Here is a 55132-nt window from a genome sequence, read left to right as displayed (position 1 = left end):
AACCAGCTTATGTTTGGTTGCGAAAATTTGATGGGCGAGCCAGTCCATAATCTCCCTTTTGTCGTTGTCGCTCTGGTTTAACTGTATATATTTACTAAATGGGCAGTGCCACCTTTCTTTAGGTTTTGTCTTTTTGGCACAAATTCACAAAAATTAATTAACAGAAAATTCTAACTATATTTATGCAATGCTAATGACAATACTTTAATAATTTAGTAAATAATCCCAATACACATGAAAAAACCCCATTTGGATGGAGTGATCCAAACGAGGTTTTAAGCAATTAATCGATTTATATAAACAATCCGTCTTTAAAGCCGATTTCATAAATATAAAAGATGCCGTATAATATACTAATTGCTCCGGCAAGCGAGCAAATGAACGGAACATATTTTTTCACTTTGCTTCCGAGAATAAACGGCAGGCCGAGAATGGTTGTAAAACAAAACATGCCGACGATCGTCCCGACTCCGAAAATGCAGATGTATAAAAACGCTTGAAAATAGCTTTCAACAGTTGTCATCGTTAACAGCACCATTGTCGCGCTTCCTGCCAAACCGTGAATAAAACCGATGATCAATGATTTAATATTTGTATATTCCGTTTCATCGTTTCGCGCCAGTTTGTGCCTGCCATCGCGAAGACTTAAAATTCCTAAAATCACTAACATAATCCCGACGAATAATTCCAATGTCAATGAAACCTTCTCCGGAATAGCTGTTTTTAATCCGATCACGATCATCCCGATCAACAAAAGGGTAGCGGTGTGTCCAATTCCCCAATATACTCCTGTTAAACTGGATTTCTTTAAAGTTTTTGTCCTGCTGGCAATTGTGGACACAGCAATCACATGATCCGGTTCAGTTGCATGTTTCATCCCGAGAATCAATCCGAAAAAAAGCACGGATAAAAAATTGACTGACACATTTTTCACCTCTTCTATTTATCTCTTTAATATTTTCGTAATAGGATTGGAGGTTCTTTTAATAGATAAGCTCTCGCCAATCGGTGAACTTCCAAAAACAGCCCCTCAATGTGATCGGTATGGTTTCCTAAAATTCTAATCATAAAGGCAGATGGCAAAAATCTTGAAATGCCGATCCGTCCATCAAACGGTCCTCCCTGCAACTGGCATGAAATCTTTTCCATTAATTTATCATCCACTTCGTCAGAAATAACGAGGAACGAACCGTAATGTGTATAGCCTTCCATATTCAATAATTGATCAATTCCCCGATCCCCTTGTTGATAAAAATGATCGAACAAAATCAATCGATTTTCCTTATAAACTTTTAATTTTAGCCGAATTGCATCGAAACAGAACGGCTGCCCGGTTTCAGACCAGCCCGGCGTAATAATTTCTTTGTACAAAAAGGCTGCACCCTTTTCCATATGGACGATGGTTTCCTGCTCAAAGCGAGCCTGTTCATAAACGATCAACGGATCTGACAAACATTCCAGCACGCTGTCTTTTTGCAATGTAAACAAGAATTTCTGCTTGACAGGTTTTTTCGGTGTTTTATAAATTTTCGTTGAAGATTGGGACGTCACCGCAAGCCTTGCCTTTTCACCTAAGGAAATTTCTTGTGCGTATTCATCCCCGTCTACACATCCGCCGCCGACATGAATCACATAAACGATCGGTATCGACGATTCCGTATAGACCGGCTTTGTCATTTTCAAAGCTCCTTGAAAAAAGTGATCCGTAATTACGGTCCGCTCCCCTTTTTGCTCCGCGCGAATCTGCAAAATTCCTTCCATTTCTACAACCCTGCCAGCAGCGCATTTCGTTTAATCCAATTGATCACATTTTCTAAACCAATTTCTTCCTTTAAATTAGTAAAAAAGAACGGTCGCTCCCCCCGCATCATTTTCGTATCTTGTTCCATGATTTCAAGACTTGCACCGACATAAGGAGCGAGGTCGATTTTATTGATGATAAACAAATCAGACTTAATCATCCCTTGTCCCCCTTTTCTTGGGATTTTTTCCCCTTGGGCAACATCAATGATATAAATGGAGAAATCGACTAATTCCGGGCTGAAGGTTGCCGCTAAGTTATCTCCACCGCTTTCAACAAAAATCATATCTAAATCCTCGTGTCTTTCTTTTAACTCATCAATTGCCGCAAAATTCATCGATGCATCCTCACGAATGGCCGTATGGGGACAGCCGCCTGTTTCGACGCCGATAATCCGATCCTCCGGAAGAACGCTGTTTTTTATTAAAAATAAGGCATCCTCTTTTGTATAAATATCATTAGTGACAACGGCAACACTGAATTCCTTTGACAAATAGCGAGTCAATTTTTCCACTAGCAGCGTTTTGCCGGCTCCTACTGGCCCTCCAATTCCGATTCGTATAGGTTCCATTTTGACTGATTCGGGATTAGCCCCAAATCTTCCCCCCCTTATCTTTTGATCAAGCTTTGCAGTTTTTTTTGAAAAGAAGCAGATCGCTTCTTACGCTTTCCAGCCTTTTCGCTTCAGCCAAGCATGCAGAGAGTTTGTAAAAATAATGAAACTCTGAAAACAGTCTGTTAAGACATAAAAAGTCTTACATGCAATTGCTCATGCCTCATTTGTGCAATTTCAAGGCCAGGTGATTGCGCACCTAAATCGTCGATCGATAGTTTGCCAATTTTTAAAACAGCTCTCCTCACATCCTCCTGCAAATCTTTTAATAGCAGCTGCCCTTCTTTTTGACCGATCGGAATGCCGCGGACTCCGTTTTGTACAAGCGTTTGAATAGTGGAATACAAATACGTTACAAGCGTTGTTTTTTCATCCGCTCCTATTTTTATCCCGACAATGGCAAAAACGAGAGCCGCATGTCCGTAAAGCTCCTTCGCTTTTATTTTTTGAGCATATTGTTGCAGTGTTGGATGAGGGTAAATATTTAAACAAAGCTTCAGCATTTGCTCGCCAATTCTTCGGTTCCCTTCTTTCGTTTCTTTAGCCATTGAGCTGGCGTAAAGAATCTCATCCAGCTTCCAAAGCTCCTCTTGTTTCCCTTCTTTTTCAAATTGATATGCAAGCCGGCAAGCCAGTCCGTCCGTATAGACGAGCTGCTTGTCAATGTACGTTTTTAAAAAACTTTTAAATGTACTTGCATCTTTTATTTTCTGCTCAACAATATATGTTTCGAATCCGAACGAGTGGGAGAAGGCTCCGGAAGGAAAGTTTGAATCGCATATCTGCAATAAAGGCAGCCAATCAATCATGGTGATGATGTCCGACATATCGAAAAGGTTGTTTTATTTTTCGTTTCTCCCGTTTACATGGAATGTTCAGCTCGTTTGCAAGTTGTTCTACAAGATGATCGTATTGCACGATCATTTCATTTCCTTCAAACTGAGCCGGCAAATGTCTGTTGCCGATTTGATGTGCAATTTCTCCCATCTCTTTCAGCGTAGCCGGACAAATGACAAGGACATCTTCAGGCAGGACAGAAATAATGATCATATTGTTTTCATCTTCATATAAAATGTCACCATCTGCCAGCTTCTTTTCCTCCTTTAAACGAATCCCTATTTCGTTCCCGTGGTCTGTTTTCACTCGTTGAATTCTTTTGAGCAGATCATCGCTTCTTAAATAGACGCGCTCCACATGTTTTTCCTTTACTGCTTTTGCATAAATATTTCCAAGTGTTTCTTTAATAATCATCCGTCTTCACCTCAAAACAGAAAATATCTTTGCGCCATCGGAACAACTTCAACCGGCTCACAATTGATCAATTCACCGTCTACCTTTACCTCATACGTTTGTGGATCGACTTCGATAGAAGGAGTTTCACCATTAAAAACCATGTCCTTTTTCGTCAATGTACGAACTCCTTTGACGGGTTTCACGATTTTTTGCAACTTTAACTTTTCGGGAATGCCGGCTTTTATTGCTGCTTTTGACAAAAATGTGATCGATGTTTGTGAGACAGCTTTGCCAAATGATCCGAACATCGGACGGTAATAAACAGGCTGCGGAGTTGGAATGGATGCATTTGGGTCTCCCATCAAACTATAGGCAATCATTCCGCCCTTGATGATCATTTCCGGCTTCACCCCAAAAAAGGCCGGATTCCAAACAACTAAATCCGCCAATTTGCCGACTTCTACAGAGCCGACATATTCAGATATTCCGTGGGCAATCGCAGGATTGATCGTATATTTTGCCACATATCTTTTCACTCTGAAATTGTCATGATCTTGGCCGTCTCCCTTTAAGGAGCCCCGCTGCTTTTTCATTTTATCTGCGGTTTGCCATGTCCGCGTAATCACTTCGCCGACCCTTCCCATCGCTTGCGAGTCGGAACTGATCATGCTGAATACGCCAAGGTCATGAAGAATATCTTCCGCCGCAATCGTTTCTTTGCGAATGCGGGAATCGGCGAAGGCGATATCTTCAGGAATAGCCGGATCCAAATGATGGCAAACCATCAGCATATCTAAATGTTCCTCGAGCGTGTTGACTGTAAACGGTCTTGTCGGATTTGTCGAAGAAGGCAAAACGTTTGGCAGGCTGGCCATTTTCATAATGTCCGGGGCGTGTCCCCCGCCTGCGCCTTCTGTATGGTATGTATGAATGACCCGGTCTTTAATCGCTGCAATGGTGTCTTCTACAAAACCGGCTTCATTTAACGTATCTGTATGGATGGCAACTTGCACATCATACTCGTCAGCTACGGATAAACACTGATCGATCGCCGCCGGTGTTGAACCCCAGTCCTCATGCAGTTTTAAACCAACTGCACCTGCTTTGATTTGCTCCTCTAACGCTTTTTTTCCGGATGAATTTCCTTTCCCTAAAAAGCCGAAATTCATAGGAAAATGTTCAACTGACTCCAGCATTCTATAAATATTCCATTCACCCGGTGTACAAGTCGTTGCATTTGTCCCTGTTGCAGGCCCCGTTCCTCCTCCTATCATTGTTGTAATTCCAGATGTCAAAGCTGTTTCAATTTGCTGAGGGCATATAAAATGAATATGGGTATCGATTCCGCCTGCCGTAACAATCATTCCTTCTGCCGCAACGATTTCGGTTGAAGCTCCGATTACCATTGTGACGCCATCCATTAATAATGGATTTCCCGCCTTTCCGATCGCGGCAATTTTCCCATCCTTTATGCCGATATCCGCTTTATAAATACCTGTATAATCAATAATAATGGCGTTTGTGAGAACAAGATCCATCACGTCTTTCCTTTCGGCAAATGGATGCTGTCCCATTCCGTCGCGAATCACTTTCCCACCGCCGAATTTTACTTCATCTCCGTATACGGTAAAATCTTTTTCGATTTGAATGAAGAGTTCCGTATCAGCCAATCTAATGCTGTCTCCAGTTGTCGGGCCGAACATATCGGCATATTGTTTGCGCGGCATTTGAAAACTCATTTGTCCGCCTCCTTTGTCAACGGTCCGTTCGTCAAATTATTTAGACCGTACACTTCTTTTTTTCCCGAAAATTCAACGAGCTCTACGATTTTCGCATCGCCCGGCTCAAACCTTACCGCCGTTCCGGACGGAATGTTTAAATGCCTGCCGAACGCCAGCTGCCGGTCAAATTCGAGCGCCCTGTTTACTTCAAAAAAATGAAAATGCGAACCGACTTGTACTGGACGGTCCCCTCTATTGACAACATTGAGCTTGATCGCCTCTTTCCCTTTATTGCAAACAATCGGAGCTGATTTTAATCGATATTCCCCTGGAATCATTTTTTCACCTCTTTTACCGGATCGGATCATGGACGGTTACAAGCTTCGTTCCGTCTGGAAATGTTGCCTCCACCTGGATATTTTCGATCATTTCCGGAACGCCTTCCATCACATCATCTCTAGTTAAAATTTTTGTGCCATATTGCATCAACTCCGAAACCGTCCGTCCTTCCCTTGCGCCCTCCATAATCTCATATGTGATGATGGCCACTGCTTCCGCATAGTTCAGCTTCAAGCCTTTTCTCTGCCTTCTGCGCGCTAAATCTGCAGCAACAACGACCATCAATTTTTCCTGCTCTCGGGCTGTCAGCTTCATAACACCCTTCCTTTCTAACAGACAATCAAAAATAACACGATTTTCTTACATTCCATTTCCCTCAATGGGTTGAAGATAAAAGGTGTTTTTATGTTATTTTTTATTACAAATATAATTCACACCATGTGAAACACCAAGTGTTATGTCATATTTTTTAACATAGAAAATTTAAAAAAATTTTTCTAGGGGGAGGAGGAAGTTTTAAATTAAACTACTAAATATTGTTGAATGTCTTCAATATTTGTGTTTTTTACTACACCCTTTGATACAACAGTTCTTTTGTCCAAAATATAGTATTCATCAGAACAGGCAAATGCTGAATCTATGCTGTGCTCAACTAAAACGACGCCAATTCCTTTTTTGGACGCAATTTTTACAATGACCTCCTGTATTTGCTCTACTATAGATGGTTGAATACCTTCCATCGGTTCGTCCAGCAATAATAGCTCGGGCTGCCCGGCAAGAGCCCTCGCAATGGCCAATTGCTGCTGCTGCCCGCCGCTTAAATCTCCTCCTTTTCTCTTCAACATTTCCTTTAAAACAGGAAAAAGCTCGAAAATTTCCTCTAAAACAAGCGTTTTTTCTATCTTTTTCGAAACAGCTTCAAAGCCTAAAATGAGATTTTCTTCCACAGTCAGCGAAGAGAAAATCTCCCTGCCTTGGGGAACATATCCGATTCCTTTTTTTGCCCTCCTTTCCGGAAGCTCATGTGTAATTTCCTGATCATTCCAATAAATAGTCCCGTCCATCGGCTTTAACAATCCAATAATCGTTTTGATCAATGTTGTTTTTCCCGCCCCGTTTCTTCCAAGAATGGAAACGACCTTTCCTTTTTCAACTTCAAGATGGACATTATTCAACACCATCGTTTCATCATATCCTGCTTTCAAACTAGATATTTTTAGCACACCTTTGCCTCCCTTCCTAAATAAACCTCTGCAACAAGCTCATTTTGCTGCACTTCCTCCATGGAACCTTCACACAAAATTTTCCCTTCATGCATAACTGTTACCTGTTCAGCAAAATTCCGAACAAAATCCATATCATGTTCAACAATCAGCACTGCGCATTTCTCAGCTATTTCTTGAATAAACAAGCCGGTTTTTTCCCTTTCCGCCCCAGTCATGCCGGCAATCGGTTCATCAAGAAGTAAAACTTCCGGTTTTTGCAGCAGCTGCATGCCGATTTCAAGCCATTGTTTCTGGCCGTGGGACAGCAAGCCTGCTGGGTCATAAGCTCGATCTAAAAGATCGGTTCTCTCAAGCATTGCCGTAATTTCGTCTTTTTCATCCGCGGTTAATTTCGCCTTCATAACGGAAAAAAGATTTCTATTTTGTTTGATCGATAACTCCATGTTTTCAAATACGGTTAATTCAGTAAAAACGGACGGATTTTGAAATTTTCTAGCGATTCCATGCCGAACGATTTCGTGCTCTCTCCGCTTTGTCAAATCTACTCCTTGAAACATCACTTTTCCATCTGCTGCTTTTGTCTTGCCGCAGATGACATCAAGAAGAGTCGTTTTGCCCGCACCATTCGGACCAATTAAAAAACGAATTTCTCCGTGATGAACATCTAAATTGACACCTTGAAGCGCTTTAAAGCCGTCAAAATCAACAATAATATCATGACACGACAGAATCGGATCCACCTTTTTTCACACCTTTTTCAAAAAATTTCGCAATACGCTTTGGAAAAGCTTCGAACAACCCGGCAATTCCTTTCGGGAAAAAAACAACGATCAAAATGAATAGAATGCCTAAGCAGAAAAGCCAAACATCCGGATATGTTTCACTGAAAAAGCTTTTGGCTCCGTTTGTTAAAATCGCTCCGATTATGGCGCCGAATAACGAATGACGGCCGCCGATGGCTACCCATAAAACCATTTCAATTGAAGGGATTATATCCATCATCGAAGGAGAAATGAGACCGACCTGCAAAACAAACAACGCGCCAGCTATTCCGGCAAACGAAGCCGATAAACTGTAAATAAACACTTTAAAAACAGCCGGATCAAATCCTAAAAACCGAAGGCGGTTTTCGCCGTCCCGAATGGCAATTAATACATGGCCAAGTCTGCTTTTGGTAATCCAAACAGATAACATAAAAATGGCAAACAAAGCGAAAACGGTAATAGCATATAAAACAATTTGTACCATTGGTGAGGATAAAGAAAACCCAAAAACGGTGCTAAAATTGGTTAATCCGTTTGTACCGCCTGTCAAATCCTGTTTGGCAATTAAAAGTGTGACGACGACAACAACGACTGCCTGTGACAAAAGAGAAAAATAGACGCCTTTGATCCGGTTTTTAAACGTAAGCATGCCCAAAACCGCTGCCAGCATAGCTGGTATGAAAATTGCTGCCATTATGGAAAAGAAAGGATTAAAGAAGGGCTTCCAAAACCACGGGAGCTCCTGCACTCCGTTCCATTCCATAAAATCCGGCAACGCTCCTTTTGAAGCCTCCAATTTTAAATACATCGCCATGCAATAAGCTCCAATCCCAAAATACACGCCGTGACCTAAGCTTAATATCCCGGTGTACCCCCAAATAAGACAGATTCCTACTGCAATGATCGCATAGCAAAGAAATTTTCCGAGCAACGCTAAGCGGAATTCGGTTAAATAAAACGGGGCCAGAAGTAAAATCAGGAAAAATAACAGATAAATCATTTGTTTTCTGCGCATAATCCGTCCTCCTAATCCAATGCCCTTGTGCGATAAGAGAAAATACCTAACGGTTTCCACTGCAAAAATAAAATGATCACTGCAAATACAATGACTTTTGCCATCGTGGCGCCGAAGGAATATTCAACAACAGTGCTAAGCATTCCAATGCCAAATGCGCCGATAATCGTCCCTTTCAATCCGCCAATTCCTCCTAAAATGACAACCATAAACGCATCGACAATATAGTACGTTCCAATTGTAGGGCCGATCGGTCCTAATAAAGTTAAGCTACAGCCAGCGATTCCGGCTAATCCAGCTCCGAGAGCAAAGCCTAGAGAATCTATTTTTCTTGTAAAAATCCCTAAACAAGAGGCCATATTTCTATTCATCGTGACCGCTCTTATTCTCAAACCGGTAGACGTTTTGTTTAAATAATAATAAAGCAAAGCGATACAAACGATTGACAGAGATAAAATCAACAACCTTTTATAAGGCAATGTAATGCCAAATATTTGCCAGCCTCCATCCATCCAAGCAGGTGCAACAACCGCAACATTCGGAGCGCCAAATATGGATCTGGCAATCTGCTGCAAAATCAAACTAATTCCCCAAGTGGCCAAAAGACTGTCTGTTGGTCGATTATATAGAAAACGAATGATTCCTTTTTCAAGCAGATAACCGATAAACGAAGCAACGAGAAATGAAATCGGTATAGCAATAAAGTAGTAATAATTAAACAAGCTTTCCGGCAAATATTTAGAAAAAATGAGCTGCATTACATAGGTTGCATACGCACCGACCATAATTAATTCACCGTGGGCCATGTTGATGACATTCATTAAGCCAAACGTTATAGCTAAGCCAAGGGCGATCAATAACATGATCGATCCAAGGCTCAACCCGTTAAACAGTTGACTGATGAAAATTGACAAGCTGTTCACTCCTATCAATTTAGATTATTCATTATTTTTAGATAATTTCTCCGCCCAAGAATAGCTTTTTAAATACGGATCCGGCTTCACCGGCTCACCAGAATTCCAAATTTCTTTAAATTGGCCGTCCGGTTGAATTTCGCCGATTCTTACTGTTTTCCACAGATGCTGATTCTCACCTTCTATTTTTACCGTGCCGCCCGGAGCTTTGTACTCGATTCCCTTCGCAGCTTCCTTGACCTTTTCAACCTCAAAAGATCCCGCTTTTTTTACTGCTTCTGCCCATAAATGAACAGCTATGTAAGCCGCCTCAATCGGATCATCCGTTACACGCTCTTCACCATAAGCTTCTTTATATTTTTCAACAAACGCTTTGTTTTCTGGTGTATCCGTTGTCTGGAAATAATTCCATACCGCTAAGTGGCCGGCTAATACTTCACCGCCGATTCCTCGAATTTCTTCTTCAGCAATGCTGACCGACATCACAGTAACATCCTTCGATGTGATTCCGGCATCCTTCAATTGTTTGAAAAAGGCGACATTGCTGTCTCCATTTAATGTATTAAAGACTACGTCAGGTTTCACTTTTTTCATTTTATTGATGACCGTGCTGTAATCAGTATGTCCTAAAGGTGTATATTCTTCGACAACTACCTCTCCGCCTTCAGCTTTTAATTGTGCTTTAATAATACTGTTTGCCGTGCGCGGAAACACATAATCCGAGCCAATTAAAAAAAACTTCTTCCCTTTATTGTTTAACAGCCAGCTGACAGCAGGCACAATTTGTTGATTGGTGGTCGCCCCCGTATAAAAAATGTTCGGAGAAGATTCCATTCCTTCATATTGAACGGGGTACCAAAGCAAGCCTTTATTTTGTTCGACTACCGGCAGCATGGCCTTTCTGCTTGCGGAAGTCCAGCCGCCAAAAATCGTCGCTACCTTATCCTGTTGCAGTAATTTCTTTGCTTTCTCAGCAAAAGTCGGCCAGTCAGATGCGCCGTCTTCAATAACCGGTTCAATTTTCTTCCCTAAAAGCCCGCCTGAGTTGTTAATTTCTTCAATCGCCATTAATTCTGCGTCCTTTAAAGAAACTTCACTGATCGCCATCGTGCCGCTTAATGAATGGAGAATACCGACTTTCACAACATCCGTTTCATTTTGTTCGCTATTCTGTCCATCGCTTGATTCCTTTTCCTCTAAAGCAGAAGACATGGCACATCCACTTGCGAAAATTACAGAGAAAATCATTAGAAATAAAAAAATTTTTTTCATTATTGTCCCCCTTTTTAACACTTTATGTAATTTTATATAACAAAAATACCGATTCCCTTTCCTTCATACAACAAATACGGAAAAAATGTTAACATGATTTTTCAAAAAAATACCTCTAGGTGTTTCCCCTAGAGGCTCTTTTTCATCAAACAAACTCATTCACTTTTTACTTCAAAATGGTTTACTTCTTGTTCCTTTTCAGAAAAAATTGTTTGACACTGTCCATCGTTTCGTAAGTTGGGACAATCACTTTACTTGGATGCTTTCGGGACTATTCAATCATTTAAATCTACCATGCACCGATTATGAAAAAGCATTTTGCAGCCGGCTGCCATTTATTCAATATACCTTACATCTGTAACCGGGAAAAACGGAAGCATCTTAGCTGCATAGTAGCTTAACAAAATAGCGATTATAAAATAAAGGACAAAGCAAAGATCGTATTTGGAAAACCCGATTTCGTAGTAAAACGTTCTTTTTGTGTCATTCGAAAATCTTTTCGCCTCCATCGCTACAGCAATTCTGTGCGCTCTGCGAATGCTTTGCGATAGCAGCGGAATCGAGTATGCTTTCAATTTATGAAAAAAATTCGCTAAGCCTTTTCTTTGTTCGACACCTCTTACAATCATCGCTTGCCGTATTGTTTGAAACTCTTCGATCATAATAGGGATTAAACGAATGCCTGCCATAAAGCTGTAAGCATATTTAGGCTTCAACTTTAATTGCTGCATTAACGAATAAAATAAAAAAACCGGTCTTGTCGTTAACGAAAACATTAACCCAAGCAGAGCGAAGATAAGGGCACGAAATCCTAAATGAAGACCGCGATAAAAGCTTTCTTCTGTAATGTGAATAATCCCCCATTCCCACCATGTTGTCTCACCTTTTCCAAAAAAAATCATGGAGGTAGCAGTCGACACAAAAATAAGCACGAATGGAATCAGCAATAAAAGTATACGCTTCATCGGATGACCGGTAAAAAAAGCAAATAAAAGAAAGGCGGCAACTGTGTAGTTGATTAAAAAATTAATGTTGTGAATAAACAGAACACTAATAAATAAAACGATCAGAAACAATAGCTTTAAGCTCGGGTTGATTTTATGCAGCCATGTTTCTTTTATGTCAAAATCCATTGCAGATCCCCCTATATTTGAACATACATCTGCTCATCCTCACAAGAATGAATTTCGTCCTCTACAAGCTTCCCGCCTTCGATCCGCCAAACTCTTGTCGCCATATGTTTTGCTATTTGTTCATCATGTGTCACCATCAAAATGGTAGACCCTTGTTTGCGATAATGTTCTAAAAGCTCCAAGAGCTGAAACGTATTGGATGAGTCTTGCCCAAAAGTCGGTTCATCTAAAAGCATGATCGGCTGTTTTTTAATGATTGAAGCGGCAACACTCAATCTTCTTTTTTGTCCCATTGAAAGCTGATAAGGGTGTTGATGGCGGTGCTTCTGTAAATGAAATAATTCGAGCATTTCTTCTACTTTTGTTCGAATTTCTTCTTCTTTCATCCGTTCAATCCTCAACGAATAAGCAATTTCATCGTAAACTGAATTGGTGACAAATTGAAATTCCGGATTTTGAAAAACGAACGACAGCATGTTGGAAAGCTTTTTTATTTTCTTTGCTTCTTTTTCTAACAGCAAATAAGTGCCGGTCGTTTGTATAAACTGCATCAATGAATGTAACAAAGTGCTCTTTCCGGCGCCGTTTTTCCCCACTATCGCAATCCATTCACCTGCATGAACCTTTCCATATGGTACATCGATTTTGACTTCCTTCTTTCGATATCCTTTAAATTGCTCAAGCTCAATCACGACCTGTTCTTTTAAAGGGGTCTTTTTGTAATACCCCTGCTTATCACGAAGATAATCCTCCCATACACCGGGATACCAAATGCCGTCTTCGCGAATTTCTTTCCGATACCGAGAAAAAATTTGTTCTTTCGGACCGTCTGCGACGATTTGTCCTTTTTGATTAAATAAAAGTATGCGGTCGACAAAGTCAAGAACATGATCAATTTTATGTTCAACGATGATAACTGTTTTATCTTGAGCTGCTTGTTTCATCGTGTCCCATACCGCTTTTGTCCCTTCCGGATCCAGCATTGCAGTCGGCTCGTCCAAAAATAACACGTCTGGATGCAATGCTAAAACAGTGGCGATCGCCAGCCGTTGCTTCATGCCGCCTGATAATGATTGAATACTGATATGAAGATCATCAAAATGAAGGCCGACCATTTCCAGGTAAACTCGCATTTTTTCATGCATTTGTTCTCTTTGCACTTGCAAATTTTCCAAAACAAAAGCCATTTCTTCATCTACATACGGCATGCAAAATTGCGTGTCAGGATCTTGAAACACATATCCCCAAGATGACGGAGTCAAGATTTTTTCTGCTTTCATCGGCACTTCAATAGATTTTGGAATTAAACCGCTTAGCACCTGCAAAAACGTCGATTTCCCACAGCCGGAAGGACCAAGAAGCAAGACTTTTTCTCCCTTATAGAAAGAAGAGGATACATCCTTAAAAAGCAAGGATTCCTCTCCAGGATATTTTAATCGTAAATTTTTCACTTCGCATACTAGATCCATGTTTGCCACCTCTAGTTCAGTGCGTCATAATCTTCATGCGACGCAGGTCTTACTAAATTAGTCACTCCTGTTGCTTCCAAAGATTTCACTAGATAATAGGCAAACGCGCCGGCAATAATGATTGAGCCAATCAATCGAGCTCCAATGAATAATAGCAAGTTCCAAAATACTAAGTCATCTATATAGCCTTTATAAAGATCCATAATTAGCGAACCAGCTGCTGAAGCGGCTGCAGCCAGCATGACAACACCGATATTAAACTTTTTATATCGAAAAATCGCAAAAATGATCTCTGCAAATAGTCCTTGGACGATTCCGTAAAGAAGAACCTCTATGCCGAATTCAGATCCGGTTATAAATTCTGCAGATGCCGCTGCTGTTTCCGCTATCAGCGCTACTCCAGGCTTGCGAATAATTAGAAAGGCGACCGTCGCAGCAATAAACCACATACCGTATATGAGCTGGTCGACATGCAGCCCGATCGGCTTGACCGCATAGTAAAGCGGTCCCCATAGTTTATAAACAATTCCAAAAACGATCGAAATAACAATTGTTACTAGAATGTCTGTCAGTTTTAATCCTTTCATTATGATCAAACTCCTTTATTGACTGATTTTTGGTTCCACTTCCCATTTTTCTAAACGGTAAGCCATTTCCCAAAACGCTAATTCATATTGACTGCTGATGATAAAATGCTCTTCCATTCTTTTTAGATCGGCTTCTATCGTTTGTTGTGCGATTTCATCCAGCCTGTCAATTTGTTCTTCGACAAGCTGCTTAAACCAATCGCCCCCATAAGCCGCAATCCATTGTTGATAAATCGGTTCTTTTGGCTTCGCATCTTTTAATTTTTCGCCAATTTCGTAATATAGCCAATAGCACGGAAGTATTGCAGCAATAATATCGCCTAAGTGACCGTTGATCGCCGCGCGATATAAATGGGAAGTATAGGCGTACGCCGTTGGGGCCGGCTTAAAATTCGCCTTCTCCTCCTCTGTGATTCCCAGCTGTTTGGCAAATGTTTCATGAAGAGATAATTCCGCTTCAAATGTTCCTTGTGCATGCTGAGCCATTCGCGATGTCGTATATAAATCGTTTGCTTTTGCCGCTCCATACGATTGCACTTTTGCAAAATGGCTTAAATAATACGAATCTTGTAAAACGTAATAACGAAAACATTCAAGCGGCAAACTCCCATCAGCAATACCTTTTACAAATGGATGATCGAAGCTGGCCTGCCATATCGGATCTGCTTTTGTTCGAATTTTTTCAGTAAATTTCATGTTCATTCTCTCCTATATTAAGAATTGATTTCGATTGGCCACATTTCTTTTCGTTCAGACATTTCCCAAAACATATATTCGTATTTGCTCGTTGTGACAAAAATATCTTCCAGCCATTTCAATTCTTCTTCCCGTTTTCCTTCTGCAAGCTCATTCATTAAATCTTTCAGCCATTTTGCCAATTCACCGAATTCTGTTGATGCGTACATTTTTACCCACTCGCCGTAAAACTCATGTTCACTGGCACCAGGAATCTCATGTAAGCGTGTGCCGATTTCATAATAGCTCCATGTACATGGAAGGACTGCGGCAACCAGTTCTGCCAATGATCCTCGCTGCGACACATTTAACATATAGCTCGTATATGCAACGGTTGTAGCAGCAGGCTGAACTTGTTCTAATTTTTCCTTCTCTATTCCTATTCTTTCAGCGTATTGACGATGCAAATCCATTTCCACTTTTAACGTCGAATGTAGAAGATCAGCAAAAACTGTCATTGTTTGAAGATTGTGAGCCTTTAAGCTTCCAAGGGCAAACAGGCGGCAGTATTCGATTAAATAAAGATAATCCTGCTCCATAAAAAAGCGAAATTTGTCGATATCCAGCGTCCCATTGCCGATTCCTTGAACAAACGGATGATGGTAACTCGCTTCCCAAATCGGTTTTGCAGTTTTATACAATCGGTCTGTAAACATTTGAATTACCCCTTTCGCAGCTTTTGTAATTGTCATCGTTTTTTCTGATACCAATCAAATAAAAACGCGATCAGCGATTTTGTAAATGTTTTTAATTGGGGGATGGACAGCTTTTCATTCACCGAGTGTGCATCTTCAAGCGTGCCCGGTCCATATAAAACGACGGGAATTCCCGCTTCACTCAGCCAGCCGCCGTCTGTCACAGTAGGGGACATCGTCAGCTTTGCTTCCTCATTAAATGCCAGTTTATGTGCTTTTTGTAATGTTTTCACTCCGAGTGAATGTTCGTCATATGAAAAAGCTGGGAAAATTTCTCCTCGATCTTCAATCATCGATGTGCCGCCCCATTTAAATTTCGGAGGATATTTCCGAAGCCATGGATCAGCCATTGCAACATGATGGATATGTTCTTCAATTTCCCGGATCACCTCTACATAATGCTCTTCCGGGTAATAATGAACGGTAATCCAAAGGGAACATTTATCGGCCACAAAAGCGGCGTGCCTTCCACCTTCAATCACTGCAGGATTAATTGTGGCAGAACCAGGCGGAAAGCCTTTGCTCGTTTTCATCACTGCCCAATGCTGTTCAAGCTCTCGCAGTCCTTCAATAATTTTCATCATTTTTTCAATCGCGCTTGCCCCAAAAAGCTTCCCGCCGGCATGAATCATTTGTCTTCTCGTGCCATCGTGAAATGTCTCGGGGCTTTCAATCGTAATCCAGCCCGTGATCACCCCGCCTTGCCCTTGTATTTCACAGTTGCTTGAATCGACAACGATGGCAAAATCAGCTCGATATCCCCGGTCGCAGCACGATTTTGTTCCTGCTTCGCCTACTTCTTCTCCGACAACGGACTGAAAAATGATATCCCCTCCCGGCTCAATACCGTTTTCTTGCAGCAGCTTTAATGCAAACAGACTGGCAGCCATTCCCCCTTTCATATCCGCTACACCGCGTCCGTATATGTAATCCCCTTTAACCGTTGCCTCAAAAGGAGGCGTTAACCATTCTTCTCCCTCTTCGATTGAAGCGACATCAATATGCCCGTTAATAATTAAACTGTGGTAATTTTCTGGATCTTTTCCTTTTTTCGTTCCTACTACGACTGGATCTTGTTCATATAAATCCCATTGATCAATGGAAAAGCCGATGTCTTCCAAATATGAGGCGACATACTTTTGAGCCTCTTTTGCATTTCTTGCCGGAGGGCTCGGCGTTTCAAACGATACGAGTGTTTTTAGAAGATTCAGAAGTTCTTCTTCCCTTTCATCAATTTGCTGAAATAACGTTTGTAACACGTTGTCTCCCCTTTCTTAACATTTTGTTTTGAAAAATGGTTTGCCAACCAGCCTTGTAATGCAAAAAGCCCGTTCCCAATATAAGGGAACGGGCAAGTATATACAAAACCCATAGACAGGTTTCGATATTACTGCACCACTTCCCTACGCTAGTATGATCTAGATCAGGTTCAAAGGGTCAAGGCACACGCCTTTCTCAGCCTTTCGGCTCCCCTAGTGGTTGATAATTCTATGAAATTTTGATTTTATTACATTAAATCATATCGTTTGCAAAATGACAAGCTGGTTGCGTCATCTTTTAGCCGTCTTGAGCAGTTCTCGATAGCCGATCCTCGTAAACTGGAGATGTTCATCAATATAATTCTCTCTTTGCAAATGGCGGATCGCCTCATCAGACAGTTGTATGTGCACCTGTTGAAACTTCTGGTTGAGTTCGTCAAACGAACTGTTTAAAATAAATTCTGCCCCGAGGATCTGAACAATTCGTTCCATCTCCGGATCTCTTTTCAACAACAAGTGAGCAACTCTGTCTTTCATAAGCACAAGCTCTTGTTTCAACTTGGAAGCTTCATTCTCCTTTTCGCGAATTCGAAGTCGGTACATTTGTTTTTCTTCTTCACCGATATTCGCTCTCGTCAAAAGCTCCTCCAATAATTGTGTTTTATCTAGCTCCAATTTATTTAACTGCTGTTCTTTTTTCATCATTTCCGTCTCGTTGATCCAATCGCTTTGAACAAACTCCTTTTTCCCCTCTTTATTGACCGGTCCAATCCGATCCATTTTTCGATACAAAAGAAATACGAGAACGACTAAACATCCGTTCATTAGCAAGGTTAAAAAACGGACTAGGACATCATTAAAGGCGATGAAATAAAAAAGAACCAATACAACAACCACTGCAATGAGCACTTTCAATAAGGTTATCACAAGATTTGTCGGCTGCTTTGTCAACCTTCCCAATCTCCTTCTCTTTCAAAATAAAGCAAATTTAATTATAGCGAATATGGATCAAAAATTCGAGAAGAAAAACATGTTTTTATATTAGCAAAAATTGAAAATCTGTAAGCCATTTTTGCGAAAATCAAAAATGAAAAGTCTTCGCTGAAAGAAACAGCGCTTCATTTTTCCGGGAAACATTTCTTAGGGCATCGAAAACAGTGATTTTTTGGCCTCTTCCCCGGAACGATCAAAAAAAAGTCCATTTTAGATGTTTATTGTTCGCAAATAAAAAAAGAGAATGTTGATATAACAGCATTCTTGGGTTTTAAATGTAATCTCTGTTAGCTGCTTCACGATTAAAGACGACACTATAAAAAATTCAGTATTAGTCATTGGATTTATAATTGTTCTTTTAACTGCAATATCTGCTGCAATTTACAGAAAAAATCAAAAAGGATAAAGGAAACTACTCTAATCCTTTTTTAATTGTGGCTGTCCAAAAAGATACTGACTTTTTGGAGCTCCTATATTTTCAGAAAAAATCGAAAAAATACAAAAGCCAGTGGAGAAAAACGAGTTGTTTTTCTCTCTGGCTTCGTTTTAGGAACTTATCGGACAGCCCCGGAAGCTGTGGAATCGTTATGTTGTGCAAATTGTTTATGGAACAAAGCTATAAAAAGAACAACTAAAAGGAGCAAAAACAAAGTGAAAAAGATTGCTAAGATTAGCGCTTCGTTTCGTAAATAAGGCATATCACCCGTTGAAATCACGGCCTTAAATCCGGAAACCGAATGCGTCATCGGCAGCCATTTTCCGATCTGTTGAAAGAAATCGGGAACAAGTTCAATCGGATACGTCCCACCGCTGGAAACTAGTTGCAAAATCAGCAAAATGACCGCAATAAATCTTCCCGGATCGGCCATGGAGGTTGTTAAAAATTGAATGATGGCCATGAATGTAATGCTTGTCAAAACAGAAAATAGATAAAATGCAGGCAAGCTTTCAACTTTAAGTCCTAAACCAAATAGCAAAATAGAATCGGCAATCACGGCTTGCAATGCAGCTATGAAAAATAAAGTTGCGAATTTGCTGACAAACCAAGAGAATGCGGATTTTGGCTGATCAGCCGGCTTTCGCAGAGGATAAATGATCGTCAGCATCAGCGCTCCAACCCACAACCCTAAAGATAAAAAGTAAGGGGCAAAACCCGTGCCATAATTCGGCACATAATCTATCTTATGCTCATCCGTCTTTACCGGACTTGCCATCATTTCATAAGTTTGGTCATTCCCATTTACACCTTTTGTTTTGTCGGCCGCTTCTGCCAATTTTTCCGACATCTCTCCTGTACCTGAAGCTAAATCTTTCGTCCCTTCATCAAGACTTTCTGCACCTTCAGCTATTTTTGCTGCGCCTTTCTGGAGACTTGAGGAACCTCCGTCCAATTGCATTAAACCGCTGGCAAGCTCTTTGCTGCCGCTGGCAAGTTTAGCTGCTCCGCTATTTGCTTCACCTAGTTTTTCAGAAAAAGTTTTCAAACCCTGTGACAGCTGAACTTGGCCATCATATATTTCAGCTGCACCATTTAAAAGCTGTTGTTGGCCGCTAGCGAAAGTCGCTAAACCATTGGTTAATTCCAACTGGCCGCTTTGCAATGTTTTTAATGCGTTTGGAAGTTCTTTTCCTCTTTCTGAAAGTGCAGCAGCGCCATTCGATAATGTTTCCATATTTTGCGACAGCTGTTTGCTTCCTTCCGCTAACTGGTGAACGGAGTTTTGTAATTTTTTCCATTCCCCTCCATCAACGCCGAGCTGCCGCTGAACGTCCGGCGGAAGATTTTGCAGTTGAACAAGGAAGGATTGAAGCTGTCCGACCTCTTGATCCAGTTTTTCCAATCCGGCCGACAATTGTTTGCTTCCTTCCGACGCCTTGTTCATCCCTTGTGCCATTTGTGATAAACGATTTACCATGTTGGTTGTTTCCGAATAAAGTTGGTCTGTTCCTTCTGTAAGTTTAGCCGAGTTTTCTTTTAATGCCTTGCTTCCTTCAAGCGACTGTTTCAGCCCATTTTGCAATTGAGCCGTCCCAGCTTTTGCTTTGTCGGCGCCTTCAAGCAATTGATCTCCTCCCGCCTGCAATCGGGAAAGTCCATTGCTAAGATTTGTTGCACCAAGAGCAAGCTGCTGGCCGCCATCTGCAGCTTTGCTGGCACTTGTTGAAAATGTTAAAGCTCCTTGAGATAATAATTTTAATTTTTCTTTTAATTGGGCCGAACCATCGTGAATTTTGTTTGCCCCATCATGTATTTTTGCAGCTCCATTACTTGCTTCCTGCAAGCCATCAGATAGATTTTTCATATTGGCAAACATCGATTCCGCATATGTTTCACTTATTTCATTGCCGATCTCTTCTTTTATTTTTTGAATGGCGGTCTCATTGATTTTACTTGATAAATAGTTATAACCTTCATTCGTCCAATACGATAGCTTTAAAGGACGTTTTTCATCTTCAAGCAAAGTTGTCGCGTTTTCAGAAAAATTTTCCGGTATTTCAATCGCCATGTAATATTGGCGATTCTTTAACCCTTTTTGCGCCTCCTTTCCGCTTACGAAATGCCAGTCAAATTCATCGTTCGTTTTTAAATTTTCAACAAAATCATCGCCTATGTGCAATGTTTTCCCTTCGTATTCAGCACCTTGATCATGATTAACGACTGCAACTGGGAGATTGTCCAGCTTCCCATACGGATCCCAAAAAGCATATAAATAAACACCGGAATAAAGAATGGGAATAAATAAAAGAGCTGCTAAAGCGATAGCCAGTTTTTTATTTTTTATAATGCTCAACCATTCTTTCAAAAGAAGCGGCATGTTTCTCCATCCTCCTCAAAACCATTGACTATTTTCCTCAATCGGTCAATCTTTTGGATGAAAAAAGGATTATCCTGCTGACAATCCAACAAGCATTTTTTAAACCGATTTAGAAATTCCTCTTTGTCAAGTTTCATTCAAAATAGGTAAGTTACGCTTTTTGGCAAATATAAAAAAGGGTGCAGTACAATTTACTCTTTTTCCTTGTCCGCTACCTAACAAGCAACAAATTTAACTATATGACCAAAACAGTTTTTTGGTCAGTTGATCTGAATTCAGTTTATCAGTTTCTTTTCCTGTTGTCAAACAATAAAAAAACCGGGTGCACAATTAAGCGTCCGGTTAGAACTCCAAAGCTTTCTAGAGGTCGAATGAAAGCCCCCCAATCGCTCTATTGCTCTTCTGTTCCCAAAAAAACCACCTGCACATTGCAGATGGTTTTTACTCAGCATTTTCAGATTCAGCTAAAACGCGGTTTACCCGCTTTTCAAGCATTTTCATCCCGCTTCCACCCGCTTGGAAGTGGCGCAGCACACCATTTTTATCAAAAACATAGTAAGCAGGTACATATTGATTTTGGAAAGCGTCTGTTAGTTTATGCTCATTGTCAACGAAGATCGGTTGAGTAATGCCGTGTTCTTCCGCTACTTTTTTGACATCATCGATGTTTAAATCTTTTTCAGATCGCGGCATATGCACTGCTACAACGTTTAATTTATCTTTATATTGGTCACGAAATTCGTTTACTTTCGGCATGGCTTCTTTGCATAAGTGGCAGCTGATAGACCAAAAATGAATTAATGTAGGTTTTTCTCCAATCAGCTGCTCTTTCGTTACTTCTCCGTTCAGCCATGCTGTTGCCCCAGTCAACTCAGGCATTGGTTCACGCAGCTTCATCATTTTACCTCCCTGTTGATCGATTGAAAAAAGGCCTAACAATCCGCTAGGCCTTTTCAACATTATACGTTCAGTGTTGCTTGGCCAGGTTTCCAGTTTGCAGGGCAAAGTCCACCTGTTTGCAGCGCTTGTAATACGCGCAATGTTTCATCAACATCGCGGCCAATGTTGTTATGGAATACCGTTTGATATTGAAGTTCGCCTTCTGGGTTGATGATGAACAATCCGCGGAGAGCTACACCTTCTTCTTCAATTAGTACACCATAGTCTTTGGAAACTTGGTGATTTGTGTCAGCCGCAAGCGGATATTTAATATCGCCTAATCCATTTTCTTCACGTGGAGTTTTAATCCATGCTAAGTGTGTATGAATGGTATCAGTTGATACACCAATTACTTCTGCATCAAGATCTTCGAATTCTTCATAACGGTCAGACATTGCCGTAATTTCAGTCGGACAAACGAATGTGAAGTCCATTGGATAAAAGAATAGAACTGTCCATTTTCCTTGCTTCATAATTTCTTCCAAACTTACTTTTCCGAACTCTTTGTTTGGCAATACAGCATCCATTTCAAAGCGTGGAGCTTGTTTTCCAACCATACGTTCTGCCATTATGTATCCCTCCATTAATTTTTTTCAAAGGAAACAACTAGTCTCCTTTATAACCTTGAAATATAATCTTCATCAGTTCATCATTATATAAGAATTTTAAATTTTAGTCAATTTTATATAATAATCAATTTAAAAGAAGAGTCAATATTTTCACCTTTTCCCTTATGTTCCCCAATGTTCGCCATATTTATTAAATTTTTGTAACAAACATTGAAAATTGCTCTCTGTATGTTAAACTTTCTTCTATGATTCAGTTTCCCATAGCCGCACGCATGATTCATCTCATAAGCTGATCGGAAAGGAGAGATTGCCCATGGATTTTTTGCAATCGTTTGATTGGTCAGGCTTAGCAGCGAAAACAGGGATCATTTTGATGAAGCTTGTCATCATTTACATCATTTATCGGATCGTGAAATCGATCGGAAATAAAATTATTGAAAAGACGTTCGATCGTTTGCAAAACCGGGAAGACGTCTCCGTCGCCCGCGCCAAGACTTTGCAGACATTAATGTTAAATGTTTTTCATTACGCATTGTTTTTTATTCTGATCGTCACCATTTTGCAGGAAGTCTTTGCCTACAAAGTAACCGCCTTATTAGCTGGAGCCGGGATCATTGGACTTGCCGTCAGTTTCGGTGCCCAAGGACTTGTCAGTGATGTTGTCACAGGTTTTTTCTTGCTTTTGGAAAAACAAATTGATGTTGGAGATTACGTAACAACAGCCGGATATACCGGGATTGTTGAAGGCGTCGGATTAAGAACGACTCAAATCCGCAGCTTTGACGGCACATTGCACTATGTGCCGAACCGCCAAATTGTCGGCCTGTCCAATCATTCGAGAGGAAACATGCAGGCACTTGTTGATATCAGCATTTCTTATCATGATGATATCGACCGGGCGATTGCCGTTCTGCAAGAAGCATGCGACAATTTTGCGAAACAGAATGAAGCTGTTGTCGAAGGTCCGAACGTTTTGGGTGTTCAAAGCTTCGGTCCCTCCGAAGTGGTCATCCGCATCATCGCTAAGACGAAAAATATGGAACAATGGACTGTTGAGCGCGAATTGCGGAAGGTATTAAAAGAGACCCTTGATGCCCATGGCATTGAAATTCCTTACCCGCATCAAGTCATGATTCATAAAAATGAAAAAGAAAGAGGATGACCTTAGCATCCTTTATTCAGCTTGCAGAGAAAAGGGGGATTTTTTCTCTGCAAGCTTTTTTTCGTTATGGCGCGGATGATACTATTTTTATCTGCTTTATTTGATTTTTTCCTCTACCTCTCTGCAAATTTCATCTGCCGTAAGTCCTTTTGCTTCGATGACGGATCCTTTTGTCATTTTATTGGAAATACCCATCACATTTGTGTCAAGACCTGTTACGACACAGCAGTCGCATTGGCTTGCATCCTGTTCATTTTGAAGTGTTACGACATCATATCCCTTTTCCTCCAGCGCTTGTCTGACATCTGTTAAGCTTTCTTCCACACCGATTTTCGCCATTTGAAATCCACCTCCTAACACTAATTGTGTCACCTAGAGGCGGTCTTTATTCTTCCCTGTTTCCTTTCCATTCAAAATAACGGCAAATAAGGCCGACAGCTTTTTCAATTGCTTCTTCGTTTGGAGACAGCTTGGCATGATGAAGGCCGAAAGGAGAATCAACCCCAAGCCAAAACATGAACCCCGGTATTTTAGCGAGCATATAGCCGAAATCTTCTCCTGTCATCGCCTCTTTGCAAACATGAAGTTTGATATTTGGCTGATTTTGAACAAACTCCATAAATTCGTTCGACAGTTGCTCATCGTTCCATACTTGGTAATACATGGCCCCCCAGTCTATCGCCGCTTCACATTGATAAGCTATTTCAACACCTTTAACAATATCTTCTATCCGTTTTTTGACTTTATCCATTGATTCTACAGAAAGGGTGCGAATTGTTCCTTCCAATCGTGCATGATCCGCAATAATGTTTTGGACTGTGCCGCTCGTGATTTTGCCAATTGTAATAACGGCGCTGTCCAATGGATCAACGTTGCGGCTGATGATCGTTTGCAGCTGTGTAACGAGGGAGCAGGCAGCGACAACCATATCATGGGCTGTGTGCGGATAGGCTGCATGCCCTCCTTTGCCGGTTAAATCAATAAACAATTCGGATGTATTGGCAAAAAGAAGACCGGGTTTCATTCCGATTGTGCCGACGGGGAGCTCAGGAGCAATATGGAGAGCAATGATCAGATCCGGCATCCATTCCTGCATGATGTCACTGTTTGTCATCGGTTCAGCTCCCCCGGGTCCTTCTTCCGCCGGCTGGAAGATAAAAAGAAGATCGTCTTGTATCGGATGTTTTGAAAAATGAGTCAACACGCCGAGAGCAATTGTCATATGAAAATCATGGCCGCAAGCATGCATGAATCCGGGATGCTCCGATTGAAAAGGGAGCCCTGTTCTTTCTTCAATCGGCAACCCGTCAATATCTGTTCGATAGCCGAGCATTTTTGTCGGATTCGTGCCATGAACTTTTACAAATATTCCTGTTTTCCATGTTTTCACTTCAAGCCTGTCTTTTGGCAGCGAATCAATATAGTTCAGCAAGTATCTTTGCGTTTTGAATTCCTGAAAGCCAATTTCCGGTATTTTGTGCAAATCACGCCGAACATTGATGAGCGAATTTCTTTCCATGCCATTCCCTCCTAAAGATAAAGGCCTGCGAAATCGTTTTTAATTAAAAAAATCTTGGATAAAAAATTCCTTCTCTAAAGTCAAAGCGTGGACCTTTGCCCACGCTTTTTGCCTTATAACTGACGCAACTCTTGTTTAATTTCAATTTTTGCTTTCGTTTTTTCGTCAATATCTTTAATTTTTTTCGCCGGCACACCAGCAACGACTGTATAAGGCTCAACATCTTCAACAACGACAGCGCCTGCAGCGACAACTGCTCCTTTTCCGACTTTTACTCCTTCTAAAATCACCGCATTCGCTCCAATCAGCACATCGTCTTCAATGATGACAGGTTTAGCAGAAGGCGGCTCAATTACACCTGCCAGCACAGCGCCGGCGCCAATATGACAGTTTTTCCCGACTGTTGCTCTTCCTCCTAATGTGGCATTCATATCAATCATCGTGCCTTCGCCAATGACAGCGCCGATATTGATCACAGCTCCCATCATGATCACCGCGTTGTCGCCGATTTCCACTTGATCGCGAATGATGGCGCCAGGCTCAATTCTCGCTTTTACACCTTTTAGGTCAAGGAGTGGAATAGCTGAATTTCTTCGGTCGTTTTCAATTACATAGTCTTCGATTTTATCTTTGTTTGCATTCAACACTTTTTCTATTTCCACCCATTCTCCGAAAACAACACCTGTTTTTCCGTTAATAAACGTTTTGATCTGTCCGCCAAAATCGATTTTCTCCAAATCGCCTTTGACATATACTTTGACAGGCGTTGCCTTTTGGCTGTTTTGTATAAAAGAAATTATTTCGTTTGCATCCATCATTTTCACTGTGCTGTACTCCTCTCTATTTTCTATCCTTTTTTACTGTAGCAAAGAACTGAAACATTAGGCAAGCCAAATTTATGAACCATCTGTAAATTCATTGACTATTTCCATAAACGCCTTCACTTGTCTAAGTTCCATCGACGAATCATGGCCAATCAGCCAAGTATCCCTTTTCAGCGGGCGGCCCTCTTCATCGTAAAGTGGAATTTTAAAAATTGACCGGTCGCTTTCATCAATGCTGACAGACGGCAATATAGCAAATCCAATTCCATGATAGGCCATTTGCTTGCACGTTTCGATTTGATCGACGATGATCGTTCTCTTCGGCGGATTTTTAAATTGTCTGTGCCACCATTCCTGTATCTCTTGAAAATATGTAGAATCGCTTTTAAATTGTATAAACGGGCGTTCAGTATATAGTAAATCCTCGATGCGCTGTATTTCTGTGTCAACCAAATAAAGCCTGTCTTCCAGCAAATGCTTCCTAAAGCCCTTCCATTCCGGATTCCCGCGGATGATCCCGAGATGTATATCCTCTTCATATAAGCATTTTAAAATTTCGCTGGACCAGCCTGTGATTAAGGAAATTTTCGCTTGCGGATATTTTTGAACATATTTCTTTAAAACCTTTGGCAGCCAATGTTGGCCAATGATGGAAGCAACGGCAATTTTTAATGTCCCGTATACTTCCCCTTCCAACAGAGATATCTCTTCTCTTACTTTCTCTTCTTTTTCCACCATTTCTTTGGCAAATTGAACTATTTTTTCGCCGGCAGGTGTGAGAGTCAACCCTTTTTGAGAGCGCAAAAAAATCTTCAACCCCCAAGCTTTTTCCATCGACTGAAGCCTTTGAGACAATGCAGGCTGTGAAACAAAAAGCCTTTCAGCCGCTTTTCTCATATTCTTTTCTTCGGACAGCGTAACAAGGATTTGTAATTCTGAAATTTGCATCGCCGAACCCTTTCTCAAAAAATGCTCTATTTTGACAACACCATTATAAAATATTTTCTTTTATCCGTCATGGCTATTTTCAAGCTTCCTTGCCTTTTGGCAAGAAAAAAATCAAAAGAAAACTGGCAACAGCCAATAGACATACAACCAAATACACATCATGAAGAGCAAAACCTAAACCTTTCTCCAGAGCATCCCTTGCATGCGCGGAAAGCCCTGCGCTTTCTGAATGAAGAAGGGAATCGGTTGCATCAAGATTGACATCGTTTTGTAAATGCTCTTTTTGCAAATAACTTTGCAGCCTGTTGTTTAAAATTCCTCCCAAAAGGGCAACCCCGACGGTGTTTCCGAGATTTCTCATAAACATATTGGATGCCGTGGCAATTCCGCGTTTTTTCCAATCAACCGCCGATTGAATGGCAACGATAAAAGATGTAGAAGTTAGCCCCATGCCTACTCCGACCAAGAACGAGCCGACCATCGCTGTGACAGGTCCATCATCGGCTGATAGCGTAACGAAGAAAATGCTTCCGATAAATAAAAAAATGCCTCCTATAATCGCTGTCATCCGAAAACCGATTTTCAAAAAGAGCTTTCCGGCAAGACTGGATGCGATTGGCCAGCCGATCGACATCATTGTTAACGTAAATCCAGCCAGCATTGGCGATTTTCCCATGACTCCTTGAACGAATGTCGGCAAAAATGTGGAAATCCCGATCATCATCATCCCTGTCGTCAAGCTCGTGGCATTGGCGATGGAAATGGAACGGTTTTTCCAAATGGACAAAGGCATCATCGGGTCAAACGCACGTTTTTCTTGGTAAAGGAACAAAATCATGAACAAAACAGATACAGCAACGAGCCCAATTACCTCCCATGACAACCATGACCAGCGGACGCCTCCCTCCACAAGCACGAACATCAATGAGCTGATCCCCAAAAACATAAAGCAAGCACCCGCATAATCAATGCTCGGTTTCCGTTTTTCAACCTGTTCATGCAAAAAGAACCATACTCCGATCATTGACAAAACCCCAAGCGGAATATTAATCCAAAATACATAACGCCAAGTCAAATATTCGACAAACAATCCTCCAAGCACAGGACCCAAAATAGCGGAGATTCCCCAAACACTTGATAAATATCCTTGGATTTTTGCCCTTTCTTCCATCGTGTAAATATCGCCAACGATTGTCGTCGCAACAGGCATAACAGCTCCTGCTCCGACACCTTGAATCAATCGGAAAATAATCATGGTATCCATTGAATTTGCGAGTCCGCATAAAACAGATCCGATTAAAAAAACAATAATACCGAAGCTTAAAACAGGTTTTCTGCCGAACAAATCCGCCAATTTTCCATAAATTAAAATGGTGACGGAACTGGTTAACAAATAAGAAGAAAAAATCCAACTATACTTCGAAAAACCGCCGATTTCGGCAACGATTGCCGGCATTGCCGTTGAAACAATAGTAGCTTCTACGGCCGCCAAAAACATCGCTAGCATGATTGCTGCCAATACGAACGGCCGTTTCGTTTCTGTCGGATTGATTTTGCCTTGTTCTTTTTTCGATAGAGCTTGTCTCATGCTGCTCCCCCCATATCCGCACAAAAATGATAAACTATCACTCCATTAAAAAAAATAAATGGATAAACATTCAAGTGAAATAAAAACGCCATGAAAGGCGTTTTCGAAAGATGTTTTTATTTTATAACATCTGACTGAAGAAAATGAAGTTGTTGATGCAATTTTTTCAGGATCACCCTGCGGGTAAAAATTCCTTCCAAAACCCCTCCTTCATCCGTCACACATATGAAAGTGTGGTCGATCACAAGTTTGAATGCTTTTTTCCAATCATCCGTTACAAGCAACCGCGGCATATTCTTCATCATGACCTCTTCTACTTTCATATGCTGCAAACGTTCAAATTCAATTCTTTCCAACCCTAAAATAGAATCCATAATATTATTGGTGCTGATCAACCCGTGCAAGCGGAACTGGGGATCCAATACGGGCACCGCCGCATATCCTGATTTTGTTAACAACAGCAAGGCGTGCTCCAAATTGTTTCCTATTTGTACATGAGCGACTTTATCCGCAGGGATCATCAGATCTTTTACACTTAACTTTGCCAACCCTTCAGAAAAAACTTTCTCCATTTGTTTCTTCCTCTCATTTAAAAATACAAATTAAAACCTTCAACCCCATCATACCATTTTGTAAGCGATTTATCCCGTGAAAAGACTGACTTTTTTGCAAGGTACTTTCGCAAAATGGAGTATTATCCATGATACACGAACATGGTTTGAAATTTTGTCGGAATTTGCAGGAGGCAAAAAAATCAGCACAGAGCTAAATAGACAATAAACCCGGATTTACAATCCGGGTTTATTGTCTTCCTAACAAAGGGGGAGCGGGGGGTCATTTACCAATGTTCAAGCAAATGAAACACTTTGTCTTACATTTTTAATGATAATGATTATCAATTTCGTTGTCAATCGTTTTTTAGTTTTTTTTAAAAAAAGCGCACGATCATCTCTACCAGTTGGCAGTATAACTTACATAAAATATGTAAAGAAGGACGAGGGAAAGGGCAACAATATAAACAATGAAAACAGGATTGCGAACATACGGATGTCTCTCTACTTTTTCGCTCACTTCCTCGTCATATTGACTATTTTCTTTTTCCATTCTTTTTCCGACTTGCATGGTATAAAAAAATCCGACAACTAAAATAAGAAAAAAGATTACACCGAGGATTAGGTTCGTATTTTGCATGGTTCACCCTTCTTTTTTCATTATCATGTGAAAAAAAAAGGGGGATTATTCATAAAAGACCATCGTGCTCAAACAAATAGGCGTATGGTATATCGACAAACAAATAATGGCCGTCATTCAGCGGATAGGAAAACGTCCTAATCGTCTCCCCTGTTTCAATATCGGAATATAAGTCGCTTAAAAAGCCTTTTTTGCTTACGCGCAAACGCATGATATTCTCCAAAAAATACGGGCGCCAGCTCCAATTTTTCATATAATATTCTTTTTGAAAAATCCATCTGTCTTCCATGCGAAAAATATTTCCAGATTTCTGAAAGCCGTTTTCATCACAAACATAAATTCGAAAGCTCATCTCACCCAGCTGATCAGCCAAATATGTGATCAGTTCATCATAATGGCTGATGGGCTTTTTATACTTGCCAATCAATTGCGAAATGGCGTTATGAAATTGTTCTGAATAAGAATAGAGCGCTTCAAGTTTTTTCTTTTCATATTGGATAAAATGGTTGAATTCCTGTTGCAGACGCTCTTTTAAACAATCTTTTTCGACAAAATTTCTTTCTGGATAGTGAAGATAAAAGCCTTGGTAATAACGTCCTCCGTTTTTCCATGCATATTGCAATTGAAAGTTGGCTTCAATGCTTTCGTATAAAAGGACGGCTCCAATTTTTCTTGCCAATAAGGAGATTGAAAATAAAACATCGAAATATGATTGGCTCGGCGATGTTAATTTCAACGGCTGAAGATCAATTTTTAAAATATCCGGAGATAATAATCCGATTCTGTCTAAGTTGCTTGAATCTTTTCCAATTTTGTCAACCGCTATTTTCAACCCATATGTACGGTAATACGTCAAAAGATGATCAAGCTGATCGATATCACCTGTATAATTATGTTCTGTTATTTCAAGCACAATCCGGTTTAAGTCAAGCCCCTTCTCCTTTTCCTCAAGCAATAAATTCAAAAAAGTTTCACCGTGATCCATCATTAATAGATTCGGGTCTCGATTTATAAAAAGCAAAAGGTCTTGATCCAATGTTTTTATTTCCTCAAGCGCTTTTTTGACAATTGCATCATCCACTTCGTTGCGATATTCTTCAGGGATGCTGTCGTCATGGAAAAAGGGGCCCAAGCTGTGCAATTCCCCATCCAACTCAATTCTCCCCAGCAATTCATACCCAATGACTCTTTGTTCTTCCGCGTTAAAAATCGCTTGATAAAACGGTACGATTTTATCTGTATTTGTTAATACATCTAACGGATCCATAAACATCCCCCACAATCTGTTTCTCTTAAAAAATATAACATGAGAGGCTTTTGGCATGAATATAAATGCATGCGGTTTAGCTAACATTTTGTGAAAAAAATGAAAATCTTTTTTCTATTTTCTCATGATATAATGAGAAAAGCCACTATGAAAGAATGGTTGATAGAAATGAAGATGACAAGAAGAACATTTTTAAAATCTTTTTTTTGGGCTGTTGCCGGCGGTTTTTTAATGTCTTCCGGCTTGTACAACTACGCAAGATACATTGAACCGAGAAGATTAGAAGTGAAGAAAAAGGCGTTTTTCCATCCAAAGCTTTCACAAGCTTTAGATGGTTTAAAACTTGTTCAATTTAGCGACACGCATCTTAATGACCATTTTCAAATTGAACATTTGAAGAAAGTCGTTAACAAAGTGAACGAGTTTGAACCAGATCTGATTGTGTTTACAGGTGATCTAATAGATGAACCGAACCGCTATCCTTATTTTGAACAGATCCCTCCTGTTTTAAAAAGGCTCCGCGCTTCATTAGGGAAATTCGCTGTTTACGGAAACCATGACCATGGCGGATATGGTACAGACCTTTATGAAGAGATTTTGCTTCAAGCGGATTTTCATTTGCTTAAAAATGAACGGAAAGAAATTGAATTATTGGACGGAAGCCGAATTGTCCTTGCCGGCCTAGACGACTACATTCTCGGAAAACCGGATTTTCGTAAAATTTTTAGAGAATCAGATAAAAATGATTTTACGATTCTTCTCGTCCACGAACCTGATGCCGTCTTACAGGCAAAGGAGTATCACTTTGATCTCCAGTTATCCGGTCATAGCCACGGCGGTCAAGTAAAAATTCCGTTTTACGGCGCTGTTTACACACCACCTTACGCCAAAAGATTTACAGAAGGATTTTATAAAATTGGCCAAACATCTTTATATGTAAACAGAGGGTTAGGGACGACAAGGCTGCCATTCCGATTTTTGTCTGTTCCGGAAATCACATTATTTACATTGCATGCCAATAAATAGACTTTTTTATAATTTTTCGTTTTTTCCTCATACACTGCAAAAAAAGATGTTAAAATGATTCTATGTGGTTTTCTTGATGAAGAAGTTTAAGGAGAATTATTTTATGGAGATCTTTCAAAATCCAAACTTTGTCAAACTTTTTTTGGCAGCCCTTGCATCGCAAATGGGCTCAACGATCGGGAATATGGCATTTGCCTTTTATTTGCTCGATCGTTTCGGACATAAACCTTATTATACAACGGTTGCTGAGTTAATGTACTCTTTGCCCACCATATTTGTATTTTTCATCGTTGGTGTGATTGCCGATCGCTTTGATCGGAAGAAAATTGCCGAAAATTGCGATTGGATCCGCGCTTTCATCACCGTTTTATTATTCGCCGCCTTATTTACTGACAACTTACCGTTAATCTTTTTCATTTTATTTTTGCGAAGCGCTGTCACAAAATTTTTTTATCCGGCGGAATCCAGCTTAGTTCAGGCGATATTGCGAAAAGACCAATACGCACAAGCTTCCGGTTTGAATCAAATGCTATTCAGCATCTTTTTAGTGTTTGGAGTCGGATTAGGGGCCATTGCTTACCGAACGATCGGTATTCAAGGAGCTGTTCTTGTCGATTTAGTCAGTTTCGTTCTATCGGCTTTATTCATTCGTTCATGCAATATTTCAAAAGAGGCGAGGCTTCCAAATGGCTCTGGCAAATGGCGGGATTTGGATATCACATCCGCTTTTTGCGATTTTATGGAAGGGATTCGGTACATTTTGAGTAACCGGCTTTTAACTTTGATTGTTTTCGGATTTTTTCTGTTTGGTTTCTTTCAAGGATGTTTTGCCGTGCTGCCCATGTTTACGATGAAATATGAACTGGCTCCCGAATCTTATGAAACGTATTCTTCCATTTTATCAATGTTTCTCGGATCAGGTCTGCTTGCCGGCAGCGGAATATCATCCGTCATCGCCAGAAAAATTAAACCGTTTACGATGTTTATCGTCCCGATATTTTTAGCTAGTGTGCTTGTTCTTTTTCTAGGTTTAGCAGATCAAGTGAAAACTTACTTGCCGATCATTTTTTTCCTCGGCATGTGCATCGGACCGATCAATGTGGCAATCGGGGGCTGGATTCCGAAAATTGTTGATCCAAAGCTGATGGGGCGTGTAAGCGGATGGGTCGATCCGTTAATGATGTTTGCCCAATCGATAACACTTCTTTTTGTAGCGGTTTTGTATCCAAGAATAATCCGAGATATCGATGTATTATATTATGGCATAGCCCTTATTATTCTTTTTGTTTTTCTTTTCTACGCCATCTTCATGCCGAAACATTTGAATGAGCGGGAAGAACAAACTGAAACGAAAAAAGTTCAAATTTTATGAAACAAGGGAATGGACAATCTCTCCACTCCCTTATTAATTATGACGGGCATGATCGATCGTTTGCTCTAATATTTTTTTCACATGTTCATCATCATGCGAATAGTAGACAGTTGTTCCTTCCCTTCTGAACTTGACTAACCGCAAATTTTTTAAAAACCGCAATTGGTGGGAGACAGTTGATTGCAACAGTTTCAGCTCAGAAGCGATTTCATTGACGGAACATTCTTTTTTCTCTGCCAGCAAATGCAAGATCCTTATTCTCGTTGGGTCTGATAAAGCTTTAAATGTTTGCGAGACAATAAAAAGCGTTTCTTCATCAATGTCATCATATTTTGCTTGTTCGTGCTCCAAATGACACACCCTGCTTTCCTATTGAAGTACACTTTATATTATATAAAAAAACAGGTTCTATAAAAACGGTTGCGTTTTCGCTTGATAAACGTATAATTTAATTAATAATCATCACTGAAAAAAGAAAAGGAGATTCCATATGGACGATCTAAATCGATGTCAGCTTCTTAAAGAAACTCCTGAAAATATTGCCAAAGCTATTTATGTTGTCAACTGTCATGCCAAAACAGCACCGGATCCAAAATATTTGTATTATTTAAAAAAGAAAGCTTTGCTAAAATTGATTGCTGAAGGCAAAGCAACCAAAAAAGGACTGCATTTTTCCAACAATCCGAAACGGAGCAAGCAGCAATCAGATGTTCTCGTATCGGCAGGGAGTTATTTTTTTCATATGCCCCCAACTAAAGCTGACCTCCAAAATCTCCCGCACCTAGGCTCCTTAGACAATACATATCGAAATCCAAAAACACATTTGCCGTTGTCAAAAGCAAAAGCATTGCTTGAACATTATATTGGAGAAGACAATCCTCAAGGTTCCGCCAAAAGGAAGCAAAGAACACGACCTTATCAGCGAGCAATGTTTAAACGATTAGGGGAACGTTATTTTTAGGCAAAAACGAAAGAGGCTTATTCAGCCTCTTTTTCGATTTGTTTTTCATTTTCCTTAAACAGCAGTTCATCGATTTTTTCGATTAAAACATGCACTTCCGGTTTGCTTACTTGCGCATTCGCTCCGACTTGTTTTCCTTTATGCCTTAAATCGTCGGTAATCAGTGATGAAAAGATTATGACCGGAATATGTTCAAGATCCGGGTTTTCTTTGACTCTTTTGGTAAGATGGAGCCCGTCGAGCTGCGGCATTTCAATATCGGTGATGATCAAATCAACCTGTTCTTTTTCATTGGCGACCGCCTCCTCTAAATAATCAAGGGCATCTTTACCGTTTTCAAAAAACTCGAATTGTTTAAACCCCGCTTCTGACAGCGTCTCTTCCAAAAGTCTTCGGAGAAGCGGAGAATCTTCGGCAACGACAATTTTTTTATCAGATCTGTCACGTTTATCGATTTTTCTCGCTTTTTCTTTTTGAATGCCCGACTCGGGATTAATTTCCACAACGATTTTTTCAAAATCCAACATAAGAATCATTTCATCATCTAATTTCACGACTCCGGTAATTTGGGTTTCAAGACCTTGATACATTTCAGATGGCTTCTCGATTTGCTCCCACGACACACGATGTATTTGCGTCACTTGATGAACCCGAAACACCACTTTCTGTTTATTAAATTCTGTTACGATCATCTTATCTTTTTCGCTCGGTTCCGGATTCGGGTGGCCGATCGCTTTCGGAACATTCACAACGGGAAGAACTTCTCCTCTCAGTTCAATAATGCCTTCCACATACGGATGGACATGAGGAACGCTTGTTACAGGGAGAGGCTGAATAATTTCCTTCACTTTCATGACATTTATGCCAAATTTGTTTGATCCGACAATAAATTCCACAAATTCGAGTTCATTTGTCCCGCTCTCAAGTAAAATGCCTTTTTCGTTCATATCGTTCTTCCTTCCATTTCAAAAATTTGCGAAGGTATCTATCCCCTTTTTATATCGGTACATTTGGCTTGTCATTTAATACTTCATCCTCTACATAACGATGAAACACGAGCCCAATGGCGACAAGAATCATTAAAGATCCCATCGCTGTTCGGCTTGCTAGATTTCCATAGTCTGCCAAAAACCATGTGATCGTCCCGTATAAGAAAGGGCCGGCAATGGCTGATACTTTGCCTGAAAAAGCAAACAAACCAAAAAACTGCCCTCGTTTGTTCTCGGGAGAAAGTTCGACAATGAGCGTCCGGGTTGTCACCCACATCGAGCCCAACGCAACTCCAAACAATCCCCCTGCCACCCAAAACATCCATTCCGAAAAAGCAAATGTGCCCGTGAACAATGCGATCAATAAAAGGAAACCGACGGCGTTGACAGCCCTCTTTGATCCGATCCATTTGGAAATATATCCGAATAAAAATGAACCGATAATGCTCGTTACTGTGGAAACTAAATAAAGCAATATAAATTGTCCGCTTGTAAAGCCGACGATCGCCTTTGCATATACGGCCATCATTGCAATCGCGGTTGCAATCGCATCATTCAAGAAAAAATAAGCGAGCATAAACATAAAAAGCGAGCGATATCGCCTCGCCTCTTGGAAAGTTTTCCAAATGTCGCTATAACCACTGAAAAAAGAAGATGTTGATCTTTTCTTCGATTGATTTGTTTGTTCTTTCATAAAAAAGAAAAGCGGAAACGAAAACATAAGGAAAAGACATGCCGTTGGGATAAACGCTTCATCATACTGACCTTCTTCAATAAAAGGATAGACGGACAAACCAACCAATGTTCCTACATACCCAACCGCCACACCAAATCCGGAAATAACAGGAATTTCATCTTTCGCCCCTAAATCCGCAATCATTGTGTCATAAAAGACAAGACTCGAATTATAAAAAAATTTTGCAAGGACAAAAAAGATGATAACCAAAAATAAAGAGAAAGGAATGCCGAAAATAGTAAAAGAAAGGGAAACATCGCCAAAAATCCCCATCAAGAAAGTAAATAATACGGATAACACTGTCATTGGCACAAGAAAAAGCTTCTTTCTTTTCGTCCGGTCAATCCAAACCCCATAAAGGGGGGAGAAAACAACAATTAAGAAACTGGCCATTGCATTCGCAAAGGAAATGAAAGAACTGGCAATTTGATTTAATTGTTCGTTCGTGCCAACCGCTTCCTGCAGATAAAAAGGAAAGAATATCGTTTGAATGTTCGACGAAAAAATCGTGTTGGCAAAATCATATAATGCCCATGACAACACAGGAAGCGATATGAGCCGTTTTGCCATTGATTTCCTTTCCGCATTCAAATCCGTTTTTCGCATGTCTTCACCTGCATATCGTTTTTATATTGCTAACATGACAATTCGACAAAAACCGGCTGTTCCCTTCTAATTTGCATAAAATTTACATTACCAAAAAGGTGAATATGGTCAAACACCTTGCAACAAAATTTGCATATGTTGAGAATGAATGAAATGTCAGAAAGGAGAATAATCTTGCATCCATTTGATCGGCAATTGATGTTTCCAGGTTTTCAGCCGCCTTTTGCAGATCCGGGAAGCTTCGACCCACCTCCATTTGCTCCCCCTTCCGGCATGAGTCCTTCAGGTCCGCCGTCAGGACCGCCGCCTAGCTACACGCCAACGGAATCGCCCGGTGTTGGAGTATATGCTGTGGATCCTGGCGGGCTAAGGGGATGTTTATACCGTTTCACTTATATTCGTTTAACAAACAGAACAAGATTTTGGTTTTATCCAGTGTTTGTCGGACGAACATCTGTCGCCGGTTGGCGGTGGAGACCGCGCCAGCGGAGATGGGTTTATTTCGGTATTGATTTAACAAATATTTCCTCTTATACTTGTGTGTGAAATTTTAATCCGGCGCGCTGCCATTTCTCAGGCGGCGTGTTCGATTAATCTGCATTCCTGACTTTTCAATTGCACTGTTTCAAACGCAAGCTCGACTGTTGTTTTCAACGCTACGGCAAATTTAATTTCAATCGATCTGCTTTCATCCAAGTAACGGCCTTCAAACGCTGCTTGGATGATATTTGACCTCCCTGAATTTTCAATCTCGACAACTAGCTTTTATTCATGCAAGCTGCCGATACTTTACTTAGTGCCCCATTGCCGCCCCGATCATGATAATGGCTTTTCAGGTGAACGAACAAGCAGTATGATTCGAAAATCAATACCTAAAACGGGTTTAATGGGAATATTTAATAAATTCGTTGGCGGTTTGTTTGTCATTTCCTGCCAAAATACCGATAACACCCCCTTGCTCAAGCTCCTTTCGTTGCAGCTTCCATGATGCTACCGCCCCTTGTGAACAGCACAGCTCATTTTAGCTTTTTCTTATCCAAATTCCCCTGCATTGGCTTGAATCATTCGGGTATCTTTCCAGATTGACCAGTGACAGCGATTTTTAGATCCCCATGGTTGATTGTTTCTGTTTACATTATACGCCGTTGATGAAGGGAACTTTGTAAATATTTAAACAAAAGGAACTGCCCAATTTTAATTTTTACAATTTAGGTCCCTTTTGAAAATGAAACCATCCCATTCTGTAAAAAAGATAGAGCATTCCCGTTCCTATCACGGTCATCGCGCCTAAAACAATGAAATATCCATATTTCCATTTCAGTTCAGGCATGTATTGAAAATTCATCCCGTAAACCCCGGCGATAAACGTCAATGGCATAAAAACAGATGAAATAACAGTTAATGTCATCATGATCGTATTCATTTTGTTGGAATTAAATGATAAATAACTGTCTCGAATATCTGCCGCCACTTCGCGATTTGCATCAATCATTTCAACAAGCTTTAGCAAATGATCATATATATCATGAAAATATAAATCTTGTTCCTTTCGCTCGTTCAGACCGTTCGAAGAAATGATCCGATACATTAAATCCCTCATTGGAATGATCGTTCTCCTTAATTTCGACAATTGCGACCGAATCGAAAAAAGTTCTTTCATTAACTCATCAATTGTTTTTTTTCTGTTATTTTCTTCAATTTGATTTAACAAATCCTCGAGCCGATATACTGGAGGAAAATAATCATCGACAAGTTGATCTGCCAGTTTATGCAGAATTTTTCGCGGGCCGCCTTTAAGCGCATCATCCTTTTTCACCTGATGCCAAGTGTTGTTTAAATTGCGAATGGCGTCATGATGAAAAGTCACGATTCCTCTATCGCTCACGAACAAATCCAATTCTTCAGGCTCTAATGTTTGTTGGTGAATGGCATGTAAAACGACAAACAAATAAGATTCGTAAACATCAATTTTCGGTCTTTCTACATTTTCCACACAATCCTCAATCGACAGCGGATGAAAATGGAAAAATCGGCCTAACAGTGTGATTTCTTCTGTTGTAGGATGGTCAAAATCCACCCAATACCAACTGACATCTTTTCGGCGAATCTCTTTAAGAGGACAATCATATTTCACATCCATATTTTCTGTAACAATTAAAGTTCGGATCATATCATTCACACTTTCAACAAAAAATTTAAAGATATTGTTAGTTTTCCACCAAAAGCAATGTTAAAACATGATAAAATAAAAAACGAATTTTTCATAAAGCAGGTGAAACTATGGAGCATTTAATCAATCAGCAAGTGAAAAATATTGAAATCTCCGGCATTCGCAAATTTTTCAACATTGTTTCCAACTATGACGACATCATCTCGCTCACCATCGGCCAGCCGGATTTTCAAACCCCTTTGCATATTAAAGAAGCAGCCAAGAAGGCGATTGATGAAAACTTTACAACATATACGCATAATGCCGGTTTTTTGGAATTGCGACAAGCTGTCAGCCAGTTTATGAAAAAAAAATATCAACTTGAATACAATCCGCAAACTGAAGTGATTGTCACAACAGGGGCGAGCCAGGCAATCGATATTGCGCTCCGGACCATTTTAGAACAAGGCCTTGAAGTGCTATTGCCTGCGCCGATCTATCCGGGGTATGAACCAATTATCCGCATGTGCGGCGCCACACCTGTTTTGGCCGATACGGCGCCTTATGGTTTTAAATTAACGAAAGATTTAATAGAAAAGCATATAACAGAAAAAACACGTTGTATCATATTGCCTTATCCGTCAAACCCGACTGGCGTGACATTGACTTCTGAGGAGCTGAAAGAGATCGCAGATGCTGTTCGCGGAAAAGATATTTTCATTTTAGCGGATGAAATCTACAGTGAATTAACCTATGTGGGGAGCCATACCTCGATTGCTTCTTTTTTGCGGGAGCAAACGATCGTCATCAATGGACTTTCCAAATCCCACAGCATGACGGGGTGGAGAATCGGATTTTTAATGGCTCCAGAAAACATTGCTAAGCACATTTTAAAAGTTCACCAATACAACGTCTCCTGCGCTTCATCCATCTCGCAAAAAGCTGCTTTCAATGCTTTGACGGAAGGATTTGATGACGGGAATCAAATGAAAAAGGAATATGAAAAAAGACTTGATTATGTATATAATCGGCTGATTGACATAGGGCTTGAAGTCGTGAAACCGGGAGGGGCTTTTTATTTGTTTCCATCAATCAAACCGTTTGGAAAAAGCTCTTTTGATTTCGCATTGGAATTGTTGAAAAAAGCGGGTGTTGCCGTCGTCCCCGGGAGCGCATTTTCTCGTTACGGAGAGGGATTCATCCGAATCTCCTACGCCTATTCGATGGAGGAGCTTGAAAAAGCGCTGGATAGACTGGAACATTTTCTCCGAACGGAAAAAGGGTAAACAGTGCTTTTTCAAGCACTGATATCCTTTTTCGGAAGTTTGATCGTAAAGACTGTGCCTTTCTCGCTGCTGTTCACATCAATCGTGCCATGGTGATGCTCAATGATTTTATATGTAATCATTAATCCTAAGCCGGTTCCATTCTTCTTCGTCGTTAAAAAAGGTTCTCCGATTCGTTCCAACACTTCTTTCGGAATCCCCTTTCCTTCATCTTTCACTTTCATCACAATGAAATCGCCTTCTGTTTTTGATGAAATCGTGATCGTTCCACCATTTGGCATCGCATCGATCGCATTTTTGATTAAATTAATAAATACCTGCTTCAGCTGATTTTGGTCGCACAACAATTCTTGCGCTTCTTCCGCAATGTCCTTGCAAATGACAATATTTTTTAAAATGGCTTCCGTTTCAAGCAATGTAACAACTTCATGCAAAATAATGCCGACATTTGCTTTTTTCAAGGCCGCTTCCTGAGGCTTTGCCAGCATAAGAAGTTCACTTAAAATCATTTCAATCCGGTTTAATTCAGAAAAAATGATTTCAAAATATTTTTTCCCTTTTTCACTTTCACCTTGCAGCAGCTGCAAAAACCCTTTAATGGCGGTTAGCGGATTGCGAATTTCATGTGCAATTCCGGCCGCGAGCTGTCCGGCCAAAGAAAGCTTTTCCGATCTGATCATCAGTTCTTCCGCTTGTTTCCGATCAGATAAATCCTTCAAGATGATTTGCACGGCAGGTTCGCCAAAATAAGTTGTTGCTATGCATATCATATCGGTATGAATGATTTTTTTTGTAAACGTTAACCATTTTTGTTTCATAAAGACGGTTTCCGAATGCCCCCTTACGATTTCGTCCAATTGCCACTTGAGCTCTTCATGATATTGCAAGGGCAAAAATTGAAAAATGCTTTTTCCTAATATATCCTGATAATCAGGAGCTTCAAACAGTTTCATCCCTGATTTATTCATGAACACCCATTTATTATTATGTATAACAGCAATTGTATCTATTGAATTATGAATTAGCTTTTGGTATCTTTCCCGGCTCTTTTTTAAAATGTATTGCACGTTTCTTTTGGAAGAAACATCGGAAATCACAAATAATTCCGCTTTTAATCCATTGTAATCAATCAAAGTGGTTCGTAATTCAACCTCCATTTTTCTTTTATCCATTCGATTCCAACTCAATTCCAATAATTCGCCGTCATTTCCTTTATGAAGCTGATGGATTCTTGAATGGATGACAGGATGAAAATCGCAGTCAATGAAATCGTAAATCATCTTCCCTTCTATATCATCTCGTTTTTCCGCTCCGAGCAAATGGAGCATCATGGAATTTGCATATTGAATTTTCCCATCAATGCAAATCATGATCGGGCACGGCAATCGATCTATGAAATGGGTGGTGCAATCATTCGGAGTTTGATGGCTCCCATCACGGAATCCAATTCGTGCGCCGCTTGAATGTTCAGACTGTTCATGTTGGGCAAGCGTAAATTTCATAATAATTTCATTGGCATCGATGTTGATCACATCGGTGGAAACGTTAAATCGCAAATAACCGCCGCTTTTTTTAAATAATCTTAATGATTTCGGAAGAAATTCGTGCTTATAAAATAACATGTCTTCCAGCAAATACAGATCATCTTTATGAATGTAATCAAAAATACTAGAATTCAGCAATTCCTCTTGAGTGTATCCAAGAATTCCCATGCAATTTCCCGTGAAATATAAAATCTTCCCCCTATTTGAAATAATGAAAAAAAATTCTCCCGTTCGTTTCTGCATCTGTTTTTCCTTCTGCAGATCCATCAGTTGCCCCCCTTAATGCTTATTCTCTCTAAATGAGAATTTTTTCTGGTATGTTTATGAAAATGAAAAATATCCCTTATTGACTAAAATTTTAATATATTCGTAGGTAAAAACAAAGACCGTATGTATTGAATTGAAGGAACTTTATCATTTTCGATCATTTAACTATATGCTCGTTTCATAAAATTAAAAACCACCGTTTATAAAAACGATGGTTTTTGTCGTCTACTTTTCTTCAGTTGATGGCTTTTGGGGATTGCCAGCATATTCTTTTTGCAAATCTTTGTATGCCTTGACGATATCTCTGGCAATTCTTTTGTTAACATCTTCGCTTCCGCTAGGCTTTGTCCATGGAACAACAACGCTGAACGCCACTTCCGGATTGTCTGCAGGATAATAGCCGACAAACGTTAAATTATATACATCGGTTCCCCAATATTGCTGTTTCGTCCCATAATATTGTGATTCGGCCGTTCCAGTTTTCCCTGCCACATTCATTCCTTTCAATTGAGCATAGGCCGTACCCCCCGGCGAATTCGTAACGAGTTTAAAGCCTTGCCGCACCCGCTCAATATCCTGTTCAGTGTTGTTGATTTTGTTCAGCACTTTTGCAGGCCGTTCTTGGGCAATTGGCCCCAGCCCTTCATCAGTCGGTTCGTGAATCTCGGTAACGAGTCTTGGCGTAACTCTGTATCCTCCGTTCGCAATAATTGAAACATATTGCGCCATTTGCAACGGTGTATACGTGTCAAATTGTCCGATAGCAAGGTCCAGCAATTTCCCTTTATCTGCACCCGGGTCTGACTGCTGGCCGGGAGATTCCTGCGGTAGATCAATCCCTGTTGGCACCCCTAGACCAAATTGGGCATAATAGTTGCGCATCTTTTGAAAGTCCTCATCAGTTGCAGGAAATTTTCCATATGGGACATACTGGATTCCTGCAATTTTCATGGCGATATGGAACATGTATACGTTCGAACTTTGCTTCAACGCTGTTAAATCAGATACCGCCCCCATATTTTTATAGGACGATTTCTCCGGTGTTCCTTTTAAATGGATCGGTGCATCATAAAAAACCGTTCCATATTTTAATCCATATTGATAACCTGCCAAAACAGTTGCCCCTTTAACTGCTGACCCCATTTCATATTGGGTTCCGAAAGCTCCGTAATCAAAATTTAGCATCTCTCCTGATTCATACATTCTTCCAACCATCGCCAAAACATCGCCTTTATAAGGATCCATCATGACGACAAACGCGCGATCCACTAAATAGTTGCCTCTGCCGCGAGCCGCTTTCAGCTGTTGGTCGATTATGTTTTCGATTCTTTTTTGCAATTCAATATCGATTGAAAGTTTCAAATCATATCCTCTTCTGCCCTCATCAATCTGCTTTTGTTCAATTGTATTTCCGTCTTTATCGGAAATATATTGAACTTTCGCCTTTCTTGGATTGAGATAGTCCTCATATTGCTGCTCTAAATAGCTTTTGCCGACTCTTTCATTACGGGCATACCCTCTGGCAACAAAGAACGATTGGTTTTCTTCCGGAATTCCTTCTTTTGGCGTTGAAATTTTTCCTAAAATCGTGCGGAAAACGTCATCATAAGGATACACCCTTTCCCAATCCGTGATAACATCCACTCCCGGAAGATCTTCCAGCTGTTCAGCCACACGCGAGACTTCTTCCTCGCTTAGATCGGTGGCCACAATTTGCGGCTCGTACGCATAACCTGACGAAAATTTTATATATAAAGCCGCTAACTCCATTTCCTTAGGGTCGTTCTTAATTTTTTCTATTTCTTCCTCCGGAACTCTTTCTACCTGAAGTCGGTACGACTCGCTTGCTTTTAGCTCCCTTTCCTTCTTCGACAAAAGTTTTTCAGCTTTTTTCGGATGTTTGGCCACCCAATAGTCCCTTAAATCCCGCTCCCGCAGAAAAGACGTATCCATGTTAATCAGCTTTGCCAATTTTTCAGCTGTTTGAAGTTTGTCTTTCGTTTTTGTTGTCTTTTCCACAGTATATGTGACCGCAGGCACATTCCGATTATCAACGACAACCCTTTCGTATCGATCAAACATTTTTCCCCTTGGAGCAGGATATTTTGCCACATCGATTTCGGTTCGGTTTACTTCCTTTGAGTATTCCTCCCCTTGAACGATTTGGACAACACCAAGGCGAACAACCAATGCGACAAACAGCAGGAACACGATAAAAAAGAAAAAATTGATCCGAAAAATGCGTGTTTTCTTTTGCCGCTTAGTTTCAGAAGGATTGGTTTCCGTCTCCTTGTTCACAAACAACCTTCCTTTCACCAAAAATTTTTCCATTTAATTTACAACAACTCACGAACTTGTAAAAACATTGTAACATATATTACAAAAATCTTCGTTTCCAAAATGTTGTCAACCCTGTATTTCTATTTAATTTTTAGACATATTGTTTATATTTGTCATTCTTGAAGGAAGTATATCACAAAATTGAGCTCATGAACCCCCATATTTACAACAATTTGACGAATCTTATTAAAAACCTGAGGGTCTGGATTTGTCAATGGAATGATATGACACAAATGTAACAAAAATCGCATGTTAAGATAGATTTGTAAATTGCAAGGACAAACACCAAGGAGGGTAAAAGGATGAAGAAATCGATCTTTGTTTCGGCTTTCGCAGCCGCTGCTATTTTGACTGCCGGCGCCGGCGCAAATGCGAGTGCACAGGAGGTGCAAAAAGCGAACATTCCATGTAAAAGCCAAGTGCATGTTTACAGCTCTTACGGTAAAAATCAGCAAGAGTTGAATAAAATCCTACAATCTTTTGGCACAAAAGAGTTGGAAAATCTTGCGAACAAGTATTTTCCTAACAGCCAAATGAAAATTTCAATCTATCAAAAAAATGGACAACCTGTGAAAAAAGAAACTGTCATTCCTAAACAGGACAATAACCAAAAAGTGAATAATCAACCAAACAGCAATGCGAAAACAACAACACCCGCACCATCCAAAAACAGCCAAACAACAAACAATACCCCAGCTTCCAACCAAGAAAATGTTTCAACGTTAAATGCTTATGAAAAAAAAGTAGTCGAGTTGACAAACGCTGAACGGCAAAAACGCGGCTTAAAACCGCTTATTGTTGATGACGCATTAAGCAAAGTCGCACGCGAGAAATCTCTTGACATGCAGCGCAACAACTACTTTTCTCATACAAGCCCGACTTACGGCTCCCCATTTGACATGATGAAAAAATTCGGCATTTCCTACAAAACGGCAGGGGAAAATATTGCAATGGGCCAACGTACTCCTGAAGAAGTTGTGAACGCATGGATGAACAGCGAGGGGCATAGAGCAAATATTTTAAATCCTAACTTCACCCATATTGGCGTTGGCTATGTGGAAAATGGCCATTACTGGACACAACAATTTATCGGAAAATAAAAATTAGCAGAAAGTGTGGCAAATTGAATGTTGCCACACTTTTTCTTTTATTCTATTTCACTCCAAAGCTTATATAACGCATGAATGCCGCTGTTTTCTTCTCCCCTCTCTGCAAGCTCCCCGTATAATTCTCTAGCAAGTCTAAGACCAGGAACAGGAACTTCCATTTTCTCTGCTTCCTCTAAGGCAATGTCCATATCTTTGATAAAATGTTTAATATAAAAACCTGGATCAAATTGCTTTGCCAAGATTCGGGGTGCATAATTGGATAAAGACCAGCTTCCTGCTGCGCCGACTGAAATGCTCTTTAATACTTTTTCAGGATCCAGCCCGGCATGCTTCGCATAGGCGAGCGCTTCACATACACTGATCATCCCGGCTGCAATGGCGATTTGATTGCACATTTTCGTATGCTGTCCCGCTCCGGCTTCTCCTTGATGAACAATGTTAGTTCCCATTTTTTCAAAAATTGGCAGACAATGTTGAAACGCTTCTTCGTCTCCGCCAACCATAATGGTCAATGTTCCGTTCTTAGCTCCGACATCCCCTCCGGATACTGGAGCATCTAAAAAGGAAATGCCTCGTTCTTTTGCCTGTTTGTAAATTTCTTCGGCAAGTTCCGGTTTTGATGTCGTCATATCAATGCAAAACGCACCCCTTTTGGCGTTTGCCAATATGCCGTTTTCGCCAAAGTAAACCTCTTCAACATCTTTTGGATAGCCGACCATTGTAATGATGACATCCGCCTCTTTCGCGATGTCTTTCACCGTATCTTTCCAAATAGCTCCTTCTTTTATGAAGTCCTCTGCTTTTTCTTTCGTTCTAGTAAAAACTATAAGAGGATAACCAGCATTAAGCAGATGTCGAGCCATGCTTTTCCCCATAACACCAAGACCGATGAAGCCGATGATCTCTTTTTTCACGCTTTTCACCCTTTCAGATTGATTTGACCATTCCGCCGTCAATCATAAACGTTTGTCCCGTCATATAGGTGTTCAAGTCAGAAAGCAGGAACAGCACATAATTTGCGAATTCTTCCGGTTTTCCGTACCGTTTAAGCGGAATTGCCGCTTGATTTTTCTTTTCCATTTCTTCTTTTGAAAGGCCAAGTTTTTTCCCATTCCATTCATCCAGCTGTGCGACTCGGTCTGTTGCAATTCTTCCGGGGGCAGCGGTATTGATCAAGATTTGATATGGCGCAAATTCAGCCGCCAATGTTTTCGTCAAACCGACGATTCCCAACCGAAACGTATTCGACAATATCAATCCGGGAATCGGCTCCTTCACCGAAGAGGAAGCGATGTTGACAATTTTTCCGCCGTTTTCTTTCATGTGCGGCAGAACTTCACGGATGGTTCTTATGTAACTGAGAAGGTTCAATTCAAATGCTTTTTGCCAATCTTCATCCTTCATCTCTTCGAAAGTTCCGGCAGGGGGGCCTCCGGCGTTGTTAACGAGAAGGTTGATCTTGCCAAACTCTTTTATCGTCTTGTCAACAAGTTTTTCAATGTCTTCCTTTGAGGTAATATCCGTTTTCATATAAGACACTCTTCCTTTTCCAAACGCTTTTAGGCTTTCCGCAGCGTCTTTAAGTTTTTCTTCGTTGCGGCTGGCAATCATGACGTCTGCTCCCTCTTCTACAAGCCTTGTGGCGATCGCTTTTCCCAAACCTTGGCTGGAAGCCAATACGAGGGCCGTTTTCCCGTTGAAACTCAAATTCATCACGACATCATCCTTTCAACCCTTTTTTATTAAGTTTACCATGTCCATAAAAGAATGAAAAAAAGAAAAATAGCAGAAATTGAAAGTTTTATGTTATTTTCTAAACTATTTTCCACTGAAAGCATTTAATTTATCAGCCAATTCTTCCTTCGGTTTTCGGCGGGCATCTAAAAAATGTAGCTCTATAAAATGTTTCTGTTTAGATATTTTCAAATCCGGACGCAGCGCAAGTTTTCGCACCTTTATTTAAAAAAACTTGCAAAAAATAGACCTTTTTCTTAATAATTCATCCAAAAAAGGCCCGGACATTGTTTGGCCCTAGCCCCATGTTTCAAAGGAGCGAATGAAACATCAATGGCAATTCTTTTTACAGTCCAAACTTCTTTCTATGTTTTAAATTTAAAATATTTGTTCTGTTGCAAAAAAAGAAAAGCAGATCCTAAATTCATTTGGATCTGCTTTTCATATTAAACATGAAACGTTTCTTTCACAAAAGAAATGACTTCTTCTGTCGTTTGCATCGAAAGCACGGTTTCTTTGAAGCTTTCGGCTTCTTGTTTCGAAAGCTTTTTAATCTGAGCTCTTGCCGGCAAAATCGAAGCGGCACTCATGGAAAATTCATCTAAACCAAGGCCTAAAAGCAATGGAATCGCAATCGGATCTCCTGCCATTTCGCCGCACATGCCCACCCATTTTCCTTCATGATGAGCCGCATCAATGACACGGGAAACAAGGCGAAGAATTGCCGGATTATATGGCTGATAAAGGTACGATACGCGTTCATTCATGCGATCAGCCGCCATTGTATATTGAATTAAGTCATTTGTTCCAATACTAAAGAAGTCGACAAACTTGGCAAACTGATCAGCCAAGATGGCGGTTGACGGAATTTCAACCATCATTCCGACTTCAATATTTTCAGCTACTTCGATTCCCTCGTTTTCAAGCCTATCTTTTTCTTCCAAAAGAATCGCTTTTGCTTGTTGAAATTCATTGACTGTCGCAATCATAGGAAACATAATTTTCAGGTTCCCGTATTTGCTCGCCCGAAGAAGAGCCCGCAGCTGGGTGCGGAACAAATCCTGCATTTCCAAGCAGAGTCGAATTGCTCTGAATCCTAAGAACGGATTCATCTCTTTTGGCAAATTCAAATATGGAAGCTCTTTATCTCCGCCAATGTCCAACGTACGGACAACGACAGGCTTTCCGTTCATTTTTTCTAATACCGTTTTATAGGCATCGTATTGTTCATCTTCTGTTGGCAATTGGTCTCTACCCATGTACAAAAATTCTGTACGATACAGTCCTATGCCTTCGCCCCCATTGTCCAGAACCGCTTGAACATCCTTTGGCGTTCCGATATTTGCGGCAAGTTCAACATGATGTCCATCCTTTGTCACTGTCGGTTCATCTACAAGTTTCGCCCATTCTGCCTTCTGTTTTTCATATTGTTTCTTTTTCTCTTCGTAAAAGGCAATGGTTTCAGCGGTCGGATCGATGACAACTTGTCCATCAATGCCATCGACAATCACCGTAATACCGTTTTCTATATTGGCAGACGCCTCTTTCGTACCGACAACTGCAGGAATTTCCAATGAACGAGCCATGATGGCGGAATGGGATGTTCTGCCGCCAATATCCGTAGTGAAAGCTTTCACATAAGATTTGTTCAATTGTGCAGTATCAGAAGGTGTCAAATCTTCAGCAACAATAATGACTTCTTCATTAATTAAGCTTGGATTTGGGATCTGAACACCTAATAAATGCGCAATGACTCTTTTTGTTACATCGCGGATGTCCGCTGCGCGCTCACGCATATATTCGTTGTCCATCGATTCAAACATGGCGATAAATTGATCCGCAGTTTCACGCATCGCAAACTCCGCATTTACAGCTTCGTTTTTTATTTTGTCTTTTACCGGATTTAACAGTTCAGGATCGTTCAAAACAAGAAGATGCGCTTCAAAAATGGCAGCTTTATCTGCTCCGAGCTTTTCGTTGGCATTGTCTCTGATCACTTTTAGCTCTTGTTTTGCGTTTTCAACCGCTTTTTCAAAACGTTCCGTTTCTTCCGCGGGATTTTGAATGTTTTTTCTGGAAACCGTCAAATCCGGTTCTTCGAGACGGTACGCTTTTGCAATCGCAATACCGCTTGATGCTCCAATCCCAGAAAGCTTTTTCATTATTCGCCTAAACCCTCTTTTTTGATCGTCTCTTCAATAGCTGTAAGTGCTTCGTTTTCGTCTGCGCCTGTTGCTGAGATGGTAATGGTTGCACCTTTTGGAATGCCTAAAGACATAACGCCCATAATGGATTTTAAGTTGACCGTTTTGCCATTGTAAACAAGATTAATGTCAGAATCGAATTTGCTAGCCGTTTGCACTAACAAAGTGGCAGGTCTAGCATGAATTCCAGTGTCAGATGTAATATTAAACGTTTTTTCAGCCATTCGAATCATTCCCTTTCTTTCTTTGTTTCAAAAAAATTTTATCAATCCAACTGCTGTTCTGCAAGATAAAACTTGCATATTTAAAACAAGCTGCCTACCGTATAGCTTGACCCAGTGAACAACAGACAGCTTGTAGTAAAACCTATCGAATTGAGATAATATTTTCTTCTCCTTGTTTGACCATTCCTTCTTTTTCAAGATGGATTGTTGCCCCATCTTTTAAATTCGTAAAGACAACAGGCGTCATTATAGAAGGAACTTGGTTTTTAATGAAATCAAGGTCAACCTGAAGCAGGCGATCTCCTATTTTAATAGTATCGCCTTCAGAAACGAAAATGTCAAATCCTTTTCCTTTCAAATTGACAGTATCAATTCCGACATGGATTAAAATTTCATGTCCCGAATCTGACAGCAAACCGATGGCATGTTTTGTCGGAAAAACGTTCATGACTTTTCCGTTAACGGGCGAGACGACTGTTCCATCTTCCGGCAAAATAGCGAAGCCGTCTCCCATCATTTTTCCGGAAAATACTTGATCCGGAACATCAGTGATCGGATGGAGTTCTCCGGACATCGGAGAAACAAATGTAAGATTTTCACTTCGCAATTCTTCCGGCATGACATTTTCCACTTGTTCGGCCACTTCTTGTTCAGGAGAATGTACTTGTTCAATTCTAGGTGTTCTTCCGGCCATGATGTCCTGTATTTGCGTTTTTAAGTTGTCCGATTTTGGTCCGAAAATCGCTTGGATATTGTTTCCTACTTCTAGAACTCCTGATGCGCCGAGTTTTTTCAGGCGATCTTTATCAACTTTCTGCTGCTCGTTTACAGTTATGCGCAGCCGTGTAATACAAGCATCAAGATGTTGAATGTTTTCCTGTCCGCCTAATGCTTGCAAAATGTTATATGGCAAGTCATCAGACGCTTTGCCTTCTTTCTCATGATCAGATGTTTCCACTTCCGCTTCTTCACGCCCCGGCGTTTTCAAATGAAACTTGCGAATGGCAAACCTGAAGCCGAAATAATAAATCACGGCAAACGCAAGTCCAACTGGAATGACAAGCCACCAAGCCGTTCTGTTTGGCAGGATGCCAAATAATATAAAATCAATGACACCGCCGGAGAAAGTCATACCGATTTTTACATTTAATAAATGCATGACCATAAACGACAGACCGGCAAATACCGCATGAATCGCAAATAAAACAGGCGCAACAAATAGAAAGCTGAACTCAATCGGTTCTGTAATGCCTGTCAAAAAAGATGTTAACGCAGCAGATCCCATAATGCCGGCAACAACCTTTTTGTTTTCCGGTTTTGCTTCATGGTAAATGACAAGAGCCGCAGCGGGGAGCCCAAACATCATAAACGGAAATTTCCCGGTCATAAATGTACCTGCCGTCAGCTCCACGCCATCTTTAATTTGTGCAAAGAAAATGGCTTGGTCGCCGCGGACAACCTCTCCGTTTTGACTTACGTATGAACCGAACTCATACCAAAATGGTGCATAAAAAATATGATGCAATCCGAAAGGTATTAAAGAGCGTTCAATAATACCGAAAATGAATGCGGCCAATGTCTTGTTCGTTTCAAGCATTCCTTGAGAAAACGCATTTAATGCCCCTTGAATCGGCGGCCATACAAAATACATGGCAATACCTAACAGAACCGCAGAAGCTGCTGTAACGATCGGCACAAACCGTTTGCCAGCAAAAAACCCCAAATATTGCGGCAGCTCAATTTTATAGTATTTATTGTACATATATGCTGCAATAATACCGACAATAATTCCCCCAAACACACCGGTTTGCAGTGTTTCAATTCCGAGAACGTTCGCGTATGCAGGATTGGAACTAATATCTTCCGGGAGCTGATGAAGACCTGTTAAAATCCCGCTCATCGTGACATTCATAATCAAATATCCGATCACGGCTGCAATCCCTGCCACACCGTCTCCATTGGCTAGACCGATGGCAACCCCTACGGCAAACAGCAACGGCAAGTTGCTGAATACGATTTGTCCCGCTTGTTCCATTACACTCGCAATAAGCACTACCCATTCATTTGTTAAAGCTGGAATTCTTTCTGTTAAATCGGGATTTTGCAGCGCATTTCCAACCGCCAGCAAAATGCCTGCAGCGGGAAGAAGCGCAACCGGAAGCATTAATGCTCGACCGATTTTTTGCAAAACACCAAAAAGCGATTTAAACATGAACATAACCTCCTTTTTTTTATCATTTGATAAATGCAGCAAGAATAAAAGCAAAAACTGTAAAATAAAAAACAAAACAGGCATGAGGATACAAAGCAGCCATACAATACAGCCGAGCAAATTGTATTGTATGTTTGCTATGCACACTCATGCCTGATCGAATCAGTAACACGTTTGCAAAGCTTTATTCTTTTGTCTTCGCAATTCGATACAAGTGAATTGTTAAATAAGCAGCTTCTGCTTCAAAAACTGGCTTTTTTAATACTTGCTGCATGATTTTAATCATTTTCCACGCAGTATTGTAGCATAAAGGATATTTATTTTTCAACAGTAAAGTTACTTCTTTTGGCTCTTCTACTTTTTCTCCTTTGTGAACTCTTTCAATTGTCGATTGAAGATGTCTTATTAGGCGCAAATAATTCACACTGTCTTTATCCAACCGGATTTTTAATGAATCCTCCACAACTTCGATAAGTTGGCTGATAAGCTGGGAATGGCGGTTTACTTCGGAGATCGTTTTATGCGTTAGTGCACTATGGATATGGAGGGCGATAAAACCGATTTCACCTTTTGGAAGGAGTACATCTAATTTTTCTTCAATAATTTTTACGACTTCGCTCGCTATTTCGTACTCTTTCGGGTAAAGGACCTCGGTTTCAGAAAGAAACGGGTTTTTGATATCCATACCTTGCTGCAAACGCTTAATGGCAAATGTAATATGATCCGTTAAAGCAATATGAATATGTTCGTTTAATGGGAGGCCAACTTTCATTGATATATGTGCAATACAATCTGCAATCACACCGATGATCTTTTCATCAATGTATGGCAGGAGCTTTTTATACTGTTCTTGTTCCAACGCATTTTTCAGAACGAACATTTTTTCAACTGTTTCGTTGGAAATGGAATCGCCTTTCTTCTTGCCAAAACCAATCCCTTTTCCGATTAAGACGACTTCTTGAAATTCATCATGCTCCGCAATTAAAACATTATTATTCAGCACCTTTTGAATTATAAAGGCTCCCATGGCTGTGTAAACGCTCCTTTTTAAGAAATCGATATAATGTTACAAGAAAATAATAGAGCGGTCAACGATTTTGATGGCCTCTCCCAACTACTCGTGATAAGATTTACGGCTCTATCCATTGGTGGCTCTCTTGGAAACTGAATTTAATTTCTTGCTTCACATCTTTGAAAGTTTTATTATGGAAAATGGGTTAGTTTGCATTTTATTTAAGGAGGAACACAAGTAATGATCAAGTTGTTTATTAGCGATTTGGATGGCACTCTCCTCTCAACAGAAAATGAAGTAACAGATTCTGACTTTCTAGCCATTCAGAAGGCCAAAAAAGAAGGAATCGACATCGCGTTAGCTACAGGAAGAATGGACGATGAAATCAAACAAATCGAAAAAAGGCTCGGTGTAGCTGTTCATCGGATCAGCCAAAACGGCACTTCCGTTATCACAAATGAAAATCATCAGCTTCTTTCCCGCACATTGGATCCCGCTATTGCCAAACAGATCATTCAAGAATCAAAAAACAATCGTCTAATTGCCATTGCTTCGGACTTTGCCAAAAACTATACGGATGAAAAAAATGAATACTTTGACATCATTCAATCCCGATTGCTTGCTCCTCTTGAAGTTCATCAAAAGCTTCTTGATGACATCGGCCATACCATTCTTCCGTCAAAAATTTTTTTCATTGGTGAATTCGAAGAACTGGAAGTATTTGAACAACAAGTTGTTTCTAAATTTTCAGACAAAATCCAAACATTTATCTCCGACCGTTATTGTTTAGACGTTGTTCCGAACTGCGTAAGCAAAGGTGAAGCTGTATCGGCCTTAATCCAAAATTTAGGATTTAAAAAAGAAGAAATCGCCTGCATCGGCGACTCATACAACGATATTTCCATGTTTGAACTTACGCCTTATTCTTTCGCGATGGAAAACTCTTTCGAAGATGTAAAAAAGCGAGCCAAGTACATTGTCAAAAATGTGGCCGAAGCTATTGATACCGTCCTCAAGATCAACAAATTGGGAGAAAAAGCCGCAGATATCCCTCATTAGTCTGTTCCCGCTCAAAGGAGAGGTTCTCCTGCCGGCGCACTGTTTGAAAATATCGATCTTATGAAGAAATAAATAGAAAAAAACAGGATCAAAGCATCCTGTTTTTGATGTTATTTATTATTGTTTTAACGGTTCTGCATGTACGTGGACATTCAAAATATTGTGCTTGTCAATCAGCCTTTTTTCAACTTCATCACAAATAGCATGGCTTTCAATGACATTTAAATGAGGCTGTACTTTAATAATGATTTCTACGTATACCGTGCTTCCGACATATCTTGCTTTGATGTCTTCAAGAGACTGCACCCCTGGGATTTCTGAGATCGTTTCTTTATATTTTTCTAACTCCTCTTCGGAAAAACCGTCTGTCAGGGAATGGACAGCATCTCTGAAAATATCCCATGCGGTTTTGCAAATGATGATTCCAATGATCATGGCCGCCAGCGTATCCACCCAAGCCAAATGAAATTGAGCTGCTACAATCCCCATAAATGTCCCGATGCTGACAAACGCATCGGAACGATTGTCCAAAGCAGCTGCCATAAGGGCTTGGCTGTTCAATTTTTTTGCCAATCTGCGGTTATATATGTAAACGGTATACATTACGGCGGCTGACCCGATCGCCGTCCATGCTGCCAGCAAATCAGGAGATTCGTTCTTTGGTGTGATGATCGATTTAGCAGCTTCCGTCAGAACTTCAAAACCAACCAATCCCATAATGAATGAGGCCACCATCGAGGCAATCGTCTCTGCCCGAAAGTGCCCGTATCGGTGATCCCGATCAGGAGGACGCTGCGAAATTTTTAGCCCAACCAAAACAGCAATTGACGCAATCACGTCCGTCCCGTTATTGAAACCATCGGCTCTCAAAGCTTCAGAATGATAAAGATAGCCGATCAGTATTTTAACTGCAGTCAGCACAATATAGGCTGAAATGCTAAGCCATGCGCCCCGTTCGCCCTTTTTCAAATTTTGATAAACTTCCACTTCCATAATCTCCATTCATATGGTCTGCTCATCTATACTATCAAAAAATGGATAGCTGGTCTACTTTTTCACAAATTTATCCAGTCTGAACATTTCTCATGTCAGCAATCAAATCCGGATGGATTTGATTGCTTCCACATTATTTTTGAGTGTCTTTCAAATAAACAGGAAGCATTTGGATTGACTGGTTGACAGCATCAAGCTTGCCTTCAATCCGATGCAGCAAATAAAGCGTCACAATAACCGGAAAACCGACATCGCTGACAAAGCGTAGCCACTCCTCCATTTTTTTGATCCCCTCCATTCAAAAAATCATGGCGGCTTCCCAAATGGAAGCCAGCCTGATTGATTCATCATTCAACTATCGCATATTCAGTCACAATCCGTTCGACAATTCGAGCTCCTTTTTTGGATATAAATGAGCCGCCTTGGGAAGTAAAAATATTGGCGTTGATGATCGCGTCCATTGCTTGTGAAATTTCGGTACTGGTGAGATTTTCTTTCGGTTCATCAATATTTATTTTTGCCACTTTTCCATCCTGATTTGCAAAAAGCAGCTCCAACACTTTTGACATAGTATTCACCCCCCTCGTATACTAAGTTTCAGAAAGTTTTTTTATCGAATTTCCAGTCCGATACGCTCCTTGACAATCGCATATCTTGGGTGGTTGCCTTTGTGGGAGGGGCGCGCCCCTCCCACAAAGGGTTGAGCGTACCGGGGTT

The 55132-nt window shown here is 40.5% G+C and carries 55 protein-coding genes and 1 riboswitch; of the genes, 8 read left to right on the top strand and 47 right to left on the bottom strand.

The window, feature by feature from the left end:
- Nucleotides 1-292: 292 nt before the first annotated feature.
- The 23 genes from AC0KTX_RS11010 to AC0KTX_RS10900 form a co-directional block, all read right to left on the bottom strand.
- Nucleotides 293-925 (bottom strand): HoxN/HupN/NixA family nickel/cobalt transporter, encoded by a 633-nt coding sequence (locus AC0KTX_RS11010; protein WP_474252236.1) that lies wholly within the window; start codon nucleotides 923-925, stop codon nucleotides 293-295.
- A gap of 26 nt (nucleotides 926-951) precedes the next feature.
- Complete coding sequence (locus tag AC0KTX_RS11005) at nucleotides 952-1761, bottom strand: urease accessory protein UreD (protein ID WP_066248729.1); 810 nt, start codon at nucleotides 1759-1761, stop codon at nucleotides 952-954.
- Between the two features lie 2 nt (nucleotides 1762-1763).
- Complete coding sequence (gene ureG / locus AC0KTX_RS11000) at nucleotides 1764-2372, bottom strand: urease accessory protein UreG (protein ID WP_339229202.1); 609 nt, start codon at nucleotides 2370-2372, stop codon at nucleotides 1764-1766.
- A gap of 167 nt (nucleotides 2373-2539) precedes the next feature.
- Nucleotides 2540-3223, bottom strand: coding sequence for an urease accessory protein UreF (locus tag AC0KTX_RS10995; protein ID WP_474252235.1), 684 nt, complete (start codon nucleotides 3221-3223; stop codon nucleotides 2540-2542).
- Nucleotides 3216-3665, bottom strand: a complete 450-nt coding sequence (ureE, locus tag AC0KTX_RS10990; RefSeq protein ID WP_063386864.1) for an urease accessory protein UreE — start codon at nucleotides 3663-3665, stop codon at nucleotides 3216-3218. The genes AC0KTX_RS10995 and ureE overlap by 8 nt, the downstream gene beginning before the upstream one ends.
- Before the next feature lie 11 nt (nucleotides 3666-3676).
- A complete protein-coding gene (ureC, locus tag AC0KTX_RS10985; protein WP_066248737.1) occupies nucleotides 3677-5386 on the bottom strand; it encodes an urease subunit alpha in 1710 nt (569 codons plus the stop codon).
- Nucleotides 5383-5706, bottom strand: a complete 324-nt coding sequence (locus AC0KTX_RS10980) for an urease subunit beta (protein ID WP_063386862.1) — start codon at nucleotides 5704-5706, stop codon at nucleotides 5383-5385. Before AC0KTX_RS10980 ends, ureC begins: the two co-directional genes overlap by 4 nt.
- A 13-nt stretch (nucleotides 5707-5719) precedes the next feature.
- A complete protein-coding gene (locus AC0KTX_RS10975; RefSeq protein WP_063386861.1) occupies nucleotides 5720-6022 on the bottom strand; it encodes an urease subunit gamma in 303 nt (100 codons plus the stop codon).
- A gap of 206 nt (nucleotides 6023-6228) precedes the next feature.
- Entirely contained in the window at nucleotides 6229-6930 is a 702-nt protein-coding gene (gene urtE, locus AC0KTX_RS10970; protein ID WP_066248741.1) for an urea ABC transporter ATP-binding subunit UrtE, read from the bottom strand.
- A complete protein-coding gene (urtD, locus tag AC0KTX_RS10965) occupies nucleotides 6924-7673 on the bottom strand; it encodes an urea ABC transporter ATP-binding protein UrtD (protein ID WP_474252234.1) in 750 nt (249 codons plus the stop codon). Before urtD ends, urtE begins: the two co-directional genes overlap by 7 nt.
- On the bottom strand, nucleotides 7648-8712 hold the full coding sequence (urtC, locus tag AC0KTX_RS10960; protein ID WP_066248747.1) for an urea ABC transporter permease subunit UrtC: 1065 nt from the start codon (nucleotides 8710-8712) through the stop codon (nucleotides 7648-7650). The genes urtD and urtC overlap by 26 nt, the downstream gene beginning before the upstream one ends.
- An 11-nt stretch (nucleotides 8713-8723) precedes the next feature.
- Complete coding sequence (gene urtB, locus AC0KTX_RS10955) at nucleotides 8724-9626, bottom strand: urea ABC transporter permease subunit UrtB (protein ID WP_063386857.1); 903 nt, start codon at nucleotides 9624-9626, stop codon at nucleotides 8724-8726.
- Nucleotides 9627-9650: 24 nt separating this feature from the next.
- Complete coding sequence (gene urtA, locus AC0KTX_RS10950; RefSeq protein ID WP_474252233.1) at nucleotides 9651-10898, bottom strand: urea ABC transporter substrate-binding protein; 1248 nt, start codon at nucleotides 10896-10898, stop codon at nucleotides 9651-9653.
- A 335-nt stretch (nucleotides 10899-11233) separates the two neighbouring features.
- Complete coding sequence (locus AC0KTX_RS10945; RefSeq protein ID WP_474252232.1) at nucleotides 11234-12031, bottom strand: energy-coupling factor transporter transmembrane component T family protein; 798 nt, start codon at nucleotides 12029-12031, stop codon at nucleotides 11234-11236.
- A gap of 11 nt (nucleotides 12032-12042) precedes the next feature.
- Entirely contained in the window at nucleotides 12043-13500 is a 1458-nt protein-coding gene (locus AC0KTX_RS10940; protein ID WP_311067164.1) for an ABC transporter ATP-binding protein, read from the bottom strand.
- An 11-nt stretch (nucleotides 13501-13511) separates the two neighbouring features.
- Entirely contained in the window at nucleotides 13512-14087 is a 576-nt protein-coding gene (locus AC0KTX_RS10935) for an ECF transporter S component (protein WP_063386853.1), read from the bottom strand.
- Between the two features lie 15 nt (nucleotides 14088-14102).
- Nucleotides 14103-14783 carry a thiaminase II gene (gene tenA / locus AC0KTX_RS10930; protein WP_063386852.1) on the bottom strand — a complete coding sequence of 227 codons (681 nt, stop codon included), beginning with the start codon at nucleotides 14781-14783 and terminating at the stop codon, nucleotides 14103-14105.
- A 17-nt stretch (nucleotides 14784-14800) separates the two neighbouring features.
- A complete protein-coding gene (gene tenA, locus AC0KTX_RS10925; protein WP_063386916.1) occupies nucleotides 14801-15478 on the bottom strand; it encodes a thiaminase II in 678 nt (225 codons plus the stop codon).
- A 32-nt stretch (nucleotides 15479-15510) separates the two neighbouring features.
- Nucleotides 15511-16776, bottom strand: coding sequence for an acetylornithine deacetylase (locus tag AC0KTX_RS10920; RefSeq protein WP_311067163.1), 1266 nt, complete (start codon nucleotides 16774-16776; stop codon nucleotides 15511-15513).
- 124 nt (nucleotides 16777-16900) lie between these two features.
- Nucleotides 16901-17001, bottom strand: a riboswitch (TPP riboswitch).
- Nucleotides 17002-17067: 66 nt separating this feature from the next.
- The gene (locus AC0KTX_RS10915) at nucleotides 17068-17727 is read right to left on the bottom strand and encodes a hypothetical protein (protein WP_066248760.1); all 660 of its coding nucleotides are present in this window, start codon (nucleotides 17725-17727) and stop codon (nucleotides 17068-17070) included.
- A gap of 596 nt (nucleotides 17728-18323) precedes the next feature.
- On the bottom strand, nucleotides 18324-20585 hold the full coding sequence (locus AC0KTX_RS10910; RefSeq protein ID WP_474252231.1) for a YhgE/Pip family protein: 2262 nt from the start codon (nucleotides 20583-20585) through the stop codon (nucleotides 18324-18326).
- A 441-nt stretch (nucleotides 20586-21026) separates the two neighbouring features.
- On the bottom strand, nucleotides 21027-21482 hold the full coding sequence (locus tag AC0KTX_RS10905) for a TlpA family protein disulfide reductase (protein WP_474252230.1): 456 nt from the start codon (nucleotides 21480-21482) through the stop codon (nucleotides 21027-21029).
- Nucleotides 21483-21544: 62 nt separating this feature from the next.
- The gene (locus tag AC0KTX_RS10900; protein ID WP_474252229.1) at nucleotides 21545-22093 is read right to left on the bottom strand and encodes a peroxiredoxin; all 549 of its coding nucleotides are present in this window, start codon (nucleotides 22091-22093) and stop codon (nucleotides 21545-21547) included.
- 313 nt (nucleotides 22094-22406) lie between these two features.
- Between AC0KTX_RS10900 and AC0KTX_RS10895 the strand changes: the two genes are divergently transcribed.
- Nucleotides 22407-23255: a mechanosensitive ion channel family protein gene (locus AC0KTX_RS10895; protein WP_474252228.1), complete on the top strand. Its 849-nt coding sequence runs from the start codon at nucleotides 22407-22409 to the stop codon at nucleotides 23253-23255.
- Nucleotides 23256-23351: 96 nt separating this feature from the next.
- On the opposite strand, the gene AC0KTX_RS10890 is transcribed toward AC0KTX_RS10895, so the two are convergent.
- The 8 genes from AC0KTX_RS10890 to AC0KTX_RS10855 form a co-directional block, all read right to left on the bottom strand.
- Nucleotides 23352-23594, bottom strand: coding sequence for a YkuS family protein (locus tag AC0KTX_RS10890; RefSeq protein WP_474252227.1), 243 nt, complete (start codon nucleotides 23592-23594; stop codon nucleotides 23352-23354).
- A gap of 46 nt (nucleotides 23595-23640) precedes the next feature.
- Nucleotides 23641-24774, bottom strand: coding sequence for an N-acetyldiaminopimelate deacetylase (locus AC0KTX_RS10885; protein WP_474252226.1), 1134 nt, complete (start codon nucleotides 24772-24774; stop codon nucleotides 23641-23643).
- Nucleotides 24775-24887: 113 nt separating this feature from the next.
- Nucleotides 24888-25598: a 2,3,4,5-tetrahydropyridine-2,6-dicarboxylate N-acetyltransferase gene (gene dapD / locus AC0KTX_RS10880; RefSeq protein WP_474252225.1), complete on the bottom strand. Its 711-nt coding sequence runs from the start codon at nucleotides 25596-25598 to the stop codon at nucleotides 24888-24890.
- Nucleotides 25599-25670: 72 nt separating this feature from the next.
- Nucleotides 25671-26546 (bottom strand): LysR family transcriptional regulator, encoded by an 876-nt coding sequence (locus AC0KTX_RS10875; RefSeq protein ID WP_474252224.1) that lies wholly within the window; start codon nucleotides 26544-26546, stop codon nucleotides 25671-25673.
- Between the two features lie 79 nt (nucleotides 26547-26625).
- Nucleotides 26626-28134, bottom strand: coding sequence for an MDR family MFS transporter (locus AC0KTX_RS10870; protein WP_474252223.1), 1509 nt, complete (start codon nucleotides 28132-28134; stop codon nucleotides 26626-26628).
- Nucleotides 28135-28250: 116 nt separating this feature from the next.
- Entirely contained in the window at nucleotides 28251-28706 is a 456-nt protein-coding gene (gene cbpB / locus AC0KTX_RS10865) for a cyclic-di-AMP-binding protein CbpB (protein ID WP_474252222.1), read from the bottom strand.
- A 379-nt stretch (nucleotides 28707-29085) separates the two neighbouring features.
- Nucleotides 29086-29325, bottom strand: coding sequence for a hypothetical protein (locus tag AC0KTX_RS10860; RefSeq protein ID WP_474252221.1), 240 nt, complete (start codon nucleotides 29323-29325; stop codon nucleotides 29086-29088).
- 49 nt (nucleotides 29326-29374) lie between these two features.
- Entirely contained in the window at nucleotides 29375-30592 is a 1218-nt protein-coding gene (locus AC0KTX_RS10855; RefSeq protein ID WP_474252220.1) for an EAL-associated domain-containing protein, read from the bottom strand.
- 147 nt (nucleotides 30593-30739) lie between these two features.
- Here AC0KTX_RS10855 and AC0KTX_RS10850 point away from each other — a divergent pair, with 147 nt between their 5' ends.
- Together AC0KTX_RS10850 and AC0KTX_RS10845 are read left to right on the top strand one after the other, a co-directional pair.
- Nucleotides 30740-31618 carry a metallophosphoesterase gene (locus tag AC0KTX_RS10850; RefSeq protein WP_474252219.1) on the top strand — a complete coding sequence of 293 codons (879 nt, stop codon included), beginning with the start codon at nucleotides 30740-30742 and terminating at the stop codon, nucleotides 31616-31618.
- Between the two features lie 103 nt (nucleotides 31619-31721).
- Nucleotides 31722-32990 (top strand): MFS transporter, encoded by a 1269-nt coding sequence (locus AC0KTX_RS10845; protein WP_474252218.1) that lies wholly within the window; start codon nucleotides 31722-31724, stop codon nucleotides 32988-32990.
- A 33-nt stretch (nucleotides 32991-33023) separates the two neighbouring features.
- Here AC0KTX_RS10845 and AC0KTX_RS10840 read toward each other — a convergent pair whose 3' ends face one another.
- The gene (locus AC0KTX_RS10840) at nucleotides 33024-33341 is read right to left on the bottom strand and encodes an ArsR/SmtB family transcription factor (protein ID WP_474252217.1); all 318 of its coding nucleotides are present in this window, start codon (nucleotides 33339-33341) and stop codon (nucleotides 33024-33026) included.
- A 139-nt stretch (nucleotides 33342-33480) separates the two neighbouring features.
- Between AC0KTX_RS10840 and AC0KTX_RS10835 the strand changes: the two genes are divergently transcribed.
- Complete coding sequence (locus AC0KTX_RS10835) at nucleotides 33481-33951, top strand: YkyB family protein (RefSeq protein ID WP_474252216.1); 471 nt, start codon at nucleotides 33481-33483, stop codon at nucleotides 33949-33951.
- 17 nt (nucleotides 33952-33968) lie between these two features.
- On the opposite strand, the gene AC0KTX_RS10830 is transcribed toward AC0KTX_RS10835, so the two are convergent.
- Together AC0KTX_RS10830 and AC0KTX_RS10825 are read right to left on the bottom strand one after the other, a co-directional pair.
- The gene (locus tag AC0KTX_RS10830; RefSeq protein WP_474252215.1) at nucleotides 33969-34898 is read right to left on the bottom strand and encodes a chemotaxis protein; all 930 of its coding nucleotides are present in this window, start codon (nucleotides 34896-34898) and stop codon (nucleotides 33969-33971) included.
- A 49-nt stretch (nucleotides 34899-34947) separates the two neighbouring features.
- Entirely contained in the window at nucleotides 34948-36282 is a 1335-nt protein-coding gene (locus AC0KTX_RS10825) for an MFS transporter (protein WP_474252214.1), read from the bottom strand.
- A 174-nt stretch (nucleotides 36283-36456) separates the two neighbouring features.
- Here AC0KTX_RS10825 and AC0KTX_RS10820 point away from each other — a divergent pair, with 174 nt between their 5' ends.
- Entirely contained in the window at nucleotides 36457-36828 is a 372-nt protein-coding gene (locus AC0KTX_RS10820; RefSeq protein WP_474252213.1) for a transporter, read from the top strand.
- Nucleotides 36829-36855: 27 nt separating this feature from the next.
- Here the strand turns inward: AC0KTX_RS10820 and AC0KTX_RS10815 are convergent, their stop codons facing one another.
- Complete coding sequence (locus tag AC0KTX_RS10815; protein ID WP_474252212.1) at nucleotides 36856-36978, bottom strand: hypothetical protein; 123 nt, start codon at nucleotides 36976-36978, stop codon at nucleotides 36856-36858.
- Nucleotides 36979-37483: 505 nt separating this feature from the next.
- Nucleotides 37484-38452 (bottom strand): magnesium/cobalt transporter CorA, encoded by a 969-nt coding sequence (corA, locus tag AC0KTX_RS10810; RefSeq protein WP_474252211.1) that lies wholly within the window; start codon nucleotides 38450-38452, stop codon nucleotides 37484-37486.
- A gap of 110 nt (nucleotides 38453-38562) precedes the next feature.
- On the opposite strand from corA, the gene AC0KTX_RS10805 reads away from it, so the two are divergent.
- A complete protein-coding gene (locus AC0KTX_RS10805) occupies nucleotides 38563-39717 on the top strand; it encodes an aminotransferase A (protein WP_474252210.1) in 1155 nt (384 codons plus the stop codon).
- 11 nt (nucleotides 39718-39728) lie between these two features.
- Here the strand turns inward: AC0KTX_RS10805 and AC0KTX_RS10800 are convergent, their stop codons facing one another.
- Both AC0KTX_RS10800 and AC0KTX_RS10795 read right to left on the bottom strand, forming a co-directional pair.
- Entirely contained in the window at nucleotides 39729-41528 is a 1800-nt protein-coding gene (locus AC0KTX_RS10800) for an ATP-binding protein (protein ID WP_474252209.1), read from the bottom strand.
- Nucleotides 41529-41753: 225 nt separating this feature from the next.
- Entirely contained in the window at nucleotides 41754-43826 is a 2073-nt protein-coding gene (locus AC0KTX_RS10795; protein WP_474252208.1) for a peptidoglycan D,D-transpeptidase FtsI family protein, read from the bottom strand.
- Between the two features lie 344 nt (nucleotides 43827-44170).
- Here AC0KTX_RS10795 and AC0KTX_RS10790 point away from each other — a divergent pair, with 344 nt between their 5' ends.
- A complete protein-coding gene (locus AC0KTX_RS10790; protein WP_474252207.1) occupies nucleotides 44171-44968 on the top strand; it encodes a CAP domain-containing protein in 798 nt (265 codons plus the stop codon).
- Between the two features lie 47 nt (nucleotides 44969-45015).
- Here the strand turns inward: AC0KTX_RS10790 and AC0KTX_RS10785 are convergent, their stop codons facing one another.
- From AC0KTX_RS10785 to glcT, 6 genes are all read right to left on the bottom strand, one after another.
- On the bottom strand, nucleotides 45016-45891 hold the full coding sequence (locus tag AC0KTX_RS10785) for an NAD(P)-dependent oxidoreductase (RefSeq protein ID WP_474252206.1): 876 nt from the start codon (nucleotides 45889-45891) through the stop codon (nucleotides 45016-45018).
- Between the two features lie 13 nt (nucleotides 45892-45904).
- Nucleotides 45905-46690 carry an SDR family oxidoreductase gene (locus tag AC0KTX_RS10780; RefSeq protein ID WP_474252205.1) on the bottom strand — a complete coding sequence of 262 codons (786 nt, stop codon included), beginning with the start codon at nucleotides 46688-46690 and terminating at the stop codon, nucleotides 45905-45907.
- A 467-nt stretch (nucleotides 46691-47157) separates the two neighbouring features.
- Nucleotides 47158-48873: a phosphoenolpyruvate--protein phosphotransferase gene (gene ptsP, locus AC0KTX_RS10775; protein WP_474252204.1), complete on the bottom strand. Its 1716-nt coding sequence runs from the start codon at nucleotides 48871-48873 to the stop codon at nucleotides 47158-47160.
- Nucleotides 48873-49139 (bottom strand): phosphocarrier protein HPr, encoded by a 267-nt coding sequence (locus AC0KTX_RS10770; protein ID WP_474252203.1) that lies wholly within the window; start codon nucleotides 49137-49139, stop codon nucleotides 48873-48875. Before AC0KTX_RS10770 ends, ptsP begins: the two co-directional genes overlap by 1 nt.
- Nucleotides 49140-49281: 142 nt before the next feature.
- Nucleotides 49282-51351 carry a glucose-specific PTS transporter subunit IIBC gene (gene ptsG / locus AC0KTX_RS10765; protein ID WP_474252202.1) on the bottom strand — a complete coding sequence of 690 codons (2070 nt, stop codon included), beginning with the start codon at nucleotides 51349-51351 and terminating at the stop codon, nucleotides 49282-49284.
- Between the two features lie 184 nt (nucleotides 51352-51535).
- Nucleotides 51536-52378, bottom strand: a complete 843-nt coding sequence (gene glcT / locus AC0KTX_RS10760) for a glucose PTS transporter transcription antiterminator GlcT (protein WP_474252201.1) — start codon at nucleotides 52376-52378, stop codon at nucleotides 51536-51538.
- Between the two features lie 225 nt (nucleotides 52379-52603).
- Here glcT and AC0KTX_RS10755 point away from each other — a divergent pair, with 225 nt between their 5' ends.
- Entirely contained in the window at nucleotides 52604-53422 is an 819-nt protein-coding gene (locus tag AC0KTX_RS10755; protein ID WP_474252200.1) for a Cof-type HAD-IIB family hydrolase, read from the top strand.
- Nucleotides 53423-53539: 117 nt separating this feature from the next.
- Here the strand turns inward: AC0KTX_RS10755 and AC0KTX_RS10750 are convergent, their stop codons facing one another.
- The 3 genes from AC0KTX_RS10750 to AC0KTX_RS10740 all read right to left on the bottom strand — a co-directional run bounded on the left by AC0KTX_RS10750 (nucleotide 53540) and on the right by AC0KTX_RS10740 (nucleotide 54984).
- A complete protein-coding gene (locus AC0KTX_RS10750; RefSeq protein WP_474252237.1) occupies nucleotides 53540-54409 on the bottom strand; it encodes a cation diffusion facilitator family transporter in 870 nt (289 codons plus the stop codon).
- A 139-nt stretch (nucleotides 54410-54548) separates the two neighbouring features.
- A complete protein-coding gene (locus AC0KTX_RS10745) occupies nucleotides 54549-54695 on the bottom strand; it encodes a YvrJ family protein (protein WP_474252199.1) in 147 nt (48 codons plus the stop codon).
- A 67-nt stretch (nucleotides 54696-54762) separates the two neighbouring features.
- On the bottom strand, nucleotides 54763-54984 hold the full coding sequence (locus AC0KTX_RS10740) for a DUF2922 domain-containing protein (protein WP_474252198.1): 222 nt from the start codon (nucleotides 54982-54984) through the stop codon (nucleotides 54763-54765).
- Nucleotides 54985-55132 lie beyond the last annotated feature (148 nt).

It is taken from the genome of Aeribacillus sp. JST-2 (genome assembly GCF_056032925.1).
Note: the sequence above shows the minus strand (reverse complement) of the source record. Positions and strands in the feature narration are given on the sequence as shown.

Coding starts and splice junctions, on each gene's coding strand:
- AC0KTX_RS10860 (WP_474252221.1), bottom strand. CDS start 29,325: ATGCAAAATACGAACCTAATCCTCGGTGTAATCTTTTTTCTTATTTTA.
- AC0KTX_RS10825 (WP_474252214.1), bottom strand. CDS start 36,282: ATGCGAAAAACGGATTTGAATGCGGAAAGGAAATCAATGGCAAAACGG.
- AC0KTX_RS10855 (WP_474252220.1), bottom strand. CDS start 30,592: ATGGATCCGTTAGATGTATTAACAAATACAGATAAAATCGTACCGTTT.
- ureC (WP_066248737.1), bottom strand. CDS start 5,386: ATGAGTTTTCAAATGCCGCGCAAACAATATGCCGATATGTTCGGCCCG.
- AC0KTX_RS10790 (WP_474252207.1), top strand. CDS start 44,171: ATGAAGAAATCGATCTTTGTTTCGGCTTTCGCAGCCGCTGCTATTTTG.
- AC0KTX_RS10740 (WP_474252198.1), bottom strand. CDS start 54,984: ATGTCAAAAGTGTTGGAGCTGCTTTTTGCAAATCAGGATGGAAAAGTG.
- ptsG (WP_474252202.1), bottom strand. CDS start 51,351: ATGTTTAAATCGCTTTTTGGTGTTTTGCAAAAAATCGGTCGAGCATTA.
- ptsP (WP_474252204.1), bottom strand. CDS start 48,873: ATGAAAAAGCTTTCTGGGATTGGAGCATCAAGCGGTATTGCGATTGCA.
- AC0KTX_RS10910 (WP_474252231.1), bottom strand. CDS start 20,585: ATGCCGCTTCTTTTGAAAGAATGGTTGAGCATTATAAAAAATAAAAAA.
- tenA (WP_063386916.1), bottom strand. CDS start 15,478: ATGTTTACAGACCGATTGTATAAAACTGCAAAACCGATTTGGGAAGCG.
- tenA (WP_063386852.1), bottom strand. CDS start 14,783: ATGAAATTTACTGAAAAAATTCGAACAAAAGCAGATCCGATATGGCAG.
- AC0KTX_RS10870 (WP_474252223.1), bottom strand. CDS start 28,134: ATGAGACAAGCTCTATCGAAAAAAGAACAAGGCAAAATCAATCCGACA.
- urtC (WP_066248747.1), bottom strand. CDS start 8,712: ATGCGCAGAAAACAAATGATTTATCTGTTATTTTTCCTGATTTTACTT.
- AC0KTX_RS10890 (WP_474252227.1), bottom strand. CDS start 23,594: ATGGCGAAAATCGGTGTGGAAGAAAGCTTAACAGATGTCAGACAAGCG.
- AC0KTX_RS10875 (WP_474252224.1), bottom strand. CDS start 26,546: ATGCAAATTTCAGAATTACAAATCCTTGTTACGCTGTCCGAAGAAAAG.
- AC0KTX_RS10805 (WP_474252210.1), top strand. CDS start 38,563: ATGGAGCATTTAATCAATCAGCAAGTGAAAAATATTGAAATCTCCGGC.
- glcT (WP_474252201.1), bottom strand. CDS start 52,378: ATGGGAGCCTTTATAATTCAAAAGGTGCTGAATAATAATGTTTTAATT.
- AC0KTX_RS11005 (WP_066248729.1), bottom strand. CDS start 1,761: ATGGAAGGAATTTTGCAGATTCGCGCGGAGCAAAAAGGGGAGCGGACC.
- ureG (WP_339229202.1), bottom strand. CDS start 2,372: ATGGAACCTATACGAATCGGAATTGGAGGGCCAGTAGGAGCCGGCAAA.
- AC0KTX_RS10895 (WP_474252228.1), top strand. CDS start 22,407: ATGGATTTTTTGCAATCGTTTGATTGGTCAGGCTTAGCAGCGAAAACA.
- AC0KTX_RS10830 (WP_474252215.1), bottom strand. CDS start 34,898: ATGAACGAAAAAGGCATTTTACTTGAGAGCGGGACAAATGAACTCGAA.
- AC0KTX_RS10885 (WP_474252226.1), bottom strand. CDS start 24,774: ATGGAAAGAAATTCGCTCATCAATGTTCGGCGTGATTTGCACAAAATA.
- AC0KTX_RS10845 (WP_474252218.1), top strand. CDS start 31,722: ATGGAGATCTTTCAAAATCCAAACTTTGTCAAACTTTTTTTGGCAGCC.
- AC0KTX_RS10780 (WP_474252205.1), bottom strand. CDS start 46,690: ATGAATTTGAGTTTCAACGGGAAAACGGCCCTCGTATTGGCTTCCAGC.
- urtA (WP_474252233.1), bottom strand. CDS start 10,898: ATGAAAAAAATTTTTTTATTTCTAATGATTTTCTCTGTAATTTTCGCA.
- AC0KTX_RS10770 (WP_474252203.1), bottom strand. CDS start 49,139: ATGGCTGAAAAAACGTTTAATATTACATCTGACACTGGAATTCATGCT.
- AC0KTX_RS10905 (WP_474252230.1), bottom strand. CDS start 21,482: ATGAAGCTGCGTGAACCAATGCCTGAGTTGACTGGGGCAACAGCATGG.
- AC0KTX_RS10900 (WP_474252229.1), bottom strand. CDS start 22,093: ATGGCAGAACGTATGGTTGGAAAACAAGCTCCACGCTTTGAAATGGAT.
- ureE (WP_063386864.1), bottom strand. CDS start 3,665: ATGATTATTAAAGAAACACTTGGAAATATTTATGCAAAAGCAGTAAAG.
- AC0KTX_RS10800 (WP_474252209.1), bottom strand. CDS start 41,528: ATGGATCTGCAGAAGGAAAAACAGATGCAGAAACGAACGGGAGAATTT.
- AC0KTX_RS10975 (WP_063386861.1), bottom strand. CDS start 6,022: ATGAAGCTGACAGCCCGAGAGCAGGAAAAATTGATGGTCGTTGTTGCT.
- AC0KTX_RS10850 (WP_474252219.1), top strand. CDS start 30,740: ATGAAAGAATGGTTGATAGAAATGAAGATGACAAGAAGAACATTTTTA.
- AC0KTX_RS10940 (WP_311067164.1), bottom strand. CDS start 13,500: ATGGATCTAGTATGCGAAGTGAAAAATTTACGATTAAAATATCCTGGA.
- corA (WP_474252211.1), bottom strand. CDS start 38,452: ATGATCCGAACTTTAATTGTTACAGAAAATATGGATGTGAAATATGAT.
- AC0KTX_RS10995 (WP_474252235.1), bottom strand. CDS start 3,223: ATGATTGATTGGCTGCCTTTATTGCAGATATGCGATTCAAACTTTCCT.
- AC0KTX_RS10745 (WP_474252199.1), bottom strand. CDS start 54,695: ATGGAGGAGTGGCTACGCTTTGTCAGCGATGTCGGTTTTCCGGTTATT.
- AC0KTX_RS10755 (WP_474252200.1), top strand. CDS start 52,604: ATGATCAAGTTGTTTATTAGCGATTTGGATGGCACTCTCCTCTCAACA.
- AC0KTX_RS10835 (WP_474252216.1), top strand. CDS start 33,481: ATGGACGATCTAAATCGATGTCAGCTTCTTAAAGAAACTCCTGAAAAT.
- cbpB (WP_474252222.1), bottom strand. CDS start 28,706: ATGGAGAAAGTTTTTTCTGAAGGGTTGGCAAAGTTAAGTGTAAAAGAT.
- AC0KTX_RS10980 (WP_063386862.1), bottom strand. CDS start 5,706: ATGATTCCAGGGGAATATCGATTAAAATCAGCTCCGATTGTTTGCAAT.
- AC0KTX_RS10935 (WP_063386853.1), bottom strand. CDS start 14,087: ATGAAAGGATTAAAACTGACAGACATTCTAGTAACAATTGTTATTTCG.
- AC0KTX_RS10945 (WP_474252232.1), bottom strand. CDS start 12,031: ATGGATTTTGACATAAAAGAAACATGGCTGCATAAAATCAACCCGAGC.